The organism is Micromonospora lupini str. Lupac 08 (assembly GCF_000297395.2).
Taxonomy (GTDB): domain Bacteria; phylum Actinomycetota; class Actinomycetes; order Mycobacteriales; family Micromonosporaceae; genus Micromonospora; species Micromonospora lupini.
Window position 1 is genome coordinate 5,834,723 of record NZ_HF570108.1, and the last position, 57,184, is coordinate 5,891,906.

At 72.1% G+C, this 57,184-nt stretch carries 49 protein-coding genes and 2 rRNA genes (2 of these 51 cut by a window edge); 16 read left to right on the forward strand and 35 right to left on the reverse strand.

Features of this window, described 5'->3' with window-relative positions:
• Positions 1-980: the 5' portion of a translation elongation factor 4 gene (gene lepA, locus MILUP08_RS27640; protein WP_007464000.1), read on the reverse strand. Its footprint begins 895 nt before the window's first position; the window shows 980 of its 1,875 coding nt (coding positions 1-980); it begins with the start codon at positions 978-980; its stop codon lies beyond the left edge, outside the window.
• Positions 981-1,096: 116 nt separating this feature from the next.
• A complete protein-coding gene (locus MILUP08_RS27645) occupies positions 1,097-1,633 on the reverse strand; it encodes a DUF4240 domain-containing protein (protein ID WP_007464002.1) in 537 nt (178 codons plus the stop codon).
• A gap of 61 nt (positions 1,634-1,694) precedes the next feature.
• Here MILUP08_RS27645 and MILUP08_RS27650 point away from each other — a divergent pair, with 61 nt between their 5' ends.
• Together MILUP08_RS27650 and rpsT are read left to right on the forward strand one after the other, a co-directional pair.
• On the forward strand, positions 1,695-2,681 hold the full coding sequence (locus MILUP08_RS27650; RefSeq protein WP_007464004.1) for a phosphotransferase: 987 nt from the start codon (positions 1,695-1,697) through the stop codon (positions 2,679-2,681).
• A gap of 324 nt (positions 2,682-3,005) precedes the next feature.
• Complete coding sequence (gene rpsT, locus MILUP08_RS27655) at positions 3,006-3,272, forward strand: 30S ribosomal protein S20 (RefSeq protein WP_007464006.1); 267 nt, start codon at positions 3,006-3,008, stop codon at positions 3,270-3,272.
• A 101-nt stretch (positions 3,273-3,373) separates the two neighbouring features.
• Here rpsT and MILUP08_RS27660 read toward each other — a convergent pair whose 3' ends face one another.
• The 4 genes from MILUP08_RS27660 to MILUP08_RS27675 form a co-directional block, all read right to left on the reverse strand.
• On the reverse strand, positions 3,374-3,784 hold the full coding sequence (locus MILUP08_RS27660) for a hypothetical protein (RefSeq protein WP_007464008.1): 411 nt from the start codon (positions 3,782-3,784) through the stop codon (positions 3,374-3,376).
• A complete protein-coding gene (gene holA / locus MILUP08_RS27665; RefSeq protein ID WP_007464010.1) occupies positions 3,784-4,764 on the reverse strand; it encodes a DNA polymerase III subunit delta in 981 nt (326 codons plus the stop codon). Before holA ends, MILUP08_RS27660 begins: the two co-directional genes overlap by 1 nt.
• Positions 4,765-4,984: 220 nt before the next feature.
• On the reverse strand, positions 4,985-7,393 hold the full coding sequence (locus MILUP08_RS27670; protein WP_007464012.1) for a ComEC/Rec2 family competence protein: 2,409 nt from the start codon (positions 7,391-7,393) through the stop codon (positions 4,985-4,987).
• Positions 7,390-8,193, reverse strand: a complete 804-nt coding sequence (locus tag MILUP08_RS27675) for a ComEA family DNA-binding protein (protein WP_007464014.1) — start codon at positions 8,191-8,193, stop codon at positions 7,390-7,392. Before MILUP08_RS27675 ends, MILUP08_RS27670 begins: the two co-directional genes overlap by 4 nt.
• 426 nt (positions 8,194-8,619) lie before the next feature.
• Between MILUP08_RS27675 and MILUP08_RS27680 the strand changes: the two genes are divergently transcribed.
• Positions 8,620-10,098, forward strand: coding sequence for an arabinofuranosidase catalytic domain-containing protein (locus MILUP08_RS27680; RefSeq protein ID WP_007464017.1), 1,479 nt, complete (start codon positions 8,620-8,622; stop codon positions 10,096-10,098).
• A 106-nt stretch (positions 10,099-10,204) separates the two neighbouring features.
• On the opposite strand, the gene MILUP08_RS27685 is transcribed toward MILUP08_RS27680, so the two are convergent.
• From MILUP08_RS27685 to nadD, 5 genes are all read right to left on the reverse strand, one after another.
• Positions 10,205-10,978 carry an SDR family NAD(P)-dependent oxidoreductase gene (locus tag MILUP08_RS27685; RefSeq protein ID WP_007464019.1) on the reverse strand — a complete coding sequence of 258 codons (774 nt, stop codon included), beginning with the start codon at positions 10,976-10,978 and terminating at the stop codon, positions 10,205-10,207.
• 4 nt (positions 10,979-10,982) lie between these two features.
• A complete protein-coding gene (locus MILUP08_RS27690; protein WP_007464021.1) occupies positions 10,983-11,837 on the reverse strand; it encodes a DegV family protein in 855 nt (284 codons plus the stop codon).
• Positions 11,838-11,885: 48 nt separating this feature from the next.
• Entirely contained in the window at positions 11,886-12,545 is a 660-nt protein-coding gene (locus MILUP08_RS27695) for a histidine phosphatase family protein (protein WP_007464023.1), read from the reverse strand.
• A complete protein-coding gene (gene rsfS / locus MILUP08_RS27700) occupies positions 12,542-12,949 on the reverse strand; it encodes a ribosome silencing factor (RefSeq protein ID WP_007464025.1) in 408 nt (135 codons plus the stop codon). Before rsfS ends, MILUP08_RS27695 begins: the two co-directional genes overlap by 4 nt.
• A 110-nt stretch (positions 12,950-13,059) precedes the next feature.
• Positions 13,060-13,656, reverse strand: a complete 597-nt coding sequence (nadD, locus tag MILUP08_RS27705) for a nicotinate-nucleotide adenylyltransferase (protein ID WP_039906718.1) — start codon at positions 13,654-13,656, stop codon at positions 13,060-13,062.
• Between the two features lie 216 nt (positions 13,657-13,872).
• Between nadD and MILUP08_RS27710 the strand changes: the two genes are divergently transcribed.
• Both MILUP08_RS27710 and MILUP08_RS27715 read left to right on the forward strand, forming a co-directional pair.
• Positions 13,873-14,532, forward strand: a complete 660-nt coding sequence (locus MILUP08_RS27710; protein WP_007464029.1) for a PadR family transcriptional regulator — start codon at positions 13,873-13,875, stop codon at positions 14,530-14,532.
• 160 nt (positions 14,533-14,692) lie between these two features.
• Positions 14,693-15,907 (forward strand): FAD-dependent monooxygenase, encoded by a 1,215-nt coding sequence (locus MILUP08_RS27715; protein WP_007464030.1) that lies wholly within the window; start codon positions 14,693-14,695, stop codon positions 15,905-15,907.
• A 46-nt stretch (positions 15,908-15,953) separates the two neighbouring features.
• On the opposite strand, the gene pepN is transcribed toward MILUP08_RS27715, so the two are convergent.
• Entirely contained in the window at positions 15,954-18,470 is a 2,517-nt protein-coding gene (pepN, locus tag MILUP08_RS27720) for an aminopeptidase N (RefSeq protein ID WP_007464032.1), read from the reverse strand.
• Positions 18,471-18,538: 68 nt separating this feature from the next.
• Here pepN and MILUP08_RS27725 point away from each other — a divergent pair, with 68 nt between their 5' ends.
• Entirely contained in the window at positions 18,539-18,757 is a 219-nt protein-coding gene (locus tag MILUP08_RS27725; protein WP_007464035.1) for a DUF397 domain-containing protein, read from the forward strand.
• 51 nt (positions 18,758-18,808) lie between these two features.
• Here the strand turns inward: MILUP08_RS27725 and MILUP08_RS27730 are convergent, their stop codons facing one another.
• Positions 18,809-19,195, reverse strand: coding sequence for a hypothetical protein (locus tag MILUP08_RS27730; protein ID WP_007464038.1), 387 nt, complete (start codon positions 19,193-19,195; stop codon positions 18,809-18,811).
• Positions 19,196-19,414: 219 nt separating this feature from the next.
• On the opposite strand from MILUP08_RS27730, the gene MILUP08_RS27735 reads away from it, so the two are divergent.
• Positions 19,415-20,659, forward strand: coding sequence for a cytochrome P450 (locus tag MILUP08_RS27735; protein WP_007464040.1), 1,245 nt, complete (start codon positions 19,415-19,417; stop codon positions 20,657-20,659).
• Between the two features lie 52 nt (positions 20,660-20,711).
• On the opposite strand, the gene MILUP08_RS27740 is transcribed toward MILUP08_RS27735, so the two are convergent.
• Together MILUP08_RS27740 and MILUP08_RS27745 are read right to left on the reverse strand one after the other, a co-directional pair.
• Positions 20,712-21,881 (reverse strand): zinc-dependent alcohol dehydrogenase, encoded by a 1,170-nt coding sequence (locus tag MILUP08_RS27740; RefSeq protein WP_007464042.1) that lies wholly within the window; start codon positions 21,879-21,881, stop codon positions 20,712-20,714.
• Positions 21,878-22,516 carry an SRPBCC family protein gene (locus MILUP08_RS27745; protein WP_007464043.1) on the reverse strand — a complete coding sequence of 213 codons (639 nt, stop codon included), beginning with the start codon at positions 22,514-22,516 and terminating at the stop codon, positions 21,878-21,880. Before MILUP08_RS27745 ends, MILUP08_RS27740 begins: the two co-directional genes overlap by 4 nt.
• A 165-nt stretch (positions 22,517-22,681) precedes the next feature.
• Here MILUP08_RS27745 and MILUP08_RS27750 point away from each other — a divergent pair, with 165 nt between their 5' ends.
• Entirely contained in the window at positions 22,682-23,731 is a 1,050-nt protein-coding gene (locus MILUP08_RS27750; RefSeq protein ID WP_007464045.1) for a glycosyltransferase family 2 protein, read from the forward strand.
• Between the two features lie 90 nt (positions 23,732-23,821).
• Here MILUP08_RS27750 and MILUP08_RS27755 read toward each other — a convergent pair whose 3' ends face one another.
• From MILUP08_RS27755 to MILUP08_RS27765, 3 genes are read right to left on the reverse strand one after another with little or no spacing between them, the layout of a single operon-like run.
• Positions 23,822-24,472 carry a DUF3618 domain-containing protein gene (locus tag MILUP08_RS27755; protein ID WP_007464047.1) on the reverse strand — a complete coding sequence of 217 codons (651 nt, stop codon included), beginning with the start codon at positions 24,470-24,472 and terminating at the stop codon, positions 23,822-23,824.
• Positions 24,469-24,936: a phage holin family protein gene (locus MILUP08_RS27760; protein WP_007464049.1), complete on the reverse strand. Its 468-nt coding sequence runs from the start codon at positions 24,934-24,936 to the stop codon at positions 24,469-24,471. The genes MILUP08_RS27755 and MILUP08_RS27760 overlap by 4 nt, the downstream gene beginning before the upstream one ends.
• A gap of 31 nt (positions 24,937-24,967) precedes the next feature.
• Positions 24,968-25,798 carry a hypothetical protein gene (locus MILUP08_RS27765; RefSeq protein WP_007464051.1) on the reverse strand — a complete coding sequence of 277 codons (831 nt, stop codon included), beginning with the start codon at positions 25,796-25,798 and terminating at the stop codon, positions 24,968-24,970.
• Between the two features lie 231 nt (positions 25,799-26,029).
• On the opposite strand from MILUP08_RS27765, the gene MILUP08_RS27770 reads away from it, so the two are divergent.
• Together MILUP08_RS27770 and MILUP08_RS27775 are read left to right on the forward strand one after the other, a co-directional pair.
• Positions 26,030-26,521 carry a DUF4383 domain-containing protein gene (locus MILUP08_RS27770; protein ID WP_007464053.1) on the forward strand — a complete coding sequence of 164 codons (492 nt, stop codon included), beginning with the start codon at positions 26,030-26,032 and terminating at the stop codon, positions 26,519-26,521.
• A 76-nt stretch (positions 26,522-26,597) separates the two neighbouring features.
• Positions 26,598-27,257, forward strand: a complete 660-nt coding sequence (locus MILUP08_RS27775) for a DUF6766 family protein (RefSeq protein WP_007464055.1) — start codon at positions 26,598-26,600, stop codon at positions 27,255-27,257.
• 39 nt (positions 27,258-27,296) lie between these two features.
• Here the strand turns inward: MILUP08_RS27775 and MILUP08_RS27780 are convergent, their stop codons facing one another.
• From MILUP08_RS27780 to MILUP08_RS27815, 8 genes are all read right to left on the reverse strand, one after another.
• Positions 27,297-27,746 (reverse strand): GNAT family N-acetyltransferase, encoded by a 450-nt coding sequence (locus tag MILUP08_RS27780; protein ID WP_007464057.1) that lies wholly within the window; start codon positions 27,744-27,746, stop codon positions 27,297-27,299.
• A gap of 70 nt (positions 27,747-27,816) precedes the next feature.
• The gene (gene obgE / locus MILUP08_RS27785) at positions 27,817-29,289 is read right to left on the reverse strand and encodes a GTPase ObgE (RefSeq protein WP_007464059.1); all 1,473 of its coding nucleotides are present in this window, start codon (positions 29,287-29,289) and stop codon (positions 27,817-27,819) included.
• Positions 29,290-29,382: 93 nt separating this feature from the next.
• Positions 29,383-29,637: a 50S ribosomal protein L27 gene (gene rpmA, locus MILUP08_RS27790; protein WP_007464062.1), complete on the reverse strand. Its 255-nt coding sequence runs from the start codon at positions 29,635-29,637 to the stop codon at positions 29,383-29,385.
• 11 nt (positions 29,638-29,648) lie between these two features.
• Positions 29,649-29,963, reverse strand: coding sequence for a 50S ribosomal protein L21 (gene rplU / locus MILUP08_RS27795; RefSeq protein WP_007464063.1), 315 nt, complete (start codon positions 29,961-29,963; stop codon positions 29,649-29,651).
• A 166-nt stretch (positions 29,964-30,129) separates the two neighbouring features.
• A complete protein-coding gene (locus MILUP08_RS27800; RefSeq protein ID WP_007464065.1) occupies positions 30,130-30,642 on the reverse strand; it encodes a hypothetical protein in 513 nt (170 codons plus the stop codon).
• Positions 30,643-30,759: 117 nt separating this feature from the next.
• The gene (locus MILUP08_RS27805; protein ID WP_007464067.1) at positions 30,760-33,855 is read right to left on the reverse strand and encodes an Rne/Rng family ribonuclease; all 3,096 of its coding nucleotides are present in this window, start codon (positions 33,853-33,855) and stop codon (positions 30,760-30,762) included.
• Positions 33,856-33,986: 131 nt separating this feature from the next.
• Positions 33,987-34,706 (reverse strand): TIGR03936 family radical SAM-associated protein, encoded by a 720-nt coding sequence (locus MILUP08_RS27810; RefSeq protein WP_083916070.1) that lies wholly within the window; start codon positions 34,704-34,706, stop codon positions 33,987-33,989.
• 68 nt (positions 34,707-34,774) lie between these two features.
• Positions 34,775-36,751, reverse strand: coding sequence for a TIGR03960 family B12-binding radical SAM protein (locus tag MILUP08_RS27815; protein WP_007464071.1), 1,977 nt, complete (start codon positions 36,749-36,751; stop codon positions 34,775-34,777).
• A gap of 155 nt (positions 36,752-36,906) precedes the next feature.
• On the opposite strand from MILUP08_RS27815, the gene MILUP08_RS36985 reads away from it, so the two are divergent.
• On the forward strand, positions 36,907-38,388 hold the full coding sequence (locus MILUP08_RS36985; protein WP_007464073.1) for a hypothetical protein: 1,482 nt from the start codon (positions 36,907-36,909) through the stop codon (positions 38,386-38,388).
• Between the two features lie 494 nt (positions 38,389-38,882).
• Here MILUP08_RS36985 and MILUP08_RS27825 read toward each other — a convergent pair whose 3' ends face one another.
• The 3 genes from MILUP08_RS27825 to MILUP08_RS27835 all read right to left on the reverse strand — a co-directional run bounded on the left by MILUP08_RS27825 (position 38,883) and on the right by MILUP08_RS27835 (position 44,738).
• Positions 38,883-39,572, reverse strand: coding sequence for a lysophospholipid acyltransferase family protein (locus MILUP08_RS27825; protein ID WP_007464075.1), 690 nt, complete (start codon positions 39,570-39,572; stop codon positions 38,883-38,885).
• A gap of 97 nt (positions 39,573-39,669) precedes the next feature.
• Positions 39,670-42,816, reverse strand: a complete 3,147-nt coding sequence (gene ileS, locus MILUP08_RS27830) for an isoleucine--tRNA ligase (RefSeq protein WP_007464077.1) — start codon at positions 42,814-42,816, stop codon at positions 39,670-39,672.
• A 371-nt stretch (positions 42,817-43,187) separates the two neighbouring features.
• Positions 43,188-44,738, reverse strand: a complete 1,551-nt coding sequence (locus tag MILUP08_RS27835; RefSeq protein ID WP_007464079.1) for an alkaline phosphatase D family protein — start codon at positions 44,736-44,738, stop codon at positions 43,188-43,190.
• A gap of 175 nt (positions 44,739-44,913) precedes the next feature.
• Here MILUP08_RS27835 and MILUP08_RS27840 point away from each other — a divergent pair, with 175 nt between their 5' ends.
• The 3 genes from MILUP08_RS27840 (at position 44,914) to sigJ (ending at position 47,478) form a co-directional block, all read left to right on the forward strand.
• A complete protein-coding gene (locus MILUP08_RS27840; RefSeq protein WP_007464081.1) occupies positions 44,914-46,083 on the forward strand; it encodes an acyltransferase family protein in 1,170 nt (389 codons plus the stop codon).
• 79 nt (positions 46,084-46,162) lie between these two features.
• A complete protein-coding gene (locus MILUP08_RS27845; RefSeq protein WP_007464082.1) occupies positions 46,163-46,606 on the forward strand; it encodes a carboxymuconolactone decarboxylase family protein in 444 nt (147 codons plus the stop codon).
• A complete protein-coding gene (sigJ, locus tag MILUP08_RS27850; RefSeq protein ID WP_007464084.1) occupies positions 46,603-47,478 on the forward strand; it encodes an RNA polymerase sigma factor SigJ in 876 nt (291 codons plus the stop codon). The genes MILUP08_RS27845 and sigJ overlap by 4 nt, the downstream gene beginning before the upstream one ends.
• A 13-nt stretch (positions 47,479-47,491) precedes the next feature.
• On the opposite strand, the gene ndk is transcribed toward sigJ, so the two are convergent.
• Entirely contained in the window at positions 47,492-47,917 is a 426-nt protein-coding gene (ndk, locus tag MILUP08_RS27855) for a nucleoside-diphosphate kinase (RefSeq protein ID WP_007464086.1), read from the reverse strand.
• A gap of 142 nt (positions 47,918-48,059) precedes the next feature.
• On the opposite strand from ndk, the gene MILUP08_RS27860 reads away from it, so the two are divergent.
• Complete coding sequence (locus MILUP08_RS27860; RefSeq protein WP_007464089.1) at positions 48,060-49,679, forward strand: VOC family protein; 1,620 nt, start codon at positions 48,060-48,062, stop codon at positions 49,677-49,679.
• Between the two features lie 42 nt (positions 49,680-49,721).
• Here MILUP08_RS27860 and MILUP08_RS27865 read toward each other — a convergent pair whose 3' ends face one another.
• Genes MILUP08_RS27865 through MILUP08_RS27875 form a run of 3 tightly spaced genes read right to left on the reverse strand, consistent with a single transcriptional unit; the run spans position 49,722 to position 54,087 of the window.
• Positions 49,722-50,141: a DUF4233 domain-containing protein gene (locus MILUP08_RS27865; RefSeq protein WP_007464090.1), complete on the reverse strand. Its 420-nt coding sequence runs from the start codon at positions 50,139-50,141 to the stop codon at positions 49,722-49,724.
• A complete protein-coding gene (locus MILUP08_RS27870; protein WP_007464092.1) occupies positions 50,138-51,472 on the reverse strand; it encodes a bifunctional folylpolyglutamate synthase/dihydrofolate synthase in 1,335 nt (444 codons plus the stop codon). The genes MILUP08_RS27865 and MILUP08_RS27870 overlap by 4 nt, the downstream gene beginning before the upstream one ends.
• Positions 51,469-54,087 (reverse strand): valine--tRNA ligase, encoded by a 2,619-nt coding sequence (locus MILUP08_RS27875; protein ID WP_007464094.1) that lies wholly within the window; start codon positions 54,085-54,087, stop codon positions 51,469-51,471. The genes MILUP08_RS27870 and MILUP08_RS27875 overlap by 4 nt, the downstream gene beginning before the upstream one ends.
• A 69-nt stretch (positions 54,088-54,156) precedes the next feature.
• Here MILUP08_RS27875 and MILUP08_RS27880 point away from each other — a divergent pair, with 69 nt between their 5' ends.
• Positions 54,157-54,843 (forward strand): hypothetical protein, encoded by a 687-nt coding sequence (locus MILUP08_RS27880; RefSeq protein ID WP_007464096.1) that lies wholly within the window; start codon positions 54,157-54,159, stop codon positions 54,841-54,843.
• A gap of 93 nt (positions 54,844-54,936) precedes the next feature.
• Here the strand turns inward: MILUP08_RS27880 and rrf are convergent.
• Positions 54,937-55,053, reverse strand: a 5S ribosomal RNA gene (rrf, locus tag MILUP08_RS27885).
• Between the two features lie 85 nt (positions 55,054-55,138).
• Positions 55,139-57,184, reverse strand: a 23S ribosomal RNA gene (locus MILUP08_RS27890); it runs 1,063 nt beyond the window's last position.

Consider the following 57,184-nt stretch of genomic DNA (forward strand, 5'->3'; position numbering starts at 1 on the left):
TAGTCGGACCCGTCGATCGGATAGAGGCCGGAGTAGACCATCGGCTTCGGGTCCTTGTAGCCACCAAGCGCCTCGGCGGCCGGCCGGCTGTTGATGGTGACCGTGTCACCGACCCGGGACTGCCGGACGTCCTTCACACCGGTGATCAGGTAGCCGACCTCGCCGACGCCGAGCGCCTCGGCCTTCACCATCTCCGGTGAGATGACGCCGATCTCCAGCAGCTCGTGCACGGCGCCGGTGGACATCATCTTGATCCGGTCGCGGGCGCTGATCCGACCGTCGATGACCCGGACGTACGTGACGACGCCGCGGTAGACGTCGTACACCGAATCGAAGATCATCGCCCGGGCGGGCGCCTCGGCGTCGCCGACCGGCGGGATGAACTGCCGGACGATCTCGTCGAGCAGGTGCGGTACGCCCTCGCCGGTCTTGCCGGACACCCGGATGCAGTCGGCCGGGTCGCCGCCGATGAGGTGCGCCAACTCCTCGGCGTACTTCTCCGGCTGGGCGGCCGGCAGGTCGATCTTGTTGAGCACGGGGATGATGCGCAGGTCGTTCTCGAGGGCCAGGTAGAGGTTGGCCAGGGTCTGCGCCTCGATGCCCTGCGCGGCGTCGACAAGCAGCACGGCACCCTCGCAGGCGGCCAGCGACCGGGACACCTCGTAGGTGAAGTCGACGTGCCCCGGGGTGTCGATCATGTTGAGCACCGCGTGCTCACCGGTCCGCTCGCCCTCGCGGATGGTCCACGGCATCCGGACGGCCTGGCTCTTGATGGTGATGCCGCGCTCGCGCTCGATGTCCATCCGGTCCAGGTACTGCGCGCGCATCTGCCGGGGGTCGACCACGCCGGTGAGCTGCAGCATCCGGTCGGCCAGGGTCGACTTCCCGTGGTCGATGTGGGCGATGATGCCGAAGTTCCGGATGCGACCGGGGTCGGTGGCACCAGGGGCGTTCGCGCCGGGATCGAGCTTCGGTGGCACAGCGGTCCGTTCTGGTCGGCTGACGTGAACAGGCCGGCGCGCCGCCGACCCCCTCCATGTTCCCACGCCGCCGGGGTACGCCCGCTGCGCGGGCGACGGATCGGCCCGAGGACCTCTCACTCCAGGGGCGGCTCGACGAACAGCGCGGCCAGCCGGGGCAGGCGACGGCGGGCCTCCTCCTCGTCGTCGAAGTCCCAGAAGTCGTTCAGATCGGGCGTCCGCACCGGCTCGCGGTCCTCCGGCAGCTCGGACGCGGTGGCCTTGCGGTACGCGTCCCACGGCACCGAGAGCATCTGCTCGGCGGAGAACTCCTCCCCGCTGAGCGAGGCGGCCCGCACCTGGGGCAGCTCGGCCAGCGAGTCGGGATCGCCGACCGCGCGGGCGAAGACCTCCCGCCCCTGGGTCATCAGCCAACCCCGGAAGTGCTCGAAGCCGTCCGCCGAGGCACCGCCGTTGATCAGGTACGCCGCGCCCCACAGGTCCGCCTTGTGCGAGGCCGCCAGCACCCTGCGCTGGTGGTGGGCGTACCCGACGATGTCCTCCGGGTCGCGCTCGGCGAGCAGGGCGACGGCCCGCGCGGCGACCGGTCCGGGCTCTCCCCCGCCCCAGGCGCGGGCCTTGTCGATCAACTGCCAGAAGTCCTCGGTCCTCATGGCTTGGCAGTCTGGCAGTGTCGCCGCGCACCGCGCACGTACCCCGGGGCAGCATGGTGTGGTGTCCTCCCCTCCGCTGCCCCCGGTGCCGTACCACGCGGGCGCGCTGCGCCCGTCGTGGTCGGCCCTGCCGGCGGCGCTGCGGGCCGCGGTCGCCGGCCGTCTCGGCGCGCCGGTGGTCGCCGCCCGGGTCGCGGCCGCCGGCTTCACCCGGGGCTTCGCCGCCGTGCTCGACACCGCCGACGGCGGCCGGGCCTTCGTCAAGGCGGCACCCGCCGTCGCGCAACCGCGCCTCGTGCAGGGGTACGCGCGGGAGGCCGCGATCCTCGACCGGCTGCCGGCCGGCCTGCCGGCGCCCCGCCTGCGGTGGATGCTCAACGACTCCGGGTGGTTCGCGCTCTGCACCGACGCGGTCGACGGCCACACCCCGCGTCTGCCCTGGGCGCCCGCCGAGCTGGACGCCACGCTCGCCGCGTACGCCGAGGTCGCCGCCGCCCTGGCCACCCCGCCGGCCGGGCTGACCGCGCTCGGCCTGCCACAGCTCGCCGAGCTGGCCCGCTCGGACATCCTCTGGTGGGAGGAGGTCGCCGCCGGCCGTGAGCCGCTCCCGGCGCTGCCCGCCGCAGCCCGGGCCCGACTGCCCGAGCTGGTGGCGCTGGAGTCCCGCCTCCCCGGGTACGCGGACGGCGCGACCGGCGTGATCCACGGCGACCTGCGGGTGGACAACGTGCTCATCGACGGCGACGGTCGGGCCTGGTTCTGCGACTGGACCTGGGCCTGCTCCGGGCCGGCCTGGTTCGACCTGGCCGGCCTGCTGCTCACCGCGTACGCGAGCGGGCTGGACACCGATCGGCTCTTCGCGGGGCACCCGGCGTCGGCGGGCGCTCCCCCGGACGCGCTGGACGCCACGCTGGCCGCGTTGGCCGGCTACTACCTCACCGGAGCGGACGCGACACCTGTGACGGCCTCTCCGCACCGGTCGGCGCACCAGCGGTGGAGCGGCGAACAGGCCCTCGACTGGCTCGCCCGCCGGCAGGGCTGGCGGTGACGAAGCCACGGCGACCGCGCAGCGCGGCGGCCCGGCCGCGCAGCGCGGCGGCCCGGTCGCGCGGCGGCCCGGTCGCACGGCGGCCCGTGATCGACTCGGGTTCCTGGAAACCGGGCTGTCAGCCCCGGGCGGATACCCCGGTTTGCAGGAAGCCGAGTCGCCGCCGGTGGGCCCCTGCGACCGGAGCGGACGCCGTATCCGGCCGAGCCGTTTTGGCTCGCCCCGGACGACCTGGTAACCTGGCTCTTCGCGCAGCGATGACGCATGTTCGTCATCCGGCGCACAGAAGCTGACCAACCCGAGCTATCAAGACGAGGCTGTCGCGTGGCGAACATCAAGTCCCAGATCAAGCGCAACCGGCAGAACGAGAAGGCCCGGCTGCGCAACAAGTCGGTCAAGTCGTCGCTGAAGACCGCCGTCCGGAAGTTCAACGAGGCTGCCGAGGCCGGTGACGTCGAGAAGGCCACCGCCCTCATGCTGGACGCCTCTCGCAAGCTGGACAAGGCCGTCAGCAAGGGCGTGATCCACTCCAACCAGGCCGCGAACCGCAAGTCCGCGATCGCGAAGCGCGTGGTGGCTCTCTCCGCCTGACGACTCACCGTCAGACTGATTCGGAAAGCCCCGGACCCCGGTCCGGGGCTTCCGTGTGTCCATGAACCGGTCGACGTGCCGGCGTGGCGTCGGCTGATCGGTCAGTCCGAAGCGTCGGTGCGGCGGGTGGAGAGCATCGGGTCGGCGGTGACCACCACTCCGGTCACGGCGTTCGCGACCCGGGCCCGGCCGACCACCGGCTCCATCTGCTGGCGGAAACGGTCCCGCTCCTGCTCGGGCACGAGCGCGGCGGAACGGACCACCACGGCGGCCACCATGTCGTTGAGCTTGACCATCGCCGCCACCACGACGGGCAGCACCAGCACCGCCCACCAGGTCACCAGCTCCGCGAGGGCGAGCAGCACCGCCAGGGCGATGGTGCCCTCGAAGAAGAGGAAGCAGAGCACCCCGCCGGGGTTGACGAACCGCAGGCCGAGGAGCCGGGCGTAGAGCGGCCGGTACCGCTCCTCGTCGACGGGCATGGTGGCCCACGCCGTACGGCTGTGCGCCATCACCGGCCGCTGCCTTGCCGGGCGGCCACCACGGAGAAGACCGCGCGCTCCAGGGCGTACGCCCGGTCGTCCGAGCCGCCCTTGACGGCCGCGTTGCACTCGGCGGCGACCTGCATGGCGCGGACCAGTCCCTCCGGCGTCCAGCCGCGCCCCTGCCGCTGCGCCCGCTCGATCTTCCAGGCCGGCATCCCGAGACTGCTGGCGAGCTGGTACGGGTTGCCCCGCCCGGCCGATGCCACCCGAGCCACCGTGCGTACCCCGTCGGCCAGGGCATCGGCGATGGGCACCGGGTCGACACCGACGTGCAGTGCCCACCGCAGCGCCTCCAGGGCGGCCGGCACGTCGCCGACCATTGTGGCGTCCGCCACCGTGAAGCCGGTCACCTCGACCCGACCCCGGTAGTAACGGGCCACCGTCTCGGCGCTGATCCGCCCGTCGGTGTCGGCGATGAGCTGGGAGCAGGCGGCGGCCAGCTCGCGCAGATCGTTGCCGACCGCCGCGATCAGCGCCTCGGCGGCGTCGTCGGTGCACTTTCCACCGGCCCGGCGGATCTCGTCGCGGACGAAGGCCACCCGGTCGCGGTGCCCCTTGAGCTTGGCCGCCGGGATCACCGTCGCGCCCGCCGCCCGCAGCCCGTCGGCGAACGCCTTGCCCTTGGCGCCGCCCAGGTGCAGCACCAGCAGTTGGACGTCCGGGTCGGGATTCTTCGCGTACGCCAGCAGCGCGGCGACCAGGTCCTTCCGGGCGTCCTGGCCGGAGCGCAGGATGAGCAGCCGTCGCCCGCCGAACAGCGATGGGCTGAGCATCTCGGCGATCTCACCGACGGTGAGCGCGCCTGCCTGGTACTCGCGAACGTCCGCCTCGGCCTCGACGCTGCGGACCCGCTCGACAGCTTCGGTCACGGCGCGCGTGGCGAGCAGCTCCTCGTCGCCGAGGACGAGCAGAATGGGGGCGAGGCTGGCGGGGGTCACGCCGCCCATATTCGCACGGCCCGTGGCGGGTACGGGCCTGCTCATTCACCGCCCGGTCGGTGCAGCCCGCACTAAGCGCAAATCCAGACATTTACCTCGGTTCGCCATCTAATCCGCAAGACGGCCACGATTTCCGTGGTTGAGCTGCAATTTCCACGGCAGGGCGGGCCAAATGGCGGTGGCCCCCTCTCGCGGTGCTCGTCCGGGTGGCACCTCTGATGGTCGCCTTTTACGGTGGGCGTCCGGGTCGTACCCCTCGGCGGGCCACCGCGAGGCCGTCGCCGGTCCGGATCGCCGCCAGGTCACCGTCGGTGTCGGTCCGCAGGACCCGAGCGCCGCCCCTGCTCAGCCGGGCCAGGAGCGCCGGGTTCGGGTGCCCGTAGGTGTTGCCCGCGCCGACCGGCACCAACGCGACGGCCGGCCGTACGGCGGCGAGGAAGCCGTCGTCCTGATACGCCGAGCCGTGGTGGGCGACCTTCAGCACGTCCGCCCTCAGCTGTTCCGGCGCCGTTCGGGCCAGCACGGCGTGCTGCTCCTCGGTCTCGGCGTCGCCGGGCAGCAGGATCCGCACGCCGGCGACCGTGGCGCGCAGCAGCAACGAATTGTTGTTCGGGTCGGATCTGGTGCCCGCCAGCGGGTACGGCGGACCGAGCACGAGCAGGTCGACGCCGCCGACCCGATGCAGCGCCCCGGCGGTGGTGCCGAGCAGCGTCGCCCGCCCGCTCGCGGCCGCCGCGCGGACCGCGTCCCGGCCGCTCGCCGGATCCGTCGACGGCGGGGTCAGCACGGCGGTCACGCGTCGGCCCCGGAACACCCCGGCCACCCCGCCCACGTGGTCGACGTGGAAGTGGCTGACCACCAGCAGTGGGACCTCCCGGATGCCCAGCCGCCGCAGGCACCCGTCCACCGCGCCCGGATCCGGGCCGGCGTCGACCACCACCGCCCGGCCGGGGGCGACGGGCAGCACCAGAGCGTCGCCCTGCCCCACCGCGCAGGCCACCACCACCCAGCCGGGCGGCGGCCAGCCGGTGGCCAGCAGCCGGACCGGGAGGGCGCCGAGCAGCGCGGCGACGGCGACGACCGCCACCAGCCGGCGCACCAGCGGTCGACGTACGGCGACCAGCAGCGCCACTGTCAGACCGGCCAGCAGCAGGGCGCCCCACGCGCCCCCCGGCCAGGGCAGGGTGCCGGCCGGGAGGCGGGCGCCGTGGCGGGCGAGGACGACCAGCCACCACGCCGGCCAGCTGGCCAGCCACGCGACGAACCCGGCGCCGGCCGGCCAGACCGGTGACAGCACGGCGGCCGTCACGCCCAGCACCGTCGCCGGGGCGATGGCCGGCACCGCCAGCAGATTGGCCGGCACGGCGACCAGGCTGACCGTGCCGGAGATGCCGGCGACGACGGGCCCGCAGGCCACCTGGGCGGCCGCCGGCACCGCCAACGCCTCGGCCAGCCCGGCCGGGACGCCCCGGCGGCGCAGCCCGTCCCGCCAGTGCGGCGCGAGCAGCAGCAGCCCCCCGGTGGCCAGCACGGACAGTGCGAACCCGGCGTCGCCGGCCAACTCGGGGTCGAGCAGCACCAGCACCGTGACGGCGGCGGCAAGTGCGGGCAGCGCGGCCCGGGGTCGACCGGCGGCCAGCGCGACGAGCCCGATCGCTCCCATCGTGGCGGCGCGGACGACGCTCGGCGACGGGCGGACCAGGATGACGAACCCCACAAGCGCCACCCCGCAGAGGAGGCCGGCGAGCCACGGGCCGGCGCGCGCCCAGCGGGCCACCAACAGCACCGCACCCACCACGATCGCGACGTTGCTGCCCGAAACGGCGTTGAGGTGGGTCATACCTGTCGCCCGGAAGTCCTCCTCGACGGCGGCGGGCAGGCGGCTGGTGTCCCCCACCACCAGGCCCGGCAGCAGGCCACCCGGATCGTCGGGGAGCGGCGCACAGGCCCGTTGCAGGCCGGCACGCAGCGTGCCGGCGGCGCGCTGCGCCCAGGACGGCGCACCGTGTCGCTCGGGGGGACCGGTGACGCCGAGCACCGCAGCGGTGAGATCGCCGCCGCGCGGAACGCCGAGACGACCCTCGGCGGTCACGCGCTGCCCGGGCAGCAGACCCCGCCAGCCCGGGTCGGTGGCCAGGACCAGCAGCCGCGCCGACGCGCGGATCCGCTGGCCGTTCGGACCGGTCAGCCGGATCAGCTCACTCGACACCAGCAGCATGCCGGGACGGCCGGCGGATCGGATCGGGCGCGGATCGTCCCGCACGACCAGCTCGGCGGTGACCGGGGCGCGCTGCTCGGCCAGCACGCGGATCGGCGGCGCGTCCCGGACAGCCAGGCGGCCGGCGGTCGCCGCCGCGCCACAGAGCACGCCGAGGCCGACCGCGACGGCGATCCAGCCGTGCCGACGGACGGACGCCCGAGCGTGACCGAGTCGGCCGAGCAGGTGCAGGGCGCCCAGCGCCGACAGCACGGCCGCCGTCCCACCGGCCAGCAGGAGCGGACGGACGCCGACGTGCAGGCCGGTGAGCGCGGTGAGCCAGGCGGCCACGGCCAGACCGGCGAGCCGAAGATCCGGCGGCGGGGTCCGGGGTGGGGCCACGGCCGGACGGCTCGACGGCGTCGGGCGACCGCCGCTCACACCGTCACCAGATCCTTGAGCTGCTCGTAGCGCGCGTCACCGATCCCGTCGACCTGGCGCAGGTCACCGACGCCCTTGAACCCGCCGTGCTGATCCCGGTAGGCGAGGATCCGCTGGGCGAGCACCGGCCCGACCCCGGGCAGCGCGTCGAGCTGGGCCAGCGTCGCGGTGTTGAGGTTCAACGCACCGCCGGCGGCCGGCGCCCCGCCGGCCGCCGGACCGGCCCCGCCCGCGGGAGCCGGTGGTGGCGTCACCCCGACCACGATCAACTCGCCGTCGGTGACCTTGCGGGCCGGGTTGAGCAGCGCCACGTCGACCCCGGGCAGCGGACCGCCGGCCGCCTGCAGGGCGTCGGCGAGCCGCGCCCCGGCCGGCAGGCGCACCAACCCGGGCCTGCGGACCTTGCCCGCGACCGCCACCACCAGCTCGCCGGCCGTCGACGCGCCCCCCTGCTCCGCCGAAACGGCCGGGGCCGCCTCGCCTGTCGACGGGGCGACCGGTTCCGCGTGCGGCCGGGACCGCCAGGCCCAACCCACGGCGAGCAGCACCACCACGAGTGCGACGACCGCCAGCGCCCGCACACCGCGCCGCCCCGGATCGAACGCCCCGGGGCCGGGCAGCCGTGCCGCACCGCCGTCGGGATCGGGGGGCACGTCCGCCGCCGGATAGGTCGACGGCGCACCGGCCCGGGGTGCCGGCGCACCGAACGGGAGCGCCCCCGCCGGTGGCACGCCGCCGCCCGCCGAGGCCGTCAACCGGCGCAGACGCTGGCGTACCTCTGTCTCCTCGTCCTGCGACACACCGCGACGCTAGGACGACGGGCGGAACGCCGGGGCGCCGCGGCCTCGACCTGTGGACAACCGGAGCCACTGTGGACAACGCCCTGATCATGTCCCGATCTGCTACCGGGCCGCCGGGGCAACGGCCCGGCGCGGCGCACCGGGGTCGGGCACGAGAGGTAGCGCGCGCACATGGACAGCCATTAATGTGAGAGGTGTGACGTGTGACGTCACGGTGAACCAGCGCCCAGCGGATCGATCCCGTACCGCGCCCATCCACCGGAAACGGGGCACGCGGCACGTCCCGCACCGCCGACCCGAGCCGTCCCCGCTGGGGCGCGCCCGCACGACGGACACCCCCTCCGTCGACGTCCGTGGGCTCCCCGACCGCCTGGCCGCCACCCATCCCCACCACCCCACCACCCCATCAGCAGTGAAGAGGAATCCATGGACGTGAAGAGAAGGCTGAGCCGTTTGCTGGCCGCCGCGGGGACCCTGCTGGTCCTCGCCGCCGGGGCCGGCGCCTACGTGGTTTCGGAGACGCCCGGCGTCGCCCGGGCCGCCGGCACCGGCCCGTGTGACATCTACGCCGCCGGCGGCACGCCGTGCGTGGCCGCGCACAGCACCACCCGAGCGCTGTACGGCGCGTACAACGGCCCGCTCTACCAGGTCCGCCGCTCGTCGGACAACACCACCCGCGACGTCGGCGTGCTCGCCGCCGGCGGCGTCGCCAACGCCGCGACGCAGGACACGTTCTGCGCCAACACGAACTGCGTGATCACGGTCATCTACGACCAGTCCGGCCGCAACAACCGCCTCACCCAGGCGCCTCCGGGTGGCTTCAAGGGCCCCGCCGCCGGCGGGTACGACAACCTCGCCGACGCGAAGGCGGCACCGGTCACCATCGGCGGCCAGAAGGCGTACGGCGTCTACATCGCCCCCGGCACCGGCTACCGCAACAACAACACGAACGGCGTCGCGACCGGCGACCAGCCCGAGGGCATCTACGCCGTCGTCGACGGCACGCACTACAACCAGTGGTGCTGCTTCGACTACGGCAACGCGCAGACAAACGTCCAGGCCGACGAACGCGCCATCATGGAGACCGTCTACTTCGGCGCGAACAAGCAGTGGGGCTACGGCGCAGGCGCCGGCCCCTGGATCATGGCCGACCTGGAGTGGGGGCTGTTCTCCGGGGTGAACGCCGGCTACAACAACATCGCGCCCATCAACCACCGCTTCGTGACCGCCATGGTCAAGGGCGAGCCGAACCACTGGGCGATCCGGGGTGGGAACGCGCAGTCGGGCGGCCTGACCACCTACTTCGACGGTCGACGCCCCAACGGCTACAACCCGATGAAGAAGGAGGGGGCGATCCTGCTCGGTATCGGTGGCGACAACAGCATCACCGGCCGGGGCACCTTCTTCGAGGGTGTGTTGACGTCCGGCTACCCGTCGGCCGCCACCGACGACGCCGTCCAGGCCAACATCGCCGCTGCCGCCTACACCCCCGCCGGCGGCACCAACCCGCAGCAGAACGTCCAGGTCGTGGGCGCCCAGTCCGGCCGCTGCGTCGACGTCCCCAACGGCACGACCACCAACGGCACCCAGGTGCAACTGTGGGACTGCATCAGCAACAGCGCCGCGCAACGCTGGACCTACACCGCCGGAAAGCAGATCCAGGTGTACGGCAACAAGTGCCTCGACGCCAACGGCCAGGGCACCACCAACGGCACCCAGGTGATCATCTGGGACTGCCACGGCGGCACCAACCAGCAGTGGAACCTGAACTCCAACGGCTCCATCAGCGGCGTCCAGTCGGGACTCTGCCTCGACGCCAACGGCGCCGGCACCGCCAACGGCACGAAGCTCATCCTCTGGGCCTGCAACGGGCAGCAGAACCAGCAGTGGGCCCTGCGTAGCTGATCAGGCAGCCGGGCGTGCTGCCTCGGCGTCAGCACCACGACGCCGAGGCAGCACGACGCCGGAGCAGCACGCCCGCGCCAGATCGCCGGATCGCCGGATCGCCGGATCAGCGGGCCTCCGGGTCGAGGCCGAGCACCGCTCGTCCGCCGTCGACGGGAAGCGTCACCCCGTTGACGAAGCTCGCGGCCGGCGACAGCAGGTACGCGACCGCCTCCGCCACCTCCTCGGCACGCCCGATCCGGCCTACCGGGTGCAGCCGGGTCAGCTCGGCGTCGATCCACTCGGCCTGCGACGGCTCCTGCGCGGCGAGGAACTCGGCGTGCCGCTCGGTGGCGATCGAGCCGAGCGCGACGGCGTTGGCGCGGATGCCGTGCCGCCCGTACTCGACGGCCAGTGCCCGGGTCAGCCCCTCCACTGCGGCCTTCGCCGTGGCGTACGGCAGGGCGCCCGACACGGGCCGGCGGGCCTGGTGCGACGAGACGTTCACGATGGCCCCGCCCGAACCGTGCGCCAGGAACCGGCGGACCGCCACCGCCGCGCCCACCACGGCCGGGCGCAGGTTCAGCCCGATCAGGTCCAGGACGGTGTCGGCCGACGCCGAGTGCAGCGCCGCGTCCCGGAAGACGGCCGCGTTGTTCACCCAGCCGGTGAGGCGGGCGGCGCGCTCGGCCACCTCGGCGGCGTGCTCGGCCACCCGCTCGTCGCCGGCGTCGCCGACCACCGGCAGCAGGCGCTCGGCGGCCGGGTGCCCGGCCAGCCAGTCCACCGCCTCGGCGTCGCGCTCCACGACGACGACTGTGACGCCTGTCGTCACCAACCGTTGCACCACGGCCCGGCCGACGCCACGGCCGCCACCGGTCACCACGCACGCGGTGGCCACCGGCTCAGCCCTCCGACCGGCGGTGTACGACCACGCACGCCAGCCCCGGCCCGGCGTGCGCGGCGACCACCGCGCCGGCCTCGGAGACGTACGTGTCGTGCAGCCGCGCCCCGAGCCGCTCGGTGAGCGCGGCGAGCAGCGCCTCGGCGCGTTGCGGCGCGGCCAGGTGGTGCACGCCGAGGTCCACGTCGTCGTCGCCGGCCGCCTCGACGGCCAGGTCGACGAGACGGGCCACTCCCCGGCTGGCGGTGCGGACCTTCTCGCGCAGCACGATCGCCCCGTCCGGCATGTGCATGATCGGCTTGACCGACAGGGCGGTGCCGAGCAGCGCCTCGGCCGCGTTGATCCGGCCACCGCGGCGGAGGAACTCCAACGTGTCGACGTAGAACCAGACGGTGGTCCGGGCGACGGAGGCGAGCGCCGCGTCGCGTACACCGGCGAGGTCTGCCCCGGCCTCGGCGGCCGTGGCGGCCGCGATGGCCGGGAAGCCGAGTCCCATGCCGGCGGAGCGGCTGTCGACGACCTCGACGCGACCGTCGAAGTCGACGGCGGCCAGCCGGGCCGCCTCGACGGTGCCGGACAGCGCGGCGGAGAGGTGCACCGAGACGACGCCGTCGGCGCCGTCGTCGAAGAGTTGGCGGTACGTCCGGGCGAACTGCTCGGGCGCCGGACGGGAGGTGGTCGCGGTGACCCGGCGGGCGCTCAGCGCCCGGGTGGCGTCGGCGGGCTGGGTCTCCACCCCTTCCAGCCCTTCCGCGCCGTTGAGCACGACGGTCAGCGGGATCACCGTCAGCCGGTGCGCCTGCGACAGCTCGGGCGGAAGGTAGGCGGTGGAATCGATGACGACCGCGACGGGCATGCCCGGCACGCTAGCCGATCGAGGCCCCGAACGCCGAAGCGCGAGCCGTCAGATCGCGTCGACGGCGACCGGCGCGGTGATCAGGCCGACGTTGTGGGCCCGCAACTGCCAACCCCGGACGTCATGGGGACGGCCGACGGCCGGCGCGCTTGGTGCGCGCCGCAACTCGGTCCAGTGGCAGTTGGCCAGCGAGCCGACGCTGCGCAGGACGCCCGGGTCCCAGCCGAGCAGGTGACCGATGCCCTGCCGGGAGCCGCCACCGTGGGTGGCGATGACCACTGTGCCGTCGGGGGCCGCGTCGGCCGCTTCCCGCAGGGCTGCGGCGACCCGTTCGCCGAGGTCGTGCAGCGGTTCCAGATCGGCGCCCGGGTCGGGGTCGCCGGCTCGCCAGCGGGCGTACTCGGCGGGGAAACGCTCGGCGACCTCGGTGAGGTGCAGGCCCTGCCACTGGCCGAAGTGCCGCTCGCGCAGCCGGGCGTCGGTGCGGACCGGCAGCCCGGTCAGCGCGGCCAACGCCGCCGCGGTCTCCGCGGCGCGGCTCAGGTCGCTGGACACGATGGCGTCGGGACGCAGCGACGCGAGCAGCGGAGCGGCGGCGCGGGCCTGGTCGCGGCCCAGTTCGTTGAGGGGTACGTCGGTCTGCCCCTGGACGCGGTTGGCGGCGTTCCAGTCGGTGTTGCCGTGCCGCCAGACGATCAGCCGGGTCATTCGGCTGCGGCGGTCCCGCCGGCGTCGGCCTCGACCAGGTCGCGGTCGACGAACGGGATGGTGGGGCAGTCCTTCCAGAGGCGGTCGAGCCCGTAGAACTCGCGCTCCTCGGTGTGCTGGACGTGCACCACGATGTCGACGTAGTCGAGCAGCACCCAGCGGCCGCCACGCTCACCCTCGCGCCGGATCGGCTTGGCCTTCTCCGGAAGCTCCAGCAGGCGCTCCTCGATGGCGTCGACGATGGCGAGCACCTGACGCTCGTTGGGGGCGGCGGCGAGCAGGAACGCGTCGGTGATGGCGAGCTGGTCGCCGACGTCGATGATCGCGATGTCCTGCGCCTTCTTGTCGGCGGCGGCCTGGGCGGCAGCGATAGCCAGCTCGTGAGCGCGTTCGGAAACTGTCACCGTTCTCCTTCGATCAACCGTGCGATCCTCCAAGCGTCTCACACCCGGCGAGGTCACGACCCGTCAGTTCTGGCCGGTTAAGCGCACGAAACGGCGCATACCGGACGAGATCAGAGCTGATAGAGGCGTCGCTTGGCGATGTACTGCACCACACCGTCGGGCACCAGGTACCAGACCGGCTCACCCCGGGCCACCCGAGCGCGGCAGTCGGTCGACGAGATGGACATCGCGGGCACCTGGATCAGGCTGACCGTGTCCGCCGGGAGGTGCTCGTCGGTGAGCGGGAAGCCGGGCCGGGTCACCCCGATGAAGTGGGCCAGCTCGAAGATCTCGTCCAGATCCTTCCAGGACAGGATGCGTTGCAGCGCGTCCGCGCCGGTAATGAAGAACAGCTGCACCTTGGGGCCGTACTCGGCCTGGAGGTCGCGCAGCGTGTCGACGGTGTAGGTCGGCCCGCTGCGGTCGATGTCGACCCGACTGACCTGGAACCGGGGGTTGGAGGCGGTGGCGATGACCGTCATGAGGTACCGGTCCTCGGCGGGACTGACCGGCTCGTCAGCCTTCTGCCAGGGCTGCCCCGTCGGGACGAAGACCACCTCGTCCAGGCCGAACCGGTCGGCCACCTCGCTTGCCGCGACGAGGTGCCCGTGGTGGATCGGGTCGAAGGTGCCGCCCATGATCCCGATCCGCCGGATATCTTCCTCCACCCTGCGATCGTAGGCCGGGCGTCCGGGGCGACCATTCCGGCCCGCCTCGCTGATCGACTCGCTTCCTGCGGTGATCGACTCGGCTTCCTGGAAATCGGTGGGTCGCGCCGGCCCGGAAGCCGCGACTTCATGAAACGCGAGTCGATCACTCCCAGACGGCCCCGGCGTGCGTATACTCGTAAACGAGTAATCGCTCGCGAGCAACGGAGGCCTGTCGTGTCGAAGCGGCGCAAGGTCGGCAATCTGCTGGCGCTGGCCGTGCTGTCCGCCCTGGTCCAGCGGCCCATGCACCCGTACGAGATCGCCACCACCCTGCGCGCCTGGGGCAAGGACCAGGACATGGAGTTCAAGTGGGGATCCTTCTACACGGTGATCCGCAATCTGGACAAACACCGCATGATCGAGGCGGTGGAGAGCGTCCGTGACTCCCGGCGCCCGGAACGCACCGTCTACCGGATCACCGAGGTGGGCCGGGCGGAGCTTGTCGACTGGGCGCGCGAGCTGGTCGCCACCCCGATGCCGGAGCATCCCCGCTTCCGCGCCGGGCTGTCCGTGCTCGCCGCACTGCACCCCGACGAGGCCACCGACCTGCTGCGGCAGAGGCTGGCCCTGCTGGAGGACGCGCTCCGCCGCGACCGCGAGACGCTCGACACCCACCTGCGGGAGATCCCCCGGCTGTTCCTGGTGGAGTCGGAGTACGACCTGGCCATGCGAGCCGCGGAGGCGAACTGGCTGCGGGCCCTGCTCGCCGAGCTGACCTCGGGCAGCTACCCGGGGCTGGACACGTGGCGGGCCTTCCACGAGACCGGCGAGATGCCGGCCGAGCTGACCGAGCTGGCGGAGAGGACCAGCAGAGCCCCGGACACCACCGACTGAACAGACAGCTCCGGCGGGGTGCGCCAACACCCCGCCGGAGCCCTACCTCGAACCGACACCTGAGCAGGCACCCGGCCCGAAGCGGCAACCACGAGGATAACCGGGTTCCCTCCCAGGTCGGTTTCGTACGCACGCACCGACGACACCCAGGGAGAGAACAATGACCACGGTACGAACCGCGATAGTCATCGGCGGCGGCATCGCCGGCCCGGTGACCGCGCTCGCGCTACACCGCGCCGGCATCACCGCCACCGTTCACGAGGCGTACCCGGCCACCGCCAGTGGGGTGGGCGGCATCGGCGGCACCCTCGCGCTCGCGCCCAACGGCGTGGCGGCCCTGCGCACGGTAGGCGCCGACGAGGCGGTGACGGCGACCGCCACCCCGATCGACCGCAGCGTCATGGCCGTCGGCCGTCGGCGCATCGACCTGCCCACGCTGGCCGGGGTGCCGCCACTGCGGGTGGTGCACCGGGCCCAGCTGCACCGCGTGCTGCACGACCGGGCGGTCGCCGAGGGCGTCGCCTTCGCGTACGGCCGGCGGCTGGTGGCCGTCGAGCAGACCGACATCGGCGTGACCGCCCGCTTCGAAGACGGCAGCACGGCCACCGCCGACGTGCTGGTCGGCGCGGACGGCATCCGGTCCACGGTTCGTGGCCTCATCGACCCGGCCGCGCCCGGCCCCCGGTTCACCGGTCTGCTCAGTTTCGAGGCGGTGGCCCGGCACGAGGTCGACGCCGCGCCGGGCACGATGACGTTCGCGTTCGGGCGACGCGGCTACTACCTGTACTGGCCGGAGCCCGGCGGCGGCACCCGCTGGGGCGCCAACCTGCCGCAGCAGCGACCGATGAGCCTCGTCGAGGCCCGCGCGGTGCCTGCGGACCAGTGGCTGGAGACGCTGCGCGCCAGCTACGGCGACGACGACCCGGGCCGGGAGCTGATGGCCACAAGTGTCGCCGACGAACTCCAGGTCGTCGGCTCGTTGCAGATCATGCCGCCCGTGCCGCACTGGCACCGGGGCCGCATGGTGCTGGTCGGCGACGCCGCGCACGCGCCGTCGAACAGCTCCGGGCAGGGCGCCTCGCTCGCCATCGAGAGCGGCGTGCAGCTCGCCCGCTGCCTGCGGGACCTGCCCGACGTGGCGTCGGCGTTCGACGCGTACGTGCGGCTGCGCCGCAACCGGGTCGAGAAGGTGGCCGCCCGCGCGGCGCGGATCAACCACGCCAAGGCCCCGGGGCCGGTCGCCCGAACACTGATGCCGCTGCTGATGCCGCTGCTCGTGCGCACCGCGATGGACCCGGAGCGGACCATCGCCCACGAGCAGCGCTACGTCATCGACTTCGACGCCCCGGTGACGGCGGAGCCCGCGCTGCGCTGAACGCGGGCGCGGGGTGGCCGCCACGCCACCCCGCGCCCGCCTCGGCTCAGGCCGCCGCGGCGGCCACCGCCGTCCGGGCGACAAGCGCGCGCCGCAGGTCGTCGTCCGCGTCGATGACCATCCGGCGCAGGCCCGGCGTCAGGTCGTCGCGGGCCAGCAACGCCGCGGCCGCCTCCCGGGTCGGTTGCGCAACGGCGTAGTGGGGAAACGCCAGCTTCGCCACCCGGTCGGCAGTCCACGAGGTACGCCGACGCGCGGCAGCCGGCATCTCGGTGAAGTACCGCTCGACGTACGGGGCGGTCAGCTCGACCTGCTCGGGCTGCCAGAAACCCTCGGCCGTCGCCTCCAGCAGCCGGTTGGACAGCTCGGTGTCGCGCACGATGATCTCCCAGGCCGCCTGCTTCGCGGCCGGGTCGCCCACGGCGGCCCGACAGCGGGCGGCCCGTTCCGCGCCGGTGGAGCTGACGTCGGCGGCCGCCTCGGCGGCGATCTCCGCCTCCCCGGCCGCGCCCAGCACCACGAGTCGGCGCAGCACGGCCCACCGCAGCTCGGCGTCGACCTTCAACCCCGCCGGCACGTCGCGGCCGGCGAGCCAACCGACGAGCAGGTCCGTGTCGGTGGTCGCGGCGATCCAGCCGCGCGCGGCGGCGAGCTGCAACGACTCCCCCGCCTTGGCGCCGTCCAGCAGCTGCCGGCAGGCCAGGGCGACCCGGGCCAGCGCCGCCGACCGGGCCAGCGGGTCGAGGTAACGGTCCACCAGGGACCGGCTGAGGGCCAGCACGTCCTCCGCGATGATCACCTCGGTCTCCGCGGGCAGTGCCGCGACCATCAGGTCGACCAGGCCGCCGACCGGCCGCTCCCCGTCGGTCACCGCGTCCAGTGCCTCGCTCCAGAGCAGCGCCCGGGTGAGCGGGGCCGCCAGGCCGGGCAGGACCAGCGCGACGGCGTCCGCCGACGCCGGGTCGAGGCGCACCTTGGCGAAGGTGAGGTCGCCGTCGTTGAGCAGCAGCAGCTGGGCCGCCGGCTCGCCGGTCAACTCGCCGAGCACGGTCCGACCGCCGTCGACCGCCGGGTCGAGATCCACCTCGGCACGCCGCACGGTGCCGTCCGCCGCGTACCGGCCCACGCCGATCCAGTGCGGACGCAGCACCGGATGCGACTCGGGCGCGGTCTGCACCACGGCGACCTCGGTGTAGCGGCCGTCGGCGTCCACCGCGACCTCGGCGCGCAGCGTGTTGACCTGCGGCTGGCGCAGCCACAGCTCGGCCCAACCGGACAGGTCCCGGCCGCTGGCCGCGCTCAGGCTGGCCAGCAGGTCGGCGAGGGTGGCGTTGCCGAAACGGTGCGCGGCGAAGTGCGCGTTCAGGCCGGCGAGGAACGCCTCGTCGCCCAGCCACGCCACGAGCTGCCGCAGCACGGAGGCGCCCTTGGCGTACGAGATGCCGTCGAAGTTGCGCAGGCCCTCGTCGGCGTCGGCCACGTCCTGCGGGGCGACCGGGTGGGTGGAGGGCCGCTGGTCGGCCGCGTACCCCCAGGCCTTGCGGCGCATGGCGAACGTGGTCCACGACTGGTCGAAGCGTGTCGCCTCGGCGGTGACCCGGGTGCCCAGGTACTCCGCGAACGACTCGTTGAGCCACAGGTCGTCCCACCAGCGCATGGTGACCAGGTCACCGAACCACATGTGGGCCATCTCGTGGGCGATCGTGGTGGCCCGCAGCTCGCGCTGGGTGTCGGTGACCGCCGAGCGGAACACGTAGTCGTCGCGGAAGGTGACGATGCCCGGATTCTCCATCGCGCCGGCGTTGAACTCGGGGACGAACGCCTGGTCGTACTTGCCGAACGGGTAGCGCTCGGTGAAGAGCTCGTGGAAGCGGTCCAGGCACTGCCGGGTGATGGTGAAGATCTCCTCGGCGTCGGCGTCCAGGTGCTCGGCGAGCGACAGTCGACAGTAGAGGCCCAGCGGCACGCCGTCGTGCTCGGCCCGCCGCACGTGGTACGGACCGGCGATCAGCGAGAAGAAGTACGTGGACAGGGGCGCGCTCGGGGCGAACTCCCAGCGACCCGGGGACGGATTGGCGGCCACCTCGGCGTTGCTGGAGACCGTCCACTGCGGCGGCGCGGTGACCGTGAGGGTGAACGACGCCTTGAGGTCGGGTTGGTCGAACGCGGCGAAGATGCGCTGCACGTTGTCGAGGAAGGTCACCGCGTAGAGGTAGGTCTCGCCGTCGGCCGGGTCGACGAAGCGGTGCATCCCCTCCCCGGTGTTGGAGTACGCCATCTCCGCCTCGACGACCAGGGTGTTCGTCGCGGCGAGGTCGGCCAACGGCAGCCGGTTGTCGGTAAGCGTGCCGGGGTCGAGGTCGCGGTCGTTGAGGCGTACCGCGAGGAGGTTGACGGGCTTGACCTCGGCGAAGGTCGCGGTGCCCGCGGCCGCCCGGAACCGGATCTCGACGCGGGAACGGAACAGGTCCCCGTCGCCGGTCAGGTCGAGGTCCACCTGATAGGACTCGACAGTAATCGCCGCGCCACGCGCGGTCGCCTCTACACGGGTCAGGCTCGGCATCCGCTTATCCTGCCCGATGGGGATCGGCACGCGGTCCCCAGACGGCCCCCGCACTGGAGGAAAGAACCATGGCGCAGCACCCCAAGGGCGACTTCGACCTCTCCCGGGCGGTCTGGCAACGGGCTGAGGGAGACACCTCGGAGAGCGCCGTCGAGGTCGCGTTCGTCGACGATCTGATCGGGATGCGCAACTCCGCCGAGCCGGAGGGCCCCGTGCTCGTCTTCACCCAGGCCGAGTGGGACGCGTTCGTCGCCGGAGCGCAGGACGGCGAGTTCGACCTGGACTGATCGCCAGACGGTCGCGGGTGGCGAGGAACGATCGCCACCCGCGACGCCAGGTCAGGCATCACCGTCGCCCCAGCCGAGACCGCCGGGACCCGGCGCGTGGTGGAAGCCCGGATGCTCGGCGACATCGCCGCAACGCTCCCCGTCCGGGCCGACGGCACCACAGAACAACCGCTCGGCCCGGTGCCAGGCGTCGGCCGGCGACAGGGCCGCCGCGCCGAGGGCCACCTCCGGGCGCAGCAGGCTCAGCGCCTCCGCGTACGCCACTGCCTGCTCGCGGGCGTCGGCCGCGCCCGGCGCGGTGAAGCCCAGGTGCACGGTGAAGAACCGACGCGGCCGCAGCGGCCGACCGGGCGGGCCGATCAGTGGTCGGGCCCGATCCGCGCCCGTCGCCCCGAGCGCCCGCCGTTGCCGCCAGTGCGGCGACCTGTTGTCCTGCATTTCGCCCTCCCCGTGGTCGTGGCCATCGGCCCGCCGGGGGCCGCACCGGCCGACCGGTGATGCCGGCTCACGGCGGCCCCACCAGCAAGCCAACCAGGTTCCGCCGCCCGTGGGAGGGGCCAGCCGACGCGCTGCCGGCGCGGGGATTCAGCGGCGGCAACACGGGTAGATGCAGCGGGGACGACGACGCCGGCCACCACCCGCACCCGAGGAGGCCCGATGGCGACCATGCCGGCCGACCGCACGCCGGACAGCACCCTCGCGCTGCTGCGCGCCGGCTACCGGTTCATCGGTGAGCGGTGCGACAGGTACGGCAGCGACGTCTTCCAGACCCGGATCCTGCTCGCGCCGACCATCTGCCTACGGGGCCGGCCGGCGGCGATGCTCTTCTACGACAACGAGCGCTTCCAGCGGGACAGCGCCATGCCCCTGCGGGTGCAGCGGACGCTCACCGGCCGGGGTGGCGTGCAGGGGCTGGACGGAGCGGAGCACACCGACCGCAAGGCCATGTTCATGTCGATCATGACACCGGCGGCCGTCCAGCGCCTCGGACAGCTCTTCGACGACGAGTGGCGGGCGCGGATCCCCGCCTGGGAGGCGGCCGGGCCGGTGCCGCTCTACGACGAGGTGGGCCGCCTGCTGACCCGGGCGGTCTGCGCCTGGGCCGGCGTGCCGCTGGCCGCGTCGCAGGTCGACCGCCGCGCCGTCGACCTGCACGCCATGATCGAGGGCCCGGCGGTCGTCGGCCCACGGCACTGGCGGGGCCTGCTCGCCCGCCGTCGCGCCGAGCGCTGGATCGGCGACCTCGTCGAACGGGCCCGGACCGGGATCCACCCGGCGCCGGCCGGCAGCCCCCTGGCGATCGTGTCCGAACACCGCGACGCGCGCGGGGCGCTGCTCCCCCGCCGGACCGCCGCCGTCGAACTGCTCAACCTGCTGCGCCCGGTGGTCGCCGTGGACCGGTACATCGTCTTCGCCGCGCTCGCCCTGCGCGACCATCCCGGCTGGCGGGAGAGGGTCCACGGCGACGACGAGGCCACCGGGCAGTTCGTCCAGGAGGTCCGTCGCTACTACCCGTTCTTCCCGATGGCCGCCGCCCGGGTCCGGCGCTCGTTCGACTGGGAGGGCCACCACTTCCCGCGCGGACGGCGGGTGCTGCTCGACCTCTACGGCACCAACCACCACCCGGCGCTCTGGCCCGAACCGGAGCTGTTCCGTCCCGAGCGGTTCGCCGGCCGCCGTATCGATCCGTTCGAGCTGGTCCCGCAGGGCGGCGGCGACCACACCACCGGGCACCGCTGCGCCGGCGAGTGGATCACCATTGACCTGATGAAGCGGGCGGTCACCAACCTGACCGGCAGCATGCGCTACGAGGTTCCGCCGCAGGACCTGACCCTGGACCTGCGGCGGATGCCCGCGCTGCCGCCCAGCGGCCTGACCCTCACCGACATCCGCCCCGCCTGACCCCGTCCCGCCGGTGTCGGGAGGCGCCGGCGGGACAGGGTGGGGCGACGGGTCAGGGGTGCAGGACGCTGCGCAGACAGCCGTCCTGCTTCTTCTCGAACAGCTCGTAGCCCCGGGCACCCTGTTCCAGGGGGATCGGGTGGGTGGCCAGGTAACCGGGGTCGATCTCACCAGCGGCAAGCCGGTCGAGCAGCATGGGGATGTAGCGCTGCGCGTGCATCTGCCCCATCCGCAGCACCAGGGCCTTGTTCATTGCCGCGCCGAGCGGGAACTTGTCGATCAGACCGGCGTACACGCCGACGATGCTCACCGTGCCGCCCTTGCGGCAGGCCATGATCGCCTGCCGGACCGAGGTGGGCCGGTCGGTCTGCAACCGCGCGGACTGCTTCACCCGGTCGTACGCGTAGGTCGGCCCGACGTCGTGCGACTCCATCCCGACCGCCTCGATGCAGGCGTCCGGCCCGCGTCCACCGGTCAGCTCGCGCAGCGCCTCCAGGACGTCGGTCTCCGCGTAGTTGATCGTCTCGACGCCGACCCGCTCCGCCGCTGTGGCCAGCCGGTCCGGAAACCGGTCGATCATGATGACCCGCTCGGCGCCGAGGAGTTGCGCCGAGCGGGCCGCCATCTGGCCGACGCCACCGGCGCCCCAGACGGCGACCACCTCCCCGCCGGTGAGCCCGCAGAAGTCCGCCGCCATCCACCCGGTGGGCATCGCGTCGGAGGCGAACACCACCGAGTCGTCCGGCACCCCCTCGGGTACGCCGAACGCGCCTACGTCGCCGAACGGCACCCGGATGTACTCGGCGTGCGAGCCGGCATAACCACCGGCCGCGTGCGAGTAGCCCAGAATGCCGGCCGGCGAGTGCCCCCACAGCTTCTCCGTGAACACCGGCTGCGGGTTGGAGTTGTCGCAGAGCGAGTACTGCTCGGTCCGGCAGTACCAGCAGCCACCGCAGGCGACCACCGAACCGACCACCACCCGGTCGCCGACCCGGTGCTGCCGTACGCCCGGCCCGACCTCCACCACCTCGCCCATGAACTCGTGGCCGAGGATGTCCCCCTCCCGCATCGCCGGCAGGTACCCGTTGATCAGGTGCAGGTCCGAACCGCAGACGCTGCTGGCCCGCACCCGGACGATGAGGTCCCCCTCGGCGCGGATCTTCGGGTCCGGCACGTCCCGGACTGCCAGCTTTCCGACGCCTTCCCAACAGAGCGCCCTCACGCCCGTCCTCCCGTCATCAGCTTCTCCCGCATCCGGTCGGTCGCCCGCTCCTGGGCCGGACTCCGGCCGGACGGGTCACTCCGGGTGTCGATCACCTGGCCGCACTCGACGAGCGCCTTCACCCGGCGCAGCGTGTCCCGCAGCGCCAGGTCCGGCTCGTCGCCGCCGACCAGCCCGAACAGCCGACGCACGGGCCCCGAGCGGTAGCGCAGCTCGGCGCGGATCTCGGTGCCCCGGCCCTGCGGGGCGTCGGTCAACTCGATGCGCCCCTCCTGCGGCGTCGACGTGTCCTCGACCCGCCAGCGCAGCGCACCCGGCTCGTCGACGGTGATCTCCGCCCGCCACTCGGTGCCACCGCCGGAGGGATCGCGGGCCACACAGCGCCAGCGACGCTCGTCGAGCTGGTCCAGGGTCGCCCACTCGCCGAGGGCGCGGTCCAGCCGCTCGCGGTCGGTCCAGAAACCGATCACCGCGTCCCGGGGCCGGTCCACGGTCACCGCGCGGCGCACCACGTACCAGCCGTCCTGCCGGTCGGGCTGGTGTCGACGCCGACGGCGCGCGACCACCCGCCCGACGCCGACGGCGGTCGCCGTGCCGACACCGAGCAGCGCCCACCTCGTTCCGTTGTTGGTCATGTTCGTCTCCTTCACCCGTCGTCCGGGGATGGACTGCCGTATCGGCACCGCTACCCCCGGTCCGGCGGCCGAAACGACATCCCGGTTTGGACCGTGCCAGGGCGGGCACGTGCAGCGGGCGGCCCGCCCACCGCCGGCCGCGGACCGCCTGCCCAGGAGGCGCCGATGCCCTCGAAGGCCACCGGTGACGCCGCCCGGCGAGCCGGGCACGACCAGCCCGGCACGCCGCCGGCCACCCTGCCGCCGACCACCCCGCCGCCGACCGCCCTGCCGATGGCGTACGTACTGCCGCTGCGCTGGCACACCGACACCGGTCTGGACGAGCTGACCGGCTACCTGCGCCGGTTGAGCGGCCTCGTCGAGGTGCTCGTCGTCGACGGGTCACCCCCGGAACTCTTCGCCCGGCACGCGGCGGCATGGCAAGGGCTGGTCCGGCACCTGCCGCCCGATCCCGCCGGGCGGGGGCTCAACGGCAAGGTGGTCGGAGTGCACACCGGCCTCGACGCCGCACACCACGAACACGTGGTCATCGCCGACGACGACGTCCGGTACGACGAGGCCGGGCTACGCGCCGTGCACCGGCTGCTGGGCCGGGTCGACCTGGTCCGGCCGCAGAACTACTTCGACCCACTGCCCTGGCACGCCTGGTGGGACACCGGGCGGACGCTGCTCAACCGGGCGCTCGGAAACGACTACCCCGGCACCCTCGCGGTACGCCGCAGCACGTTCCTCGCCATGGGCGGGTACGCCTCGGACGTCCTCTTCGAGAACCTGGAGCTGATCCGCACCGTGCGCGCGTACGGCGGAGTGGAGGTCGCGCCGCCCTGGCTGTACGTACGCCGGCTGCCGCCGGACGCGACGCACTTCCGTGGCCAACGGGTCCGCCAGGCGTACGACGACCTGGCCCAGCCGGCCCGCCTGCTGACCGCGCTCGCGGTCCTGCCCGCGCTGGCCGCGGCGGTCGCGTCCCGCAGGCCCCGGCTGCTGCTCGGCACCGCGACCGCTGTCGTCGCCGTGGCCGAGGTGGGCCGCCGCCGCGCCGACGGCGGGGTCGTCTTCCCACCCAGCACCTCGCTGGCCGCCCCGCTCTGGCTGCTCGAACGTGGCTTCTGCAGCTGGCTGGCGGTCGCCCAGCGCCTCCTTCACGGCGGAGTCCGCTACGGCAACTCCCGGATCCGCCAGGCCGCTCGCCGACCGGGCCGACGCGCGCGCTGAGCGGCGTCGGCACCGCCGCCGCGTCGGGGTGGACGTGCGACAGCTCGCGGCCACCGGAGTGACCGCGAGCTGTCGGCGATGCGGGTGGGCTCAGGAACTGACCTGCTGGCGGGCCTGCTGGGCCTGGTCCTTGACGTCCTGGGCGGCCGAGCGGCCGTCGTCCTTGACCGCGTGCACGGCGTCCTGGGCGGTGGACTTCACCGACTCGGCGGCGTGCTGGGCCGGCTCGCGCAGCTCCTCCTTGAGCTCGCTGGCCACCTCGCCCAGCTTCTCCTTCACGGCGCCGCTGTGCTCGCTGACCTTGTCCTTGACCTGCGCGGCGGCCTGCTGCTCCCGCTGGGAGGCCGGGATCAGCGAGGAGGCCAGCCAGCCGACCCCGAAGGCGATCAGGCCGGCGGCCAGCGGGTTGCCCTGCGACTTCTGCCGGATCACCCGGGGCGCGCTGTGGGCGGCGTCGCTCACGGAGGAGGCCGCCGAGTGCGCGGCGTCGCTGACGCTGGAAGCCGCCGAGGAGGCGCGGTCACCCACCGAGTGGGCGGCGTGGCCGGTGCCGTGGCCGAGGTCAGACGCGGTTCCCATGACCTTGTCCCTCACATTCTGCAGCGCGGAACGGGCCCGCTGCTTGCGGTCGTCGACGATGCGGCTCGGGCTGACCTTGTAGGCCAGGGCGTCCACATCGGAGCTGAGGCTGTTGCGGGTGGCTTCGATCTCCCGGCGGATCTGGTCGGGATCGGTGCTCATCGGGTGACTCCCTCCGGGTGGGGCTTGAGCGCGTCGGGGATCCGCTGCACGCTGTCGTTGGTCTGCTTGAGCCCGCGTACGTGCTGGGCGTTCTTCTTGGCCATCGAGTAGAGGACCGCCGCGACCACGGCCCAGATGACGGCCACGATCAGCGCCGCCAGGCCGGAGTCCATGACGTTGTCCAGGAACTGCCACACGGCGATGGAGACGAACAACGCCACCATGTAGCCACCGAAGCCGGCGCCGCCGAAGAGACCCGCGGCCTTGCCGGCCTTCTTGCCCTCCTGGCGGATCTCGGCCTTGGCCAGCTCGACCTCCTGGCGCATCAGCGTCGACAGGTCGGTGGTGACCTGGCGCATCAGGTCACCGAGCGAGCTGCCCTTCACGTCCGCCGCGGTGTGCGGGGCGCCCGCGTCGGGGTGGTAACCGGAGTCCAGGCCGGACCCCTGCGTCGGCATGGTCATGCCGTCGCCTCCCTTCGGATGACTCGGCGCCTCACGGGCGGGGGCTGCCGCTGGACGGCACGCCCGGCAGCGGGTCGGTCTGGGTCACCGGCGGGAGCGGCTGACCGGTGCTGGCCGGCTCGGTGTAGCCACCCGCGCCGCCCGGCGTGGGGTCGCTGTAGCCACCCGGCGTCGGGTCGACGTAGCCGCCGGAGGTCGGCTCGGTGTACGTCCCGGGGGTCGGGTCGAGGTAGCCACCCGGCGGGGTGGCGTCGGCGGCCGTCCGGGGCGCCGGCGGCGGCGTGGGGATCACCGCGGTCTGCTCCGGGTCGTACGCCCCGGCGCCGCGGTAGCCGGCGGAGCCGTTGCCGGAGTGGTCACCGGAGTCGGAGATGCTGCGGGTCAGACGCCCGGCCAGCACGCCGAGCACCGCCGCGCCGACCAGGAAGGTGCCCGGGTTGCGCCGCGCGTAGTCGCGTACCTCGTTGATCAGGTCGCCGGGCTCGCGCTCCTCCAGCCAGCCGGCCACACCGTGCACCCGGTCGGCGGCCTGGCGGGCCAGCTCGCTCACCGGGCCGGCCTGGCCACCCTGCTCGGCCATGGTGCGCATCTCGTCGGCGATCGACCGCAGTCCACCGGCGGCCCGGCGCTGCTGCTCACCGGTCTGGCTGGCGAGCTGGCTGCGCGCCTCGCCGTAGAGGTTGCGGGCCTGCCGGGCGGCCTCGCGGCCGACCTCGGTGCCCTGCTCCTTGGCGGTCTGGGCGACCGCGCCACCGGCGTGCGCCGCCTCGGACCCGACGTGGCGGGCCTGCTCGCGGACGCCACCGCCGTTGGTGGACTCGTGCCCGTACGTGGAAGTCGTGGGTGACAGATCGTAAGTCATGATTTCCCTTCCGCTCAGAAAGTCGTCGCGGTTGTGCTGGGGGGATGCGGCCGTGACGCCGTGGCCGCTGACAACTCACCTACCCTCCGTTTCGCCTTCCATACCTCTTCGTGCATTTCTCTGCGGGACCGGCGGGATCCGCTTCAAAATGGAGGATCGTCGGGCTGCGTCACGTCGCCGCCGCGGACAGTGAGGTTCGTGGGACCGGCAGATCCACCGGAGGGGGCAGGGATGGCACGAGACGCGCGAGGTGGCCGACCCGCTGCGCCCCGGCCCCGGGTGCAGGTGGCCGCGCTGGTCGTGGCCGGCGTCTTCCTGCTGATCGGCATCCTCGGCTACATCCCCGGCATCACCACCGACTACGGCGAGCTGACCTTCGCCGGGCACCACTCGGACGCCAAGCTGCTCGGGCTGTTCCAGGTGTCGATCCTGCACAACGCGGTGCACCTGCTGTTCGGGCTGGTGGGCCTGGCGCTGGCCCGCAGCGTCGGCGGCGCCCGACTCTTCCTGGCCGCCGGTGGGGCGGTCTACCTGGCCCTCTGGCTGTACGGCCTGGCGATCGAGGCGGTCGACGAGGACGCCGGCGCGAACATCCTGCCGGTCAACGCCGCCGACAACTGGCTGCACCTCGCGCTCGGCTTCGGCATGCTCGCGCTCGGGCTGCTGCTGTCCAACCAGGCGGGCACCGGCGGGCGCCTGGACACCCCGATCGACAGGCCCTGAGCTGCGAATTCGCTGGTTTGACGGCGACGGTGGCGTGGGTAGGTGACCAGCCGAGGATCCGTGAAGGGGGTCGATGATGCCTCGCTGGATACGCGACAACGCGCTGGCCGCAGCCATGCTCGGCGCTTTCCTGGTCTTCCTGGTGTTGCAGAGTGTCTTCGGCTGGCAGACCCACAACGAGGAGTTGGCCGAGTTCGGCGCCGCCCCGCTGAGTTGGCCGGCGTACCTCACCAGCGGGCACTTCGCCGAGGCGGTCTTCGAGAACTGGGAGTCGGAGTTCCTCCAGATGGGCGGGTACGTGCTGCTCACCGCGTACCTGGTGCAGCGGGGTTCGGCCGAGTCGAAGCCGCTGGACCAGACCGACCGGCCGGAGGACGACGAGCGCCGCGCCACCGCCCAGTCACCGTGGCCGGTACGCGCCGGTGGCCTTCCGCTGGTGGTCTACCGCAACAGCCTCTCCCTCGCGCTGCTGCTGATCTTCGCCGGCTCGTTCGTCGGGCACCTGCTCGGCGGCACCGCCGCCTACAACCAGGAGCAGGCGTTGCAGAGCGGTGCGCCGCCGATCGGCGTGTGGGACTTCCTCGGCACCAGCGACTTCTGGTTCCAGTCGATGCAGAACTGGCAGAGCGAGTTCCTGGCGGTCGGCGCCCTGATCCTGCTGAGCATCGTGCTGCGTCAGCACGCCTCGCCGGAGTCGAAGCCGGTCACGGTGGCGCACGCCGAGACCGGCGCCTGACCACCACCACCACCGCGGCCGTCGGGCCGACCGCGGCCGTCAGGCCGCGACCGGGAGCCGCTTGGCGAAACAGACGCTGTACGGGTTGCCGACGTACTCGCCGTACACCGGGATCGGTTCGTAGCCGCACGAGGTGTACAGCCCGATGGCCGCCGGAAGGTACGTGCCGGTCTCCAGGCAGACCACCGAGTGCCCCTGCCGGAACGCGCACTCCTCCAGCGCGGCGACCAGTTGACGGGCGATGCCCCGCCCCCGGTACGCCGGCCGGACGTACATCCGCTTGATCTCGCCGGTGGCGGCGTCGAGGGCCTGGAGCCCACCGCAGGCGACCGCCCGACCGTTCACCACCACCGCGAGGTAGCGGACGTCGTCGTGGGGGACGAAGACCTGCCCGTCCAACCCACCGTCGGCCTCGCGCAGCTCACGCTGCTGGGCGACGAGCAGGGCGGCGATCTCGGGATCGGTGGCGGGCCGCGACTCGATCAGCATCACCCAACGCTAGGCGGGATGGATTTCGCGAAGGTTTCCGGAAGTCGTCCCGATCACGGAGAGCAACGGACTACTCGGCGTCGTCCTCGTCGATGTCGTCGACGTCGTCGTCGGACGCGTCAGCGCCCACCTCGTCCGCCGAACGCACCCGCCGGGCCTTGCGCGCGGCGAGCCGCTCCGCCGCCGAGGCCCGGTTCGACTTCTCCTCCAGGCGGACGTCGGTGCCCCGGTTACCGGGCACGAACTCCACACCCGCGTACAACGTCGGCTGCCAGTCGAACTCGCGCTCACCGATCCGGACCAGGTCACCGGGCTGCGCGCCGGCCTTGGCCAGCTTGTCCTCCACGCCGAGCCGGGCCAGCCGGTCGGCGAGGAAGCCGACGGCCTCGTCGTTGTCGAAGTTGGTCTGCTTGACCCACCGCTCCGGCCGGACGCCGCGCACGGTGAACGAGCCGTCCGCCTCGGTCGTGATGGTGAAGCCGTCGTCGTCCACGGCCATCGGCCGGATCACGATCCGGGTCGGCTCGGCGGGCGGCGCGGCCTTACGCTCCGCGTCGACCAGCTCGGCCATCGCGTACGTCAGCTCCTTGAGCCCCTCGCGGGTGGCCGCGGAGACCTCGAACACCCGGTAGCCGCGCTCCTCCAGGTCGGGGCGCACGATCTCGGCGAGGTCCCGGCCGTCCGGCACGTCGACCTTGTTCACGGCCACCAGCCGCGGGCGGTCGGTCAGCCCGCCGTACTGGCTCAGCTCGGCCTCGATGGCGTCGATGTCGGCGACCGGGTCACGGCCGGGCTCCAGGGTCGCCGAGTCGATGACGTGCACCAGCACCGCGCAGCGCTCGATGTGCCGCAGGAACTCCAGGCCCAGGCCCTTGCCGGTCGCCGCGCCCGGGATCAGGCCCGGCACGTCGGCGACGGTGAAGGTGTGGTTGTCCATCCGGACCACACCGAGGTTGGGCACGAGGGTGGTGAACGGGTAGTCGGCGATCTTCGGCTTGGCCGCGGAGATCACCGAGATCAGCGACGACTTGCCGGCCGAGGGGAAACCCACCAGGCCCACGTCGGCGACGCTCTTCAGCTCCAGCACGATGTCCAGCTGGTCGCCGGGCTCGCCCAGCTCGGCGAAGCCCGGCGCCTTGCGCTTGGCGTTTGCCAGCGAGGCGTTGCCCCGCCCGCCGCGCCCGCCGCGGGCCACCTCGAAGGTGGTGCCGGCGCCGACCATGTCGGCCAGCACGGTGCCGTCGGTGGTCTGCACCACCGTGCCGTTGGGCACCTTCAGCACCAGGTTGTGGCCGTTGGCCCCGTCCCGGTTCGACCCGGCGCCGCCCTTGCCGTTGTCGGCCTTGACGTGCGGGTGGAAGTGGAAGTCGAGCAGCGTGGTCACCTGCGGGTCGACCACCAGCGACACGCTGCCGCCGTGCCCGCCGTTGCCGCCGTCCGGCCCGCCGAAGGGCTTGAACTTCTCGCGGTGGATCGAGACACAACCGTGCCCACCATCGCCGGCCTGCAGATGCAGAACGACCCGGTCAACGAACGTCGCCACGGCGTCAATCCTTCCAGCGAGGTCCAACCCCGCACTTCGAAAAAAGCCAAACGGGCCGGGACCCGTAGGTCCGCGGCCCGCTTGGCTCGAGAACTACTGCTGCGGAACGATGCTGACGGTCTTACGACCGCGCTTGGTGCCGAAGAGAACCGCACCGGCCGACAGCGCGAACAGCGTGTCGTCGCCGCCACGGCCGACCAGGTCACCGGGGTGGAACTTGGTGCCACGCTGCCGGATGATGATCTCACCGGCGCTGACGACCTGACCACCGAAGCGCTTCACGCCGAGTCGCTGGGCCGCGGAGTCACGACCGTTACGCGAGCTGGACGCACCCTTTTTGTGAGCCATTGGAGGACGACCTACTTCCCGCTGGAGATGCCGGTCACCTTGACCTGGGTCAACGGCTGGCGGTGACCCTGGCGCTTGTGGTAGCCGGTCTTGTTCTTGAACTTGTGGATCCGGATCTTCGGGCCCTTGGTGTGCGCGGCGATCTCGCCGGACACCGCGACCTCGGCAAGCTTCGCCGCGTCGGTCACCAGGTCGTCACCGTCGACGAGGAGCACCGCGGTGAGCTTCACCGCGTCACCGGGGGCACCGGTGAGCTTCTCGACCTCGATCACGTCGCCCTCGGCGACCTTGTACTGCTTGCCGCCGGTCTTGACGATCGCGTACATCGGAGGCGGACTCCCTGTCGTTGAGGCTGCTGGCGGTCGTCCCCGCGGCGGCTCGCCGGGTAGCAGTGCACGGCGGCGCGGGCACACGGGAACTCGGCACACCAAAGGTGGGCCGCAGGCAAGAGTACGCCATTGCCGGCCCGGACCCCAAACCGGCCCGCCCTGCTCAGCGGGCGCAGAGCTGGTCGAGGCGCTGCTGGAGCCGGTCCAGCTCGGTCTCGTCGATCGACTCGACGTCCCCGCCGAGGGCGGCGACCTCCGTGCCGAGGTCACTGAGCAGCGTCTTGAGCTGCGGATCGGTGGACCGCGCCGACTGCTCCCGCAGTGCGGCCCGCCAGCCGGCCAGCGCCGTCTGCGCCCTCGTACGGGCCGCATCGGCGGTGGCGGTGTCCCCCGCACCCACCGCCGCGACCATGCGGCCCAGCTCCGCCACGTACTCCCGGACGGCTGTGGCACCGGCCTGCTGCGCCTCGGCGCAGACCTGCGCGTTCCCGCCCGTGACACCGCCACCCACAGGCGTACCTGTCAACCCGCCGGGAGCACCTCCGGACCCGGCGGCCGGGCCGGAAACCTCGGCGGTCGCGCCGGCCGGGGCCGCACCGCCCGACCGGTCGGCGGAGCAGCCGGCTCCGACGGCGAGCACGGCGACCACCATGGTGACGGCGAGCAGGCGACGCATCTTCTTCTCCTGACCGGGGCCGACCACTCCCGGCCCGGGGTGACCGGAGCGGCGAGGTCCCTCCCCCGTCACATTGCCGGGAAAGGGACCTCGTCAAACACCGGGCCGGTCAGACCGTCAGGGGCGGGTCCGTCGGCGAGCGCCACCGCGGCGGGAGCGGCGACGCCCCGCGCCACCGGCCTCCTCGTCGGTGTCACCGTCGGCGACGGCGTCCGGGTCGTCCGCCGCCGCCAGCCGGGCCGACTCGCCCTGCTGGCTGTCGGACACCGCCGGGGCGGCCTCGGTCTCCGCCTCGTAGCGGGACAGGTCGTACCCCATGGTGTCCTGGTAGTCGGCGTCCGGTTCGGCGCTGGTGTCGGTGTCGACGACCTCGACCACCGCGCGCTCGGCCGGGGCGCTCTTGCGCGCCCGACGGCGGGAGGACGCGGTGCCGTTCTCGACGGCCGGAGCAGCCGGAGCAGCCGGAGCCGACGAGGCGACCGCCTTGACCTTCTCCGCGGCCCCACCGGTACGCGGCTTCTCCGGCACCGGCTCGGTGTGCATGATGACGCCCCGACCCTTGCAGCACTCGCAGGTCTCGCTGAACGCCTCCAGCAGGCCCGCGCCGATCCGCTTACGGGTCATCTGCACCAGACCGAGCGAGGTGATCTCGGTGACCTGGTGCTTGGTGCGGTCCCGACCCAGGCACTCGGTGAGCCGACGCAGCACCAGCTCCCGGTTCGACTCCAGCACCATGTCGATGAAGTCGATCACCACGATGCCGCCGATGTCCCGCAGCCGGAGCTGGCGGACGATCTCCTCCGCCGCCTCCAGGTTGTTGCGGGTGACCGTCTCCTCCAGGTTGCCGCCCGAGCCGGTGTACTTGCCGGTGTTGACGTCGACGACAGTCATGGCCTCGGTCTTGTCGATCACCAGCGAGCCGCCGGAGGGCAGGAACACCTTGCGGTCCAGGCCCTTGATGATCTGCTCGTCGATCCGGTACTCGGCGAACACGTCGCTCGTGCCGACGTACCGGCGCACCCGGTCGACCAGGTCCGGAGAGACGTGCGACAGGTACGACTCGACCATGCCGTACGACTGCTCGCCCTCGATGACCAGCTCGCGGAAGTCCTCGTTGAACAGGTCCCGGACCACCCGGATGACCAGGTCGGGCTCCTCGTAGAGCAGCACCGGCGCGCCGCCCTCGGCGGCCTTGGCCTGGATGTCCTCCCACTGCGCCTGGAGCCGCTTGACGTCGCGGGCCAGCTCGTCCTCGCTGGCGCCCTCGGCGGCCGTACGAACGATCACGCCGGCGCCGTCCGGGACCAGCTTCTTGAGCACGTCACGCAGTCGCTTGCGCTCGGTGTCCGGCAGCTTGCGGCTGATCCCGGAAGCGTTGCCGTTGGGCACGTAGACCAGGTGCCGGCCGGAGAGGGCGACGTGGCTGGTCAGCCGCGCGCCCTTGTGCCCGATCGGGTCCTTGGTGACCTGCACCAGCACCGAGTCGCCGGAGCGCAGCGCCTGCTCGATCGAGCGGGCGCGCCCCTCCAGCCCGGAGGTGTCCCAGTTGACCTCGCCGGCGTACAGCACCGCGTTGCGGCCTCGGCCGACGTCGACGAACGCCGCCTCCATGCTGGGCAGCACGTTCTGCACCTTGCCCAGGTAGACGTTGCCGGCCATGGTGCCCGAGGAGTTGCGGGTGACGTAGTGCTCGACCAGCACGCCGTCCTCCAGGACGGCGATCTGGGTGCGGTCACCGCGCTGCCGGACCGCCATCACCCGGTCGACCGCCTCCCGGCGGGCCAGGAACTCCGACTCGCTGAGGATCGGCGGCCGCGTACGCCGCTGCTCCCGGCCGTCCCGGCGGCGCTGGCGCTTGGCCTCCAGCCGGGTCGAGCCGGACACGCCCTGGACCTCGTCGACAGTACGACGCGGCTCGCGGATCTTGACCACGGTGGGCACGCCGTCGTCGGCGGCGCCCTCGGTGTCACCGGCGCCCCGACGGCGGCGACGACGGCGACGACGGGTCAGCCCGTCCCCACCCTCGGACTCCTCGTCCTCGTCACCCTCGGCCTCGGCCTCGGCGGTCTCCTCCTCGTCGGCCTGCGCCGCCTCGTCGGACTCCTCGTCGTCGGCGTCGTCGGCACCGCCCTTGCCCCGCCCCCGACCGCGGCGGCCACGCCTGCGGCGACGACGCGCGGCGGCGCTGTCCTCGTCGTCCTCGTCCGCCTCGGTGGCCTCGTCGGCCTCCTCGGTCGGCTCCTCCTCGGCCTCGACGGCCTCGACCGGCTCCACCGGCTCGGCGTCGCGGCGACCGCGCCGCCGCCGACGCGACGGCTCGGCCTCGACGGCCGACTCCTCGGCCACCGGAGCGGGCTCCGCCGGCCGGGTCACCGGCACGGCGTCCGGCTGCGGCGCCATGAACAGCACGGTGGGCGCGGAGAGCGCAGCCCGACGACGGCGGGTACGCGGCGGTTCGGCCTCGATGACCTCGGCAGGCTCGATCGGCTCGTCGGCCACGTTCGCCACGGCGACACCGGGCGCCACCTCGCCGGAGCGCTCCTGCGCGGCACCGAACGTCTGCTCGGCGACGGGGCCGGCCGGCGAGGTCTGCGCCTCGTTCAGCTCGGCTTCCGCCTGACGCCTGTCGGATTCCGCCGGCGTCTCGGCGGCGTCCTCCTCGACGGCTTCGGGCTCCGCGACGGCCGGCAGTTCCTCGGCGGGAGGCTCCGCGACGGCGGGAGGCTCCGCGACGGCGGCGGGCTCCGCGACGGCCGGCGGCTCCTCGACTGCGGGTGTCGCCTTCTTGCGCCGGGTGCGGGTCACCTTGACCGGAGGAACGACCTCGGGAGAGGCCAGCTCCGCGCTGGCGGCGACCAGCGGCTCCTCGGCGGTCGTCTCGACGGGGGCCGCCTTGCGCCGGCGTCGGGGGGTCTTCGGGGCGACGTCCAGGTCACCGGAGATCGGGGCGAAGACCTCCGCCTGCGGCGACTCGACGGCGCCGGCCCCGCCGGTGGACGCCTCGACGGGCGCCTCGGCCTGCTCCGGCTGGTTGAGCGGTGCGGCCCGACGCCGGGTGGCCCGCGCCCGCCGTGGCGGCGCGGCAGGCTCGGCGCTCTCGACGCCCGCCTGCTCCGCGCCGGCAGCGCCGTCGGTGGTGGTGCTCTGGTCAGCGGTGTCGTCGGCCGGCTGTGAACCGGTCCGTTCGCCGCCCTCGGGCTCGTTCTCGAGCATGGACGTTCTCCAGTTCTGGCTGCCCCGGGCGCGGGTGAGCGCTGCCACGCAGGGTCGCCGCAAAAGTGTTTCCGCCGGGCGCGCGTGGTGCGCGACCGCCGAAGTCTGCCTGCAAGAGCGCTGACCGTCGGTCAGTGCCCAACGATGGCTGCCCCGCCGCGGTCCGCATCCAACGGATCCACGATCGCACCCTGCGCGGTCAGCGTGCCCTGAGCCAGCCGGGTCACCCTCGGCGAGACCGGCGGCTCCAGGTCGGCCACCACGCGGAGGCCGGAAAGGACGTCATCGGGCCGTACGGACGGGGTGACCTGCCGCACGACCAGTTCGAGTATCGCACACGGTACGGCCGGCGCCCCGGAAGGCGTCTGCGTCGGGGACAGGACATCGATCGACATGACTGCTGCACGGGCGTCGAAGGTGCGTCGCCCCTGCTTGGTCATCCGCTCGACGAGCACCTCGTCGGCGGCGGTGAAGGCGTCCACGGCGGCGCGCAGCGTCGCCTCGTCGACCTGGGGCAACTCGATGTGCCAGTGCGACGCCTCGATCCGGTCCGCCAGGCTGCCACCGTCGGCGATCACCACCTCCAGCACGTCCAGCCCGGGTGAGAGCGCGGCGTCGAGCGCGGCGCGCAGCGCCTCCGGCTCCACCGGGGCCTGGAGACCGATCTCCAGGTACTCCGCCTCACTCGCCACCCCCGTGGGCGCGGCGCTGGCGTAGGAGATCTTCGGGTGCGGGGTGAAGCCCTGGGAGAAGGCGATCGGTACGGCGGCACGACGCAGCGCACGCTCGAACGCCCGGGCGAAGTCCCGGTGCGAGGTGAACCGCAGCGGCCCGCGCTTGGCGTACCGGATGCGGGCGCGCTGAACGACAGGCGCCTGCCCACCCTCCGGCTGGTTTTTCTTACTGATCGTCTCGCTCCTCAGGCGGTGGGGGTCTTGAGGCCCTTGATCGGCGTCAGCGGCAGGAGCTTCTTGCCGGTGGGGCCGATCTGGATCTCGGTGTCCATCGAGGGACAGACACCGCAGTCGAAGCACGGAGTCCACCGGCAGTCGTCCTGCTCGAACTCGCTCAGCGAATCCTGCCAGTCCTGCCAGAGCCAGTCCTTGTCCAGGCCCGAGTCCAGGTGGTCCCAGGGAAGGACCTCCAGCTCGTCGCGCTGGCGGGTGGTGTACCAGTCGAGATCGACCCCGAACGCGGGCAGCGTCTCGGCTGCCGCGTCCACCCAGCGCTGGTAGGAGAAGTGCTCGCTCCACCCGTCGAACCGGCCGCCGTTCTCCCAGACCTTGCGGATCACCGAGCCGACCCGGCGGTCGCCGCGGGAGAGCAGGCCCTCGATCAGCGACGGCTCGCCGTCGTGGTAGCGGTAGCCGATGGCCCGGCCCAGCGAGCGGTCCGAGTTGATGGCCTGCTTGAGGATCTTGAGGCGGTGGTCGATGACCTCCGGACGCTCCATCGATGCCCACTGGAACGGGGTGTGCGGCTTCGGCACGAACCCGCCGATGGAGACCGTGCACCGGATGTCCTTGGAACCGGTGGCGGCCCGACCAGCCTTGATCACCTCGTGGGCCATCTCCGCGATCTCGAGGACGTCCTCGTCGGTCTCGGTGGGCAGGCCGCACATGAAGTAGAGCTTCACCTGGCGCCAGCCGTTGCTGTACGCGGTGACGACGGTACGGATCAGGTCTTCCTTCGACACCATCTTGTTGATGACCTTGCGGATCCGCTCCGACCCGCCCTCCGGGGCGAAGGTCAGGCCGGTCCGCCGCCCGTTGCGGGACAACTCCTGCGCGAGGTCGATGTTGAAGGCGTCGACCCGGGTCGACGGCAGCGACAGCGAGACGTTCGTGCCCGCGTACTGCTCCGCGAGGCCCGAGCACATGTCACCGATCTCGGAGTGGTCGGCCGAGGAGAGCGACAGCAGGCCCACCTCGTTGAAGCCGGAGAACTCCAGGCCCTCGCGGACCATCTGCCCGACAGTGGTGATGGACCGCTCCCGCACCGGACGGGTGATCATGCCCGCCTGGCAGAACCGGCAGCCCCGGGTGCAGCCCCGGAAGATCTCCACCGCGTACCGCTCGTGCACCGTCTCGGCGAGCGGGACGAGGGGCTTCTTCGGGTACGGCCACGCGTCCAGGTCCATCGTCGTGCGCTTGTGCACCCGGAACGGCACGTCCGCCCGGTTCGGCACGACCCGCTGGATCCGCCCGTCCGGGAGGTAGTCGACGTCGTAGAAGCGCGGCACGTACACGCTCTCGGTGCGGGCCAGCCGCAGCAGCAGCTCGTCCCGGCCACCGGGGGCGCCCTCGGCCTTCCACTCCCGGACGATCGCGGTGATCTCCAGGACGGCCTCCTCACCGTCGCCGAGCACCGCGGCGTCGATGAAGTCGGCGATCGGCTCCGGATTGAAGGCGGCGTGCCCACCGGCCACGATCACCGGGTCGGCGTCGGTGCGGTCGGCGGCCAGCATCGGGATGCCGGCCAGGTCGATCGCGGTGAGCATGTTGGTGTAGCCCAACTCGGTGGAGAAGGAGATGCCGAACACGTCGAAATCGCGCACCGGCCGGTGCGCGTCGACGGTGAACTGCGGCACGCCGTGCGTGCGCATCAGGTTCTCCAGGTCGGGCCAGACCGCGTACGTCCGCTCGGCGAGGGTGTCGGGCAGCTCGTTCAGCACCTCGTAGAGGATCTGCACACCCTGGTTGGGCAGGCCCACCTCGTACGCGTCGGGGTACATCAGCGCCCAGCGCACCGTCGCCGTGTCCCAGTCCTTGACCACCGCGCCCAGCTCACCGCCGACGTACTGGATGGGCTTGGAGACCTGAGGGAGCAGCGGCTCGAGCCGGGGCCAGACAGAATTGGTCGCGGCCGCGCGCGGCGTCGTGGACGGGGCACTCATGATGGCCAAGGGTACGCGCCCGGCCGTCGGTGACCGCGCGCACGCCACGATGCGGCCCGATCAACCACCTGTTCACGCGCTCCGCCTCGATGCCCGCGCGGCGGTGGTGGCGACGCGGTACTAACCTCGGACCGGCGCGAGAGGAGATTGCCGCGATGCCGGAGCCCCAGCCGGGAGCACGGCCGGCCGACGGGCGCACCCCGGGCCCGGAGCCGGACGACGCTCCGGCGGTCGCCGACGAGCCGACCTCCCCACCCGTACCGCCGGACGAGCCCACCACCCCCGACCAGCCGGAACCCACGGCCCAGGAACCTGCGGTCCAGCCCGAGCCGACGGCTCAGGAGTCCACGGGCCAGCCGGCGCCGACGGCCCAGGAACCTGCGGTCCAGCCCGAGCCCACGGCCCAGGAACCCACGGCCCAGCCCGAGCCCACGGCCCCGGAACCCGCGGCCCAGCCCGAGCCGACGGCTCAGGAGCCCGAGGCCCAGTCGGGGCCGGCGGCCCAGGCCGCGTCCGCGGACTCCCCCGCCGGGCCCACGGTGGTCCCCGCGCCCCGGTGGAGTGGGTCCGCGCCGGTCCCTCCCCCGCTGCCGCGCAGGCGTGCCTGGGGCGAGTCGGCCGAACCGACCCCGCCGCCACCGCTACCCGAGCAGCCGCCCGAGCACCGCACCCCGGTCGACCCGTGGGCCGGGGTGGACACCGGCGGCTGGGATCTGCCCTCCGCCGAGCTGCCCCCGCTCCCCCCGACGCTGGGCTACCCGGTGCCCCCGTCGACCCGGCAGTGGTCCGGGCCGCCCGCACCGCCAGTCGGGATGCATCCGGTCTCCCCGCCGCCCGCCCACCCAACGTCGCCCGCCTACCCGCCGCCGCCCACCTACCCGGCCCCACCAGCCCATTCGGCGCCGCCCGCCCGGCCCACCCAGCCGGCCCAGCCCGGCACGGCCCGGCCCACCGCGCCGGTCCGGCCGGCGCCGCCGGCTCGGGTGCCGAAGCAGCGGCGGGGACGGCGGTCGGCCACACCACCGCCGGTGACGCCACCACCGGGCTGGGAAGCCCCCAAGGGGTACGTCCCGGTCCCCGTCCGCCGTCGACGTCGCTGGCCGTGGCTACTGCTGCTCACGCTGGCCTGCTGCTGCGGATGCCCCGCCTACTACGGCCTACCGATCTCGTCCCAGTACCCGGCCCGCGCCGCGCTGCCCGAGCAGGTCGCCGATCTGAGCCTGCGGCAGGACGACGGCAGCGCCACGACGGCCCGACAGCTGGAGAACGAGGTACGCCAGGAGCACTGGCTGGCCGAGGACACCTTTGCCGGGGTCTACGCCACGGCGGACGGCAAGCGGGTGACGGTCTTCGGCGGCACCGGCTTCCGGCTGAGCCCGGAGGCGGATGCCGACGCGGAGATCACCCGACTCACCGAGCGCTACGCGCTGGAGGCGCCCGAGACGGTGCAGACCGGCGTACGAGGTCGGCACGAGCGCTGCGCGATCGGCCGGCCGGCCGACGGCGACGTGGTGGTGTGCACCTCCGTCGACCACGGCAGCATCGCCACCGGGGTGTTCACCCGGCTCTCCGTCGCCGACAGCGCCGACCTGTTGAACACCCTGCGCGGCCAGATCGTCCAACCCGAGAGGGGCTGAGCGCCCGCCCGCGCGCTGCCTGGCGCGCCGCCGTGCGGCGGCGCTGGCGTGCGGCGGCGCTGGCGTGCGGCGGCGCTGGCGTACCGCCGCGTTGCCGTGCGGCGTGCTGCCATGCCGCCGCGCTGACGTGCCGCCACGCTGACGTGCTTTCACCACGCAGCGTCACGCCGCAGGTAGACAACAGGGTCGCGGCGCATATACCTGTGAGTCATAAATATGACTCACAGGTATATCGCCTGTGACCGCATTGCCCGCCAGCTCGGCCGCTCAGATCAGAGGCCCCGAGACGCAGCAGCATGAAACCCCGGGCCTCGCCGCAGCAGCGCCGACGGACAGGCAGCCCAGAGAGACGCGCAACACCAGCGAACGCGGCAGCGCCGGCGAACGGTCAGCCCGGACGGACGAGCTGCGCCGACAAACGCGCAGCACCGGCAAACGCGCAGCGCGGCAGCGCCGAAACACGCGGCAGCGCCGGCGAACGCGGCAGCCCTGGGTCAGGCGTCGCGGGTCGGGTCCGGGTGGGCGCGCGGCGGGGCGTAGCGCGGGACGTACTCCTGGCCGGTGAGCTTCTGGATCTCGCTCATCAGCTCGTCGGTCATCTGGCGCAGCGAGGTGCGGTCGTCCGGGCGGCCGGTGAAGTCCAGCGGCTTGCCGAACCGGACAGTGATCTTGGCGCTGCCGGGGCGGGGCACCCGGGCGCCGATCGGCTGAGCCTTGTCCGTGCCGATCGTGCCGACCGGGATGATCGGCACGCCGGCGGAGATCGCCAGCCGGGCCGCCCCGGTCCGGCCCCGGTAGAGCTTGCCGTCCGGGGAGCGGGTGCCCTCCGGGTAGACCACCACCAGGTCACCACCCTGCAACGCCGGGATGGCGGCGTCGAACGCGGACAGCGCGGCCCGCCCACCGGCCCGCTCGACCGGGATCGCGCCCAGACCAGTGAGGACGAACTTCGAGAACGCGCCCTTCACACCGGTGCCCTTGAAGTACTCCGACTTGGCCCAGAACGCCAGGTGCCGGGGCACCACGGTGCCGAGGAACAGCTCGTCGGCCACCGAGAGATGATTGCCGGCGAAGATCGCGCCGCCGGTCTCCGGCACGTGTTCCAGACCCTCCACGGTCGGGCGGAACGCCAACCGCAGCGAGGGCGCCACGGTGAGCTTGCCGATGGTGTAGAGCAGGGGCACTGGTCCTCCGGCAGATGAGGTGCGAGCAGGCGGTGTCACGGTAGCGGACGCCTCCACACCTCCCGGACGGAGGTGGCGAGGCGTCCGCACCCGCGCTCTACGACCGGCGGACGGTGACCGTCACCCGCTCACCCTCGCCCACCTCGCCGACGAAACCGTCGAGGCCCTCGGCGAAGTCGATCGAGTCGGCCAGCACCTCACCGGCGACGAAGTCGACGTACGCGTTCACCGCCGCGCGCACCTCCTCGGACGCCGACACCGACACCACGATCCGGTCCGACACGTCCAGGTCGGCGTCGCGGCGGGCCTGCTGCACCACCCGCACCACGTCGCGGGCCAGGCCCTCGGCGGCCAGCTCCGGGGTGACCTCGGTGTCCAGCACGACCACGCCCTCGCCGCCGGGCAGCGGCGCGGAGTGCTCGGCGTCGGCCGCGACGAGACGCAGCTCGTACTCGCCCTCGGCCAGGGTGACGCCGGCGGCCACCGGGGCGCCGTCGACCAACTCCCACTCGCCGGCCTTGACCGCCTTGATCACCTGCTGGACCTGCTTGCCGACGCGCGGGCCGAGCGCCCGGGGCACCACGGTCAGCACCTGCTGGCAGTACTCCGCCAGCTCGGCGCTGAACTCGACGGCCTTCACGTTTACCTCGTCGGCGACCAGGTCGGCGAACGGGCGCAACTGCTCCGCCACCGGGGAGGCCACGGTCAGCTTCGACAGCGGCAGCCGTACCCGCAGACCCTTGGCCTTGCGCAGCGACAGCGCCGCCGAGGCGACCGCCCGCACGTTGTCCATGGCGGCGACCAGGTCGTGGTCGGCCGGGAACTCGCTCGCCTCCGGCCAGTCGGTCAGGTGCACCGAGCGCTCCCCGGTCAGCCCGCGCCAGATCTCCTCCGCGGTCAGCGGCGCGAGCGGCGCCACCACCCGACAGAGCGTCTCCAGCACTGTCGACAGGGTGTCGAACGCGTTGGCGTCGCCGGACCAGAACCGGTCCCGCGAGCGGCGCACGTACCAGTTGGTGAGCGCGTCCAGGTAGGACCGCACGGTGGCGCAGGCGCCGGAGATGTCGTACGCGTCCATCTGCGCGCCGACCGTCGACACCAGCTCGTTGGTCTTCGCCAGGATGTACCTGTCGAGCAGGTGCGTCGAGTCGGTGCGCCGCCGCGCCTGGTACCCGTCCGCGTTGGCGTAGAGCGAGAAGAAGTACCAGACGTTCCACAGCGGAAGCAGCACCTGCCGGACGGCGTCGCGGATGAGCGTCTCGGTGACCGCCATGTCCCCGCCGCGCAGCACCGGCGAGGACATCAGCATCCAGCGCATGGCGTCCGAGCCGTACGAGTCGAAGACGTGGTAGACGTCCGGGTAGTTGCGCAGGCTCTTGGACATCTTGCGCCCGTCCGAGCCGAGCAGGATGCCGTGGCTCAGGCAGTTGCGGAACGCCGGCCTGTCGAACAGCGCGGTGGCCAGCACGTGCATCGTGTAGAACCAGCCGCGGGTCTGCCCGATGTACTCGACGATGAAGTCACCCGGGTAGTGGTGCTCGAACCAGTCCGCGTTCTCGAACGGGTAGTGCACCTGGGCGAACGGCATCGAACCGGACTCGAACCAGCAGTCCAGCACCTCCGGCACCCGGCGCATCATCGACTGACCGGTCGGGTCGTCCGGGTTTGGGCGGACCAGGTCGTCCACCGCCGGCCGGTGCAGGTCGGTCAGGCGTACGCCGAAGTCCCGCTCGATGTCGGCGAGGGAGCCGTAGACGTCGAGGCGGGGGTAGTTCGGGTCGTCGGAGCGCCACGCCGGGATCGGCGAGCCCCAGAAGCGGTTGCGGCTGATCGACCAGTCGCGGGCGTTGGCCAGCCACTTGCCGAACGAGCCGTCCTTGATGTGGCCGGGCGTCCAGTTGATCTCCTGGTTCAGCTCGACCATCCGGTCCCGGAACTTCGTCACGGCGACGAACCACGACGACACCGCCTTGTAGACAAGCGGGGTGTCGCAGCGCCAGCAGTGCGGGTACGAGTGGGTGTAGGTGTCCTGCCGGAGCACCACCCCCCGCTCCTTCAGCTCCCGGATCACCGGCTTGTTGACGTCGAAGACCTGCTCACCCTGGTACGGCGGGACCAGCGCGGTGAACCGGGTGTGGTCGTCCACGGTGACGATGGTGGGGATGCCGGCCGCGTTGCAGACGTTCTGGTCGTCCTCACCGAAGGCCGGGGCGAGGTGCACGATCCCGGTGCCGTCCTCGGTGGTGACGAACTCCGCGCCGAGCACCTGGTAGGCGTTCTCCCCGGCCTGCTCGACGAGGAAGTCGAACAGCGGCGTGTAGCGGCGTCCGACCAGGTCCCGGCCGTACACGGTGCCGACCTGCTCGTAGCCGTCCAGCTCCTTGGCGTACGCGGCCAGCCGCGCCGCGCCGACGACGTACCGCTCGCCGTCGCGTTCGAGCACCGCGTACTCGATGTCCGGGCCGACGGCGAGCGCCAGGTTCGACGGCAGGGTCCACGGCGTGGTCGTCCAGACGCCCAGCTTGACCGGCCCGCGCACCAGCTCCGGCGCGGACTCGTCGGCGGTCAGGCCGAACCACACCGACAGGGTCGGGTCGTGCCGGTCCCGGTAGACGTCGTCCATCCGGGTCTCGGTGTTCGACAGCGGCGTCTCGCAGCGCCAGCAGTACGCCAGCACCCGGAAACCCTCGTAGATCAGACCCTTGTCGTGCAGGGTCTTGAAGGCCCACATGACGCTTTCCATGTAGTCCAGGTCGAGGGTCTTGTAGTCGTTGGCGAAGTCGACCCAGCGGGCCTGCCGGTTGATGTACCGCTCCCAGTCCTGGGTGAACTCCAGCACCGAGGTGCGGCAGGCCTCGTTGAAGCGGGCCACGCCCAGGTCGATGATCTCCGCCTTGCTGGTGATGCCGAGCTGCTTCTCGGCCACCACCTCGGCGGGCAGGCCGTGGCAGTCCCAGCCGAAGCGCCGCTCGACGTGCCGCCCGCGCATGGTCTGGTAGCGCGGCACCACGTCCTTGACGTAGCCGGTGAAGAGGTGGCCGTAGTGCGGCAGGCCGTTGGCGAACGGCGGGCCGTCGTAGAAGACGTACTCGTTCTTGCCGTCGTCACCGGCCGGGCGGGCCTCGACGGACGCCTCGAAGGTCTTGTCGGCCGTCCAGTGCTCCAGCACCCGGCGCTCGACCGCGGGCAGGTCCGGGCTCGCCGGGACACCGGCGGCGGTCGGGTCGTGCAACGGATAGGCCATCGGGGGTCGCTCTCCTCATGCAGCTCACTCAACGTGGGTCTGCGAGGACGAACCGTCCGGGGTACGCCTCGACAACGGCGCTCCCGGGTGGTCCGCGGTACCACCCCGCTTGGCGGTCAGGATCGACCGCCCGCTCATTTGCCGGCTGTGACGGGCCGCACCCGTCCGGTTCTACTGGGCCGGTTGCCCGGCTGTTCTTCCGGAGGCTCACCGGTGATGGCCGGGTCATCGCCTTACGGTGCTCAACGATACTCGACCCGCCCACCGCCGCGCCGCCGAGTATTCCCCCAGGTGTTCGCCCGTCGATCATGAGGTTGACGGGCGAGTGGATCACCGATCCGCCCGCCAACCTCATGATCAGCGCACTCGGGTCACGGGGCGGGGAGGGTGGTGTTCCAGAGGGAGGCGCCGTCGCGGTCGCGCAGGTGGACCGTCAGGGCCGCCGACTCGCCGTCGATGGACACCTCGCCGAAGTGCTGGAAGCCCTCGGCCGGTGACGTGTTGGCGTGCGGCGGGGCGTGCACGAAGACCGCCTGCGGGCCGAAGGTGCCGTCCAGCGCGTTCGGGCCGAACGCGCCGGCGTGCGCGGGCCCGGAGACGAACTCCCAGAACGGCGTGAAGTCACCCACCGCCGCGCGGGACGGGTCGTAGTGGTGCGCGGCGGAGTAGTGCACGTCGGCGGTGAGGAAGACCATCCCGGTCACCCGAGCCCGGTGGGTGGCCCGCAGCACCTCGGCGAACTCCAGCTCGCGGCCGAGCGGCGTACCCGGGTCGCCCTGCGCGACACCCTCCTGCGCACCCGGCCCGTCCGGCACCACGACCCCGATCGGCAGGTCGTTGGCGATCACCTTCCAGGTCGCCGTGGAGCGCTTCAGCTCCCGGATCAGCCACTCCCGCTGCTCGCGGCCGAGCAGACCGCGCTTCGGGTCGGCGTACGTGTTGCCGTCGTTGGGGTCCTTGTGGGTGCGCATGTCGAGCACGAACACGTCCAGCAGCGGCCCGTACGGGATCCGCCGGTACAGCGGCCCGTCGTCCGGCACCGGCAGCCACTCGTGGAACGCCTGACTGGCCCGCGCGGCGAGCACGTCGACCCGCTGCTCGGTGTAGCGCGGGTCGTCCAGGATCTCCCCCGGGTACCAGTTGTTGAGGACCTCGTGGTCGTCCCACTGGTTGATCTGCGGCACCGCCGCGGCGAACTCCCGCAGGTGCGCGTCGAGCAGGTTGTAGGCGAACTGTCCCCGGTACTCGGTGAGCGTCTCGGCGACCTTGCTCTTCTCCGGGGTCACCAGGTTGCGCCAGATCCGCCCGTCGGGCAGCGTCACCGACTCGACGAGCGGACCGTCGGCGTACACGGTGTCGCCGCTGCACAGGTAGAAGTCCGGACGGGTCTCCCGCATCGCCCGGAAGATCGACAGTCCACCGTAGGCGGGGTCGATCCCCCAGCCCTGCCCGACGATGTCCCCGGTCCACACGAACGACACGTCGCGCCGCCGGTGCCGGCCCGGCGCGGTGGTCAACGACCCGGTCAGCGGCTCGCTGACCACCCCGTGCCGCTCCAGGCTCTCCACCCGGACCCGGTAGTGCAGCCGCTCGGCGTCCGGCAGGCCCCGCAGCCGCACCTTGCCGGTGAAGTCCCCGCTCGGGCCGAGCACCGGGCCACGCAGTTGCCGCGCGCCCCGGAAGTCGGGCCGCCGGCTCACCTCGACAAGCATCCGACCCGGGCGGTCGGCCCGCGTCCAGACCAGCGCCGAGTCGGCGGTCACGTCGCCGCTCTGCACGCCGTGGGTGAGCACGGGGCGTCCCGCCGGACGCCAGGCCGGGGCGGCGTTCGCGCCGGCGCCGCCCAGCAGCGCGCCGCCGGCGACTCCGGCCCCGGCCACCAGGCCGGCCCGCAGCAGCGTACGTCGATCAAGCTCGGTCATGCTTCCTCCCGGTCATGGGTTGACCCCGTCGGTCTACCGGGCGGAGATGACCACGATCGGCGGCCCGGATGACCGGGGTCCGAACGCCTGTTGTCGAGGTGGAACGACCGCGCGGTCCGCTTCGGACTGCGGGCCGCCGCTTGACCCCGGTGGCGGCCTCGCGCAAACTTCGCCGGTGCGTCCGCTCGATTACGACGAGTTCCAGGCCATGCGACGTTTTCCCGCCCTGGACGGCCTGCGGGCCGTGGCGGCCGTCATGGTCTTCGCCTTCCACTTCGGTGGCCCGTCCTGGGCCTGGCTCACGGGCTGGATCGGCGTACACCTGTTCTTCGTGCTCTCGGGTTTCCTTATCACGACGCTGCTGCTGCGGGAGGAGCTCCGGTACGGGCGGGTGTCGCTGCGCGCGTTCTACCTGCGGCGGTTCTTCCGGATCATGCCGGTGTACCTGCTGGTGCTCTTCCTGACCTGGGCGCTGGCCCGGCTCAGCGGAACCGCCGAGGCGGTGGAACGCTCACTGGCGTACTACCTGCTCCTGCTCAACGACTTCCTGCCGGCCGACGCCCCGTACCTGCACTCCTGGACGATCGGAATCGAGCAGAAGTTCTACCTGTTCTGGCCGGCCATCGCGTTCGTGCTGGTGACCGCCGTCTTCCGCCGCCGGCTGGCCGTCACCCTCGGCCTGCTGGTGCTCCTCATCGCGCTGATCCCGCCGGACATCGCGTGGCTGAGCTGGCCGATCCACTACGTGGCGATCCTGCTCGGCTGCCTCGTCGCCGTGATCATGCATCATCCTCGGGGCTTCGCCCTGCTCCGGCCGCTGACCCACCCGCTCACGGCCAGCGCGGTGATCATCGCCTTCGGCGCGGTCCAGGTGGCCGTGCGGTACTGGCCGGCCCGGCTCGGCCAGGAGGCGCTGATCGGCAGCTACGCCGCGGCGGCCGCCCTGCTGCTGCCGGCCCTGCTGTCCCGCAGCGCTCTCGCGCGCGTCCTGGCGCTCCGTCCGGTGGTCTTCGTCGGCGAACGGTCGTACTCGATGTACCTGGTCCAGTTCATCGCGGCGCAGGTGGCGATCGGGTTGCTGCCCACGAAGGGTCGCCACGGCACCGTCATCTTCGTGGGCGCCGTGGTGGTGGGGCTGGTCCTCGCGGACGTGCTCCACCGGTGGGTCGAGCTACCGATGATCGGGGTGGGACGACGGCTCGCCGCCCGCGTGTCACGGCCCGCGCCACGCGGCGACGCCCCAGAGGTGGGCACTGTCGACGACGGACCCCGGATCCCCCGCCCGCGCGAGGTGCTTGCCGACACCGTTCCGGCGACCTCCGGCCGCGCCCCCAGCCAGACGTGACCGGCGTCACCGCCGCGGTTGTCACGGCGGGCCCCGGTCCGACCGTCGTAGCGGTGTCGGATCGAACAGGGAGTTGGTCATGCAACGAATGAGGCTCTTCGAGGTCGCGCCGCAGGGATACCAGGCCGTGTCGGGTCTGGAGAAGTACGTCCAGGCGAACGTCGACCACACCGTGCTGGAGCTGGTCAAGCTGCGGGCGTCGATCCTGAACGGCTGCGCGTTCTGCGTGGACATGCACAGCCGCGACGCCCTCGCCGCCGGCGAGTCGACCCGGCGGCTGTTCGCCGTGTCCGCCTGGCGGGAGGCGCTGTCGTTCTTCAACGAGCGGGAGCAGACCGCGCTGGCGCTCACCGACGCGGTGACCCGGCTCGGCGAGCACGGAGTGTCGGACGAGGTGTGGGACGCCGCCGCGAAGGTCTGGTCGGAGAAGGACCTGGCCGATCTGGTCCTCGCGATCGCCACAATCAACGTGTGGAATCGCATCGCCGTGACGACGCACACGGAGCCCCCGGCACAGGTGTGACGACCGAGGCGGCAGAGGCGGCCGGTGCGCTCCAGGCGCACCGGCCGATGCTGCTCGGCCTCGCCTACCGCCTGCTCGGCAGCCGGCACGACGCGGAGGACGTGCTCCAGGAGGCGTACCTGCGGTGGCTGGGCGTGGACCGCGCCACCGTGGCCGAGCCGCGCCGCTACCTGTCCCGGGTGGTCACCCGGCTGGCGATGGACCGCCTACGGGCCCGGCAGACGGCCCGCGAGACCTACGTCGGGCCGTGGCTGCCCGAGCCGGTGCCGACCGAGCCCTCGCCGTTCGGGCCGCTGGACCGCGCGGAGCTGCGCGACTCGCTGTCCACCGCCCTGCTGCACGTGCTGGAACGGCTCACCCCGCCGGAGCGCGCCGTCTACGTCCTGCACACCGCGTTCGACCTGCCGTACGCCGAGATCGCGGAGATCCTGGACCGGACCCCCGAGGACTGCCGGCAACTGCACCACCGGGCGGCCACGCGGGTACGCCAGGAGCGCCGCCGCTTCACCGCCAGCCGGTCGGAGCGTGAGCGGCTGCTGGAGGCGTTCCTCGCCGCCGCCCGAAACGGGGACCTGACGACGCTCACCAGCCTGGTGGCCGCGGACGTGACGGCGTGGAACGACGGCGGCGGCCGGGTGCGTTCCGCCCGCAACCCGCTGCGGGGCGCGGACCGGGTCGTCCGGTTCTACGCCGGGATCTGGGGCCCACGCCGCGAGTGGACGGCGCGTCGGCTCGAGTTGAACGGCGAGCCCGCCATCCTGCTCACCCGCTCCGACGGCGGCCGGTACACGCTCACCGTCACCGCCGCCGCCGGACGGATCACCGGCGTCTACGTCGTGGGCAACCCGGAGAAGCTGCCGCCGACCGAGTGAACTCCGGGCGGCGTCAGCCCAGCTCGGGGAACCAGAGCCCGATTTCGCGCTTGGCGCTGTCCGTCGAGTCGGAGGCGTGCACCAGGTTCTCCCGGTTGGACAGCGACAGGTCACCCCGGATCGTGCCGGCGGCTGCCCTGCGGCCGTCGGTCGCGCCGACCAGCCCACGGACCACGTCGATGACCTGGTCGCCGGAGAGCACCAGGGCGACAAGCGGGCCGCCGGTCATGAAGTCCTTCAGCGGCGGGTAGAACGCCTTGTCGACGTGCTCGGCGTAGTGCGCGTCGGCGAGCGCGGCGTCCATCGTCCGGTGCACCATCGCGTCGATCCGCAGCCCCTTGCGCTCGAAGCGGGAGAGGACCTCGCCGACCAGGCCGCGGCGAACCGCGTCGGGCTTGATCAGCACGAGGCTGCGCTCATCCGGGCTGTTGCTGGACACGCTGGGTTCCTCCTGTACGCGCAGAACGCTTGGGCTCGGTACGGTCAGCCTAGCGACCCGGTCCCGGCGCCGGCGCGGCGGCCGGTCTTTCCCCCGGTGGCCGATCCGGCCTAGCCTGGCCCTGACCCCCGGGAGGTCCACTGTGGCGAATGGCGGGAACCGGCCCATCGCGCCGGTACGCAAGCTCATCGGCACGGTGCTCGGCACCGTGGCCACCTTCGTCGTCCTCTTCGGGCTGGGGATGACCAGCTGGGCCATCGTGGCGCTCGGGGTCGCCCTGCTGGTGCTGGCGATCGCGCTGGCCACCGTACGCGGCGGCGGGCGCACCTGGGTGGTGGGCGTGGCGCACGTGCACAGCGCCTCCGAACCACCCACCCAGTACGCGTTCGGCCGGTGCGAGCTGCAACTGGTCATCGACGCGCCCGGCCTGCCGCCCCGATCCAAGAAGATCATCGAGCCGCGGGTGCCGGTCTCGAAGTGGCCGTCGCTGGGTCAGACACTGCCGATCCGGGTCGCGCTGGACGACCAGCGGCACGTCAAGGTTCTCTGGGACGAGGTGCCCACCCACGCCGAGACCGCCGCGGCCGTGGCCGACCTCCCACCGGAGTTCGGCGACATCGACGCCGTGGAGGACGTGCTCATCCAACAGGACGCCCCGCCGTGGGCGGACCGCGCGACGGACGACGACTTCCGGGACGACTACCGGGATCCGCGCGACGGTGACCCGTTCCGCGACCCGCGCGGCGGTGAGGTGTTCCGCGACGCCCGCGATGGTGACCCGTTCCGCGACGCCCGCGACGGTGACCCGTTCCGCGACCCGCGTGGCCCCGACGTGTTCCGCGACCCGCGTGGCCCGGATCCGCTGCGCGACGACCCGGCGGGCGCACCCGACGAGCGCGAGCCGGTGGTGATGAGCCAGAGCCCGGGCGGCCCGGTGGTGCTCGAAGGCGTCGTCGTCGAGCCGCAGACCGGCCCGGGGCTGCCCCGACGGGCCACCCCCGCACCGCGCCCGCCGGCGGAGGAGCACTTCGACCAGCCCGGCGCGGACCCGCTCGCCCCGCTCGACGACCGCGTGGACCGACCCGACGACCGTGTCGACCCGGGGCCCGACGACCGCTTCGGCCTGGGGCCCGACGACCGCTTCGAACCGGGGCCCGACGCCCGGCCCACGACCGCCGAGGACCGCCTCGACCCGCCCGTCGCGCCGCGCGTCGACCCACCTCCGGCGCAGCGCACCGGCCCGGTCGCCATGGACCCACTGGATCCGCTGGACCTGCCGCTTGACGATCCGACCCCGACCGGGACGGCCCGCGAGACCGTCACCGCCGAGGACCTGGACGAGGCGATCTTCGGGTACGACGGCGCGTCCGCGGCTGATCCGGCCGGCCCGATCAGCGGTGTCGGCCTGACCCTGCTGGTCACCGACCTGTCCCGGTCGCTCGGCTTCTACCGCGACATGCTCGGCTTCACCGAGGTCGACCAGGGCGCCGGCAATGCCGTGCTCGCCTCCGGCACGACCCGGCTGGTGCTGCGCGAGGTGACCGGGGCGGCGCCGATCAGCCGCCGGCTGGTGCACGTCAACCTCGAGGTGGACGACATCGAGGCGGCGTACGGCCGGCTGCGCGATTCGGGCGTCCGCTTCACGTACGCGCCCCGGGTGGTCAACCGGGGCAGCAGGCTGGAGGTGTGGGCGGCGGCCTTCCGGGACCCGGACGGCCACGGCATCGCCCTCACCCAGTGGCGCGAGCGCGCCGACGCCTGATCCGGCCCGGTCCCCCGGGCATCGCCGGCCCGGGTCTGGGCGTCAGCCGAGGATGACCCGGCGGACGTGCAGGGCGTACGCCCAGACCAGGGCGAAGATGATGCCGAGCACGAGCAGCGACCAGTGCAGCAGACCGGCCAGGATCAGCAGGCCCTGCAGCACGGTGCCGGCGTTCCAGGCCCAGGGGCGGCGCATCATGCCGGCGAGCAGGATGGCGGCCACCGCCAGGGCCACCACCGCAGCGATCGCGGCCCCGCCGAGGTCGCCACCGACCACCCGGATCGGCTGGATGGCCAGCAGCAGCACGAGCGCCTCCAGGCTGAGCGTCCCCGCGCCCAGCCCGCGTACCGCCCGCTCGGGGTTGCGCAGCCCGGACCGCCGCGCCGGGCCGGCGCCCGGCTCCCCCTCCGGGATCTCGGCGGGGTCCCTCGTGGTGTGCGGGTCCTGCTCCGGGCCGGTCATCGCTTGAACAGCCGGCGGGCGTCGGCCACCGTGACCACCGAACCGGTCACCAGGACCCCGACGCCGCTGAGCTCACCGGGGACGTCCTCCTCGGCCAGCGCGACCGCCAGCTCGATCGCGTCCGGCATCTCCTCGGCCACCTCGACGCGCTCCTCGCCGAAGATCTCGGCGGCCAGCGCGGCGAGTTCCTTCGTCGGCATCGCCCGCGGCGAGCTGTTGCGGGTCACCACCACGACGTCGGCCACCGGCTCCAACAGCTCCAACAGGCTGCTCGCGTCCTTGTCGGCGAGCACGCCGACAAGCGCCACCAGCTTGCTGAACGCGAACTCCTCCTGGAGGGCGGTGACTGTCGCGGCCATGCCGTGCGGGTTGTGCGCGCCGTCGAGCAGGACGGTCGGGGCATTGCGGACCCGCTCGAGCCGGCCGGGTGAGCTGGCCATGGCGAAGCCCTCCCGGACGGCCTCGACGTCCAACTGCCGTCGGGCCCCGGCACCGAGGAACGCCTCCACCGCGGCGAGCGCCACCGCGGCGTTCTGCGCCTGGTGCGCGCCGTGCAGCGGCAGGAACACGTCGTCGTAGACGCCCCCGAGGCCCTGCAGTTTGAGCACCTGCCCGCCGACGGCGACCGCCCGGCTCAGGACCCCGAACTCGCCGCCCTCGCGGGCGATGGTGGCACCCACCTCGGCGCAGCGTTCGAGGAGGGGACGCGCGGCCTCCTCCTCCTGCGCCGCGGCGATCACCGTGGCGCCCGGGTGGATGATGCCGGCCTTGGCCAGCGCGATGTCCTGGAGGGTGTCGCCGAGCCACTCGGTGTGGTCGAGGCCGATCGGGGTGATCACGCAGACCCCGGCCTGGATGACGTTCGTGGCGTCCTCGGCGCCGCCGAGCCCCACCTCGACCACGGCGATGTCGACAGGCGCGTCGGCGAACGTGGCGAACGCCAGCGCGGTGGTCATGTCGAAGTACGTCAGCGGCTCGTCCGACCGTGCGTCGACCAGCTCCGCAAGCGGCTTGATCTCCTGGTAGACCGCAGCGAACCGCTCCTCGCTCACCGGCTCGCCGTCCAGGCTGATCCGTTCCCGCACGGTCTCCAGGTGCGGGCTCGTGTACCGGCCGGTGTGCAGCCCGAACGCCCGCAGCAGCGAGTCGATCATCCGTGCGGTGGAGGTCTTGCCGTTGGTGCCGGTCAGGTGGATCGCCGGGTATGCCCGCTGCGGGCTGCCCAGCAGGTCGAGCAGCGACTCGATGCGGTCCAGCTCGAAGACCATGCGGGTGAACCCGCGGGCGTTCAGCTCGGCCTCGGCGGCGGCGAAATCGGTACGGTCGGTCACGAGGGCAGTGTCTCCAGAGCAGCGGTGATCCGGACCAGGTCGGCCTCGGCGGTGGCGAGCCGGTCGCGGATCTTCGCGACGACCGGCTCGGGGGCCTTGCCGATGAAGGCAGGGTTGTCGAGCTTCGCCCGGGCCTGCGCGATCTCCTTCTCGGCCGCCGCGCGGTCCTTCGTCAGCCGGGCCCGCTCGGCGGCCACGTCGATCGACCCCCGGGTGTCCAACGCGACACCCACCGCGCCGGGCATGGCCAGCGTGGCGCTGGCCTGGAAGTCGTCACCGGCCGGGTCCAGCCGGACCAGCGAACGGATCAGCGGCTCGTGGGCCGCGATACCCGCGCCGGCCAGCCCGTCCAGGCGGGCGGCCACCCGCTGCGTCGGACGCAGCCCCTGGTCGGAACGGAACCGGCGGATCTCGGTGACCACCCGCTGCACGCCGGCCAGCTCGGCCTCGGCGGCGTCGTCGACGAGCGCCCGGTCGGCCACCGGCCAGGCCGCTGCCTGCACCGTCTCGCCGCCGGTCAGCGCGACCCACAGCTCCTCGGTGACGAACGGGATGACCGGGTGCAGCAGCCGCAACAGTTGGTCGAGCACGTGTCCGAGCACCCGCCGGGTGGCGTCGGCCCGCTCGCCGCCCTCGGCGAGCACCGGCTTGCTCAGCTCCACGTACCAGTCGCAGACGTCGTCCCAGGCGAAGTGGTAGAGCAGGTCGCACACCTTGGCGAACTCGTACGCCTCGAACTGCTCGTCGACCTCGGCGGTGACGTGCGCCAGCCGGGACAGGATCCACCTGTCGACGGTGGAGAGCTGCTCGACGGGCGGCAGGTCACCAGTGGTGTGCGCGCCGTTCATCAGGGCGAACCGGGTGGCGTTCCAGAGCTTGTTGCAGAAGTTGCGCGAGCCCTGGCACCACTCCTCGCTGACCGGCACGTCCTGGCCGGGGTTCGCGCCCCGCGCCAGGGTGAACCGGGTGGCGTCGGCGCCGTACCTGTCGATCCAGTCCAGCGGGTCGACCACGTTGCCGAACGACTTCGACATCTTCTTGCCGAACTGGTCGCGCACCATGCCGTGCAGCGCGACCACGTCGAACGGCGGCCGGCCGTCCATCGCGTAGAGGCCGAACATCATCATCCGGGCGACCCAGAAGAACAGGATGTCGTACCCGGTGACCAGCACGCTCGTCGGGTAGAACTTCGCCAGGTCCGGGGTCTGCTCGGGCCAACCGAGGGTGGAGAACGGCCACAGGCCGCTGGAGAACCAGGTGTCCAGGACGTCCTCGTCCTGGTGCCAGCCCTCGCCGGTCGGCGCCTCCTCGTCCGGGCCGACGCAGACGATCTCGCCCGCCGGGCCGTACCAGACCGGGATGCGGTGCCCCCACCACAGCTGGCGCGAGATGCACCAGTCGTGCATGTTGTCGACCCAGGCGAAGTAGCGCTTGGCCAGCTCCGCCGGCTCGATGCGGACCCGACCGTCGCGGACCGCGTCGCCGGCGGCCTGCGCGAGCGGAGCGGTGTTGACGAACCACTGGAGCGACAGCCGCGGCTCGACTGTCGTCTTGCAGCGGGAGCAGTGCCCGACCGCGTGCACGTACGGGCGCTTCTCGGCGACGATCCGGCCCTGCTCGCGCAGCGCGGCCACGATCGCCGGCCGCGCCTCGAACCGGTCCAGGCCCTCGAACGGGCCGGGCACGGTGATCACGCCGCGCTCGTCCATCACGGTGAGCGCGGGCAGGTCGTGGCGCTGGCCGATCTCGAAGTCGTTCGGGTCGTGCGCCGGCGTCACCTTGACCATGCCGGTGCCGAAGCTCGGGTCGACGTGCGCGTCGGCGACGATCGGGATCCGCCTGCCGGTGAGCGGCAGCTCGACCTCCGTGCCGATGAGGTGCTGGTAGCGCTCGTCGTCGGGGTGCACCGCGACCGCGGTGTCGCCGAGCATCGTCTCGGCCCGGGTGGTGGCCACCACGACCTCGTCGCTGTAGCGGATGGAGATCAGCTCACCGTCGTCGTCGGTGTGCTCGACCTCGATGTCGGAGAGCGCGGTGAGGCAGCGCGGGCACCAGTTGATGATCCGGTTGGCCCGGTAGATGAGGCCGTCGTCGAAGAGCTTCTTGAAGATGGTCTGGACGGCGCGGGTCAGCCCCGCGTCCATGGTGAAGCGCTCACGGTCCCAGTCGACGGAGTCGCCGAGGCGGCGCATCTGGCCGAGGATGGCGCCGCCGGACTCGGCCTTCCACTGCCAGACCCGCTCGACGAACTTCTCCCGGCCGAGGTCGTGTCGGGAGAGACCCTCGGCGGCGAGCTGACGCTCCACCAGGTTCTGGGTGGCGATGCCGGCGTGGTCCATGCCGGGCAGCCACAGCGCCTCGAAGCCCTGCATCCGCTTCCGCCGGGTCAACGCGTCCATGAGCGTGTGCTCGAACGCGTGGCCCATGTGCAGCGAGCCGGTGACGTTCGGCGGCGGGATGACGATGGTGAAGGGGGGCTTGTCGCTGTCGGCGGAGGCCCGGAAGTGCCCAGCGGCTACCCACTGCTCGTACCGTCGCTGCTCTACCTCACCGGGCTGGTACTGGCCGGCGAGGGTCGGGGCGTCGGGGCGTCGGGCATCCAGTCTCTCGGTCACCTGACAAGTCTACGGAGGGCTTCCGCGGACCTGACGTGCGCCACCTGTCGTTCGCGTACGGTGTCGGCTATGTCCGACGCACATCTCACCCAACGTTCGCTCGACGACAGTCGCGAGCCGGTCGAGCTGACCGAGGAGCCGATCCAGCTGAGCACCCGGGACACCGGGGGCGACCCCGACGAGGGGTCCGGCGGCTGGTCCCGGCGCCGCAAGATCGGTTGGACGGTCGCGCTGGTCGTTGGTCTCGCGGGTGCGAGCGTGCTGGGGGTCGGCGGGTGGCGCGTGGCGCAGCAGAAGGACACCCGGCTGAGTTCACCCGACCAGGTGGCGGGGTTGACCCGGGACGACAGCGAGCGAGCCAAGAGCACTGCGGACTATCTGCGCAGCGGCCTGGCCGCCGACATCGAGCTGGACCGCAGTTTCGGCACCGTCTACCGCGATCCCGCCGATGACAAGCGCTCGGTGCTGATCTTCGGCGGCACCACGCTGCTCTGGCAGCCCGAGCGCGACCTGGACAGCCTCTTCGGCCTGATGTCCGACGAGACCGGCGCGGTGACCGGCCTGCGCGAGGTGCCCGCCGGCGACCTGGGTGGCGTCATGAAGTGCGGCAGCACCAGCGGCGACGGTGGCGACTTCGCGGTGTGCGGCTGGGCGGACCACGGCAGCGTCGTGATGGCGATGTTCCCCGGTAGGTCGGTGACCGACGCCGGTGCCCTGTTCCGCGACCTTCGCGGGGACATGCAGACCCGCGGCTGACCCGCGCCCGTCAGACCCGGCCGCCGGCATCGGTGCCCGTGTGGGGACGCAGAAAAGCCCACCCCGGATCGGGGTGGGCTTTTCTGAAAGATTGTCCGGCGGTGTCCTACTCTCCCACACCCTCACGAGTGCAGTACCATCGGCGCTGGAGGGCTTAGCTTCCGGGTTCGGAATGTAACCGGGCGTTTCCCCTCCGCCATGACCGCCGTAACTCTATGAACATATCAAACAACCCCGGCACACAGTCACGGGTGTTCGCTTGTTCAGAGTTGCACAGTGGACGCGTAGCAGCTTAGTAGTCAAGTCCTCGGCCTATTAGTACCGGTCAACTGAACCCGTTACCGGGCTTACATTTCCGGCCTATCAACCCAGTCGTCTAGCTGGGGGCCTTACCCCACCAAGGTGGGTGGGATACCTCATCTTGAAGCAGGCTTCCCGCTTAGATGCTTTCAGCGGTTATCCCTTCCGAACGTAGCTAACCAGCCGTGCCCATGGCGGGACAACTGGCACACCAGAGGTACGTCCGTCCCGGTCCTCTCGTACTAGGGACAGCCCTTCTCAGGTATCCTGCGCGCACGGCGGATAGGGACCGAACTGTCTCACGACGTTCTAAACCCAGCTCGCGTACCGCTTTAATGGGCGAACAGCCCAACCCTTGGGACCTGCTACAGCCCCAGGATGCGACGAGCCGACATCGAGGTGCCAAACCATCCCGTCGATATGGACTCTTGGGGAAGATCAGCCTGTTATCCCCGGGGTACCTTTTATCCGTTGAGCGACACCGCTTCCACTCGCAAGTGCCGGATCACTAGTCCCGACTTTCGTCCCTGCTCGACCTGTCAGTCTCACAGTCAAGCTCCCTTGTGTACTTGCACTCAACACCTGATTGCCAACCAGGCTGAGGGAACCTTTGGGCGCCTCCGTTACCCTTTAGGAGGCAACCGCCCCAGTTAAACTACCCACCAGACACTGTCCCTGAACCGGATAACGGTCCGAAGTTAGATACCCAAATCAACCAGAGTGGTATTTCAAGATTGCCTCCACCCATACTGGCGTATGGACTTCACCGGCTCCCACCTATCCTACACAAGCTAATTCGAGTACCAATGTCAAGCTATAGTAAAGGTCCCGGGGTCTTTCCGTCCTGCCGCGCGTAACGAGCATCTTTACTCGTACTGCAATTTCGCCGGGCCTGTGGTTGAGACAGTGGGGAAGTCGTTACGCCATTCGTGCAGGTCGGAACTTACCCGACAAGGAATTTCGCTACCTTAGGATGGTTATAGTTACCACCGCCGTTTACTGGCGCTTAAGTTCTCCGCTTCGCCCCGAAGAGCTAACAGGTCCCCTTAACGTTCCAGCACCGGGCAGGCGTCAGTCCATATACATCGAATTACTTCTTCGCATGGACCTGTGTTTTTAGTAAACAGTCGCTTCCCCCTGCTCTCTGCGGCCATACAACGCTCCACCCGCGCGGGGCTTCACGTCTCCGGCCCCCCTTCTCCCTAAGTTACGGGGGCAATTTGCCGAGTTCCTTAACCACAGTTCGCCCGATCGCCTCGGTATTCTCTACCTGACCACCTGTGTCGGTTTGGGGTACGGGCCGCTAAGAACTCGCTAGAGGCTTTTCTCGGCAGCATAGGATCACTGACTTCACCTGAATCGGCTCGGCATCACGTCTCAGCCTTCATGCGTCGCGGATTTGCCTACGACACGGCCTACACGCTTACCCCGGCACAACCACCGGCCGGGCTCAGCTACCTTCCTGCGTCACCCCATCGCTTGACTACTACCCATCAGGTTCCCACGCTCCCCACCATCCGTCCGAAGACATCAGGCAGTTCGGGTGGTTAGCACAACGAGGTTCATCAGGGACGCTCTTTCGCGGGTACGGGAATATCAACCCGTTGTCCATCGACTACGCCTCTCGGCCTCGCCTTAGGTCCCGACTCACCCAGGGCGGATTAGCCTGGCCCTGGAACCCTTGGTCATCCGGCGGAAGGGTTTCTCACCCTTCTTTCGCTACTCATGCCTGCATTCTCACTCGTGCCGCGTCCACAACTGGGTCACCCCGCTGCTTCACTCGCGGCACGACGCTCCCCTACCCATCCACACACCTGCACAAGGAATCAAGTCCAAGCGAGGTTAAAATGTGAATGCCACAGCTTCGGCGGTGTGCTTGAGCCCCGCTACATTGTCGGCGCGGAACCACTTGACCAGTGAGCTATTACGCACTCTTTAAAGGGTGGCTGCTTCTAAGCCAACCTCCTGGTTGTCTATGCGACCCCACATCCTTTTCCACTTAGCACACGCTTAGGGGCCTTAGCTGGTGATCTGGGCTGTT

Bases quoted from the DNA above. Each gene is read 5' to 3' on its own strand.
- MILUP08_RS27755 (WP_007464047.1), bottom strand. From the start codon at position 24,472: ATGAGCACCGATCCCGACCAGATCCGCCGGGAGATCGAAGCCACCCGC.
- MILUP08_RS27680 (WP_007464017.1), top strand. From the start codon at position 8,620: ATGGACGTGAAGAGAAGGCTGAGCCGTTTGCTGGCCGCCGCGGGGACC.
- MILUP08_RS27645 (WP_007464002.1), bottom strand. From the start codon at position 1,633: ATGAGGACCGAGGACTTCTGGCAGTTGATCGACAAGGCCCGCGCCTGG.
- MILUP08_RS27780 (WP_007464057.1), bottom strand. From the start codon at position 27,746: ATGCTGATCGAGTCGCGGCCCGCCACCGATCCCGAGATCGCCGCCCTG.
- MILUP08_RS36985 (WP_007464073.1), top strand. From the start codon at position 36,907: ATGCCGGAGCCCCAGCCGGGAGCACGGCCGGCCGACGGGCGCACCCCG.
- MILUP08_RS27805 (WP_007464067.1), bottom strand. From the start codon at position 33,855: ATGCTCGAGAACGAGCCCGAGGGCGGCGAACGGACCGGTTCACAGCCG.
- MILUP08_RS27765 (WP_007464051.1), bottom strand. From the start codon at position 25,798: ATGACTTACGATCTGTCACCCACGACTTCCACGTACGGGCACGAGTCC.
- MILUP08_RS27800 (WP_007464065.1), bottom strand. From the start codon at position 30,642: ATGCGTCGCCTGCTCGCCGTCACCATGGTGGTCGCCGTGCTCGCCGTC.
- MILUP08_RS27725 (WP_007464035.1), top strand. From the start codon at position 18,539: ATGGCGCAGCACCCCAAGGGCGACTTCGACCTCTCCCGGGCGGTCTGG.
- MILUP08_RS27735 (WP_007464040.1), top strand. From the start codon at position 19,415: ATGGCGACCATGCCGGCCGACCGCACGCCGGACAGCACCCTCGCGCTG.
- rplU (WP_007464063.1), bottom strand. From the start codon at position 29,963: ATGTACGCGATCGTCAAGACCGGCGGCAAGCAGTACAAGGTCGCCGAG.
- MILUP08_RS27750 (WP_007464045.1), top strand. From the start codon at position 22,682: ATGCCCTCGAAGGCCACCGGTGACGCCGCCCGGCGAGCCGGGCACGAC.
- MILUP08_RS27835 (WP_007464079.1), bottom strand. From the start codon at position 44,738: ATGACCGAGCTTGATCGACGTACGCTGCTGCGGGCCGGCCTGGTGGCC.
- MILUP08_RS27760 (WP_007464049.1), bottom strand. From the start codon at position 24,936: ATGACCATGCCGACGCAGGGGTCCGGCCTGGACTCCGGTTACCACCCC.
- MILUP08_RS27845 (WP_007464082.1), top strand. From the start codon at position 46,163: ATGCAACGAATGAGGCTCTTCGAGGTCGCGCCGCAGGGATACCAGGCC.
- MILUP08_RS27695 (WP_007464023.1), bottom strand. From the start codon at position 12,545: ATGACCCGGCTGATCGTCTGGCGGCACGGCAACACCGACTGGAACGCC.
- MILUP08_RS27660 (WP_007464008.1), bottom strand. From the start codon at position 3,784: ATGGCGCACAGCCGTACGGCGTGGGCCACCATGCCCGTCGACGAGGAG.
- pepN (WP_007464032.1), bottom strand. From the start codon at position 18,470: ATGCCGAGCCTGACCCGTGTAGAGGCGACCGCGCGTGGCGCGGCGATT.
- MILUP08_RS27730 (WP_007464038.1), bottom strand. From the start codon at position 19,195: ATGCAGGACAACAGGTCGCCGCACTGGCGGCAACGGCGGGCGCTCGGG.
- MILUP08_RS27745 (WP_007464043.1), bottom strand. From the start codon at position 22,516: ATGACCAACAACGGAACGAGGTGGGCGCTGCTCGGTGTCGGCACGGCG.
- MILUP08_RS27690 (WP_007464021.1), bottom strand. From the start codon at position 11,837: ATGCCCGTCGCGGTCGTCATCGATTCCACCGCCTACCTTCCGCCCGAG.
- rpmA (WP_007464062.1), bottom strand. From the start codon at position 29,637: ATGGCTCACAAAAAGGGTGCGTCCAGCTCGCGTAACGGTCGTGACTCC.
- MILUP08_RS27715 (WP_007464030.1), top strand. From the start codon at position 14,693: ATGACCACGGTACGAACCGCGATAGTCATCGGCGGCGGCATCGCCGGC.
- MILUP08_RS27815 (WP_007464071.1), bottom strand. From the start codon at position 36,751: ATGAGTGCCCCGTCCACGACGCCGCGCGCGGCCGCGACCAATTCTGTC.
- MILUP08_RS27770 (WP_007464053.1), top strand. From the start codon at position 26,030: ATGGCACGAGACGCGCGAGGTGGCCGACCCGCTGCGCCCCGGCCCCGG.
- MILUP08_RS27880 (WP_007464096.1), top strand. From the start codon at position 54,157: ATGTCCGACGCACATCTCACCCAACGTTCGCTCGACGACAGTCGCGAG.
- ileS (WP_007464077.1), bottom strand. From the start codon at position 42,816: ATGGCCTATCCGTTGCACGACCCGACCGCCGCCGGTGTCCCGGCGAGC.
- MILUP08_RS27775 (WP_007464055.1), top strand. From the start codon at position 26,598: ATGCCTCGCTGGATACGCGACAACGCGCTGGCCGCAGCCATGCTCGGC.
- MILUP08_RS27865 (WP_007464090.1), bottom strand. From the start codon at position 50,141: ATGACCGGCCCGGAGCAGGACCCGCACACCACGAGGGACCCCGCCGAG.
- holA (WP_007464010.1), bottom strand. From the start codon at position 4,764: ATGGGCGGCGTGACCCCCGCCAGCCTCGCCCCCATTCTGCTCGTCCTC.